51 protein-coding genes and 4 pseudogenes (2 of these 55 cut by a window edge) are annotated in these 55,567 nt (G+C 65.2%); 34 read left to right on the top strand and 21 right to left on the bottom strand.

The genetic code is table 11. From position 1 onward, the window contains the following. The 3 genes from pgi to LXM88_RS15200 form a co-directional block, all read right to left on the bottom strand. Window positions 1–1,300: the 5' portion of a glucose-6-phosphate isomerase gene (pgi, locus tag LXM88_RS15210; RefSeq protein WP_262532609.1), read on the bottom strand. The gene continues 323 nt to the left of window position 1, outside the view; 1,300 of the gene's 1,623 nt are visible here — the first part of the coding sequence; it begins with the start codon at window positions 1,298–1,300; its stop codon lies off the left edge, out of view. Window positions 1,301–1,410: 110 nt separating this feature from the next. Next, complete coding sequence (locus LXM88_RS15205) at window positions 1,411–2,955, bottom strand: NAD(P)H-hydrate dehydratase (protein ID WP_262532607.1); 1,545 nt, start codon at window positions 2,953–2,955, stop codon at window positions 1,411–1,413. Window positions 2,956–3,008: 53 nt separating this feature from the next. Next, window positions 3,009–4,310, bottom strand: coding sequence for an FAD-dependent oxidoreductase (locus tag LXM88_RS15200; RefSeq protein WP_262532605.1), 1,302 nt, complete (start codon window positions 4,308–4,310; stop codon window positions 3,009–3,011). 328 nt (window positions 4,311–4,638) lie between these two features. Here LXM88_RS15200 and purL point away from each other — a divergent pair, with 328 nt between their 5' ends. Both purL and LXM88_RS15190 read left to right on the top strand, forming a co-directional pair. Then, complete coding sequence (gene purL, locus LXM88_RS15195; RefSeq protein WP_262532603.1) at window positions 4,639–8,703, top strand: phosphoribosylformylglycinamidine synthase; 4,065 nt, start codon at window positions 4,639–4,641, stop codon at window positions 8,701–8,703. A gap of 5 nt (window positions 8,704–8,708) precedes the next feature. Then, window positions 8,709–9,254 (top strand): GNAT family N-acetyltransferase, encoded by a 546-nt coding sequence (locus LXM88_RS15190; protein ID WP_262542856.1) that lies wholly within the window; start codon window positions 8,709–8,711, stop codon window positions 9,252–9,254. A gap of 173 nt (window positions 9,255–9,427) precedes the next feature. Here LXM88_RS15190 and LXM88_RS15185 read toward each other — a convergent pair whose 3' ends face one another. The 5 genes from LXM88_RS15185 to LXM88_RS15165 all read right to left on the bottom strand — a co-directional run bounded on the left by LXM88_RS15185 (window position 9,428) and on the right by LXM88_RS15165 (window position 13,272). Continuing rightward, the gene (locus tag LXM88_RS15185; protein ID WP_262532602.1) at window positions 9,428–10,210 is read right to left on the bottom strand and encodes a peptidylprolyl isomerase; all 783 of its coding nucleotides are present in this window, start codon (window positions 10,208–10,210) and stop codon (window positions 9,428–9,430) included. Window positions 10,211–10,228: 18 nt separating this feature from the next. Next, a complete protein-coding gene (locus LXM88_RS15180) occupies window positions 10,229–10,537 on the bottom strand; it encodes a BolA family protein (protein ID WP_048248478.1) in 309 nt (102 codons plus the stop codon). Window position 10,538: 1 nt separating this feature from the next. Next, window positions 10,539–11,069, bottom strand: a complete 531-nt coding sequence (locus LXM88_RS15175; protein WP_034181202.1) for a septation protein A — start codon at window positions 11,067–11,069, stop codon at window positions 10,539–10,541. A gap of 156 nt (window positions 11,070–11,225) precedes the next feature. After that, window positions 11,226–11,657 (bottom strand): peptide-methionine (R)-S-oxide reductase MsrB, encoded by a 432-nt coding sequence (gene msrB / locus LXM88_RS15170; RefSeq protein ID WP_085039448.1) that lies wholly within the window; start codon window positions 11,655–11,657, stop codon window positions 11,226–11,228. Between the two features lie 46 nt (window positions 11,658–11,703). Further along, complete coding sequence (locus LXM88_RS15165) at window positions 11,704–13,272, bottom strand: protein adenylyltransferase SelO (RefSeq protein ID WP_262532594.1); 1,569 nt, start codon at window positions 13,270–13,272, stop codon at window positions 11,704–11,706. 193 nt (window positions 13,273–13,465) lie between these two features. On the opposite strand from LXM88_RS15165, the gene LXM88_RS15160 reads away from it, so the two are divergent. The 5 genes from LXM88_RS15160 (at window position 13,466) to LXM88_RS15140 (ending at window position 20,943) form a co-directional block, all read left to right on the top strand. After that, entirely contained in the window at window positions 13,466–15,109 is a 1,644-nt protein-coding gene (locus LXM88_RS15160; RefSeq protein WP_262532592.1) for a 3-(methylthio)propionyl-CoA ligase, read from the top strand. Between the two features lie 190 nt (window positions 15,110–15,299). After that, complete coding sequence (locus LXM88_RS15155; protein WP_262532590.1) at window positions 15,300–17,384, top strand: 3-hydroxyacyl-CoA dehydrogenase NAD-binding domain-containing protein; 2,085 nt, start codon at window positions 15,300–15,302, stop codon at window positions 17,382–17,384. 44 nt (window positions 17,385–17,428) lie between these two features. Then, on the top strand, window positions 17,429–18,061 hold the full coding sequence (gene pncA / locus LXM88_RS15150; protein WP_262532588.1) for a bifunctional nicotinamidase/pyrazinamidase: 633 nt from the start codon (window positions 17,429–17,431) through the stop codon (window positions 18,059–18,061). Between the two features lie 42 nt (window positions 18,062–18,103). Beyond that, on the top strand, window positions 18,104–19,282 hold the full coding sequence (locus tag LXM88_RS15145; RefSeq protein WP_262532586.1) for an acetyl-CoA C-acyltransferase: 1,179 nt from the start codon (window positions 18,104–18,106) through the stop codon (window positions 19,280–19,282). Between the two features lie 260 nt (window positions 19,283–19,542). Then, window positions 19,543–20,943, top strand: a complete 1,401-nt coding sequence (locus LXM88_RS15140) for a sensor domain-containing diguanylate cyclase (protein ID WP_262532585.1) — start codon at window positions 19,543–19,545, stop codon at window positions 20,941–20,943. Between the two features lie 49 nt (window positions 20,944–20,992). Here LXM88_RS15140 and LXM88_RS15135 read toward each other — a convergent pair whose 3' ends face one another. Next, window positions 20,993–21,910 (bottom strand): LysR family transcriptional regulator, encoded by a 918-nt coding sequence (locus LXM88_RS15135; RefSeq protein WP_262532583.1) that lies wholly within the window; start codon window positions 21,908–21,910, stop codon window positions 20,993–20,995. 92 nt (window positions 21,911–22,002) lie between these two features. Between LXM88_RS15135 and LXM88_RS15130 the strand changes: the two genes are divergently transcribed. Further along, window positions 22,003–23,016 (top strand): zinc-dependent alcohol dehydrogenase family protein, encoded by a 1,014-nt coding sequence (locus LXM88_RS15130; RefSeq protein ID WP_262532581.1) that lies wholly within the window; start codon window positions 22,003–22,005, stop codon window positions 23,014–23,016. A gap of 70 nt (window positions 23,017–23,086) precedes the next feature. On the opposite strand, the gene LXM88_RS15125 is transcribed toward LXM88_RS15130, so the two are convergent. Beyond that, complete coding sequence (locus LXM88_RS15125) at window positions 23,087–25,234, bottom strand: hypothetical protein (RefSeq protein ID WP_262532579.1); 2,148 nt, start codon at window positions 25,232–25,234, stop codon at window positions 23,087–23,089. Between the two features lie 530 nt (window positions 25,235–25,764). On the opposite strand from LXM88_RS15125, the pseudogene LXM88_RS15120 reads away from it, so the two are divergent. Next, a pseudogene (locus LXM88_RS15120) lies at window positions 25,765–26,270 on the top strand (late control protein); the annotation flags it as partial. A gap of 189 nt (window positions 26,271–26,459) precedes the next feature. On the opposite strand, the gene LXM88_RS15115 reads toward LXM88_RS15120, so the two are convergent. Further along, window positions 26,460–26,753 (bottom strand): hypothetical protein, encoded by a 294-nt coding sequence (locus tag LXM88_RS15115; RefSeq protein ID WP_262532575.1) that lies wholly within the window; start codon window positions 26,751–26,753, stop codon window positions 26,460–26,462. A gap of 422 nt (window positions 26,754–27,175) precedes the next feature. Between LXM88_RS15115 and LXM88_RS15110 the strand changes: the two genes are divergently transcribed. Continuing rightward, window positions 27,176–27,316 carry a hypothetical protein gene (locus tag LXM88_RS15110; RefSeq protein ID WP_318654677.1) on the top strand — a complete coding sequence of 47 codons (141 nt, stop codon included), beginning with the start codon at window positions 27,176–27,178 and terminating at the stop codon, window positions 27,314–27,316. 646 nt (window positions 27,317–27,962) lie between these two features. Here the strand turns inward: LXM88_RS15110 and LXM88_RS15105 are convergent. Genes LXM88_RS15105 through LXM88_RS15095 form a run of 3 tightly spaced genes read right to left on the bottom strand, consistent with a single transcriptional unit; the run spans window position 27,963 to window position 30,770 of the window. Next, window positions 27,963–28,946, bottom strand: a complete 984-nt coding sequence (locus LXM88_RS15105; RefSeq protein ID WP_226094260.1) for an SDR family NAD(P)-dependent oxidoreductase — start codon at window positions 28,944–28,946, stop codon at window positions 27,963–27,965. Beyond that, the gene (locus LXM88_RS15100) at window positions 28,943–29,812 is read right to left on the bottom strand and encodes an SDR family NAD(P)-dependent oxidoreductase (RefSeq protein ID WP_262532569.1); all 870 of its coding nucleotides are present in this window, start codon (window positions 29,810–29,812) and stop codon (window positions 28,943–28,945) included. The genes LXM88_RS15105 and LXM88_RS15100 overlap by 4 nt, the downstream gene beginning before the upstream one ends. Then, a complete protein-coding gene (locus LXM88_RS15095; protein WP_226113277.1) occupies window positions 29,799–30,770 on the bottom strand; it encodes an alpha/beta hydrolase in 972 nt (323 codons plus the stop codon). The genes LXM88_RS15100 and LXM88_RS15095 overlap by 14 nt, the downstream gene beginning before the upstream one ends. A 43-nt stretch (window positions 30,771–30,813) precedes the next feature. Between LXM88_RS15095 and LXM88_RS15090 the strand changes: the two genes are divergently transcribed. Beyond that, the gene (locus LXM88_RS15090) at window positions 30,814–31,425 is read left to right on the top strand and encodes a TetR/AcrR family transcriptional regulator (protein ID WP_109343288.1); all 612 of its coding nucleotides are present in this window, start codon (window positions 30,814–30,816) and stop codon (window positions 31,423–31,425) included. A 368-nt stretch (window positions 31,426–31,793) separates the two neighbouring features. On the opposite strand, the gene LXM88_RS15085 is transcribed toward LXM88_RS15090, so the two are convergent. From LXM88_RS15085 to LXM88_RS15075, 3 genes are read right to left on the bottom strand one after another with little or no spacing between them, the layout of a single operon-like run. Beyond that, window positions 31,794–31,997, bottom strand: a complete 204-nt coding sequence (locus LXM88_RS15085; protein WP_081071377.1) for a helix-turn-helix transcriptional regulator — start codon at window positions 31,995–31,997, stop codon at window positions 31,794–31,796. 14 nt (window positions 31,998–32,011) lie between these two features. Next, window positions 32,012–32,485: a hypothetical protein gene (locus LXM88_RS15080; protein ID WP_318654676.1), complete on the bottom strand. Its 474-nt coding sequence runs from the start codon at window positions 32,483–32,485 to the stop codon at window positions 32,012–32,014. Next, entirely contained in the window at window positions 32,455–33,201 is a 747-nt protein-coding gene (locus LXM88_RS15075; RefSeq protein ID WP_262532556.1) for a hypothetical protein, read from the bottom strand. The genes LXM88_RS15080 and LXM88_RS15075 overlap by 31 nt, the downstream gene beginning before the upstream one ends. An 89-nt stretch (window positions 33,202–33,290) precedes the next feature. On the opposite strand from LXM88_RS15075, the pseudogene LXM88_RS37270 reads away from it, so the two are divergent. The 11 genes and pseudogenes from LXM88_RS37270 to LXM88_RS15025 form a co-directional block, all read left to right on the top strand. Then, window positions 33,291–33,392 (top strand): annotated as a pseudogene (locus LXM88_RS37270) (phage tail protein); the annotation flags it as partial. Beyond that, entirely contained in the window at window positions 33,367–33,573 is a 207-nt protein-coding gene (locus LXM88_RS15070) for a tail protein X (RefSeq protein ID WP_262532554.1), read from the top strand. The pseudogene LXM88_RS37270 and the gene LXM88_RS15070, both read left to right, overlap by 26 nt. A 10-nt stretch (window positions 33,574–33,583) precedes the next feature. Further along, the gene (locus LXM88_RS15065) at window positions 33,584–34,636 is read left to right on the top strand and encodes a phage late control D family protein (protein ID WP_262532552.1); all 1,053 of its coding nucleotides are present in this window, start codon (window positions 33,584–33,586) and stop codon (window positions 34,634–34,636) included. Window positions 34,637–34,711: 75 nt separating this feature from the next. Continuing rightward, entirely contained in the window at window positions 34,712–35,161 is a 450-nt protein-coding gene (locus LXM88_RS15060; RefSeq protein ID WP_262532550.1) for a hypothetical protein, read from the top strand. Continuing rightward, window positions 35,158–35,724: a glycoside hydrolase family 108 protein gene (locus LXM88_RS15055; RefSeq protein ID WP_262532549.1), complete on the top strand. Its 567-nt coding sequence runs from the start codon at window positions 35,158–35,160 to the stop codon at window positions 35,722–35,724. The genes LXM88_RS15060 and LXM88_RS15055 overlap by 4 nt, the downstream gene beginning before the upstream one ends. A 2-nt stretch (window positions 35,725–35,726) precedes the next feature. Next, window positions 35,727–36,368 carry a hypothetical protein gene (locus tag LXM88_RS15050; protein WP_262532548.1) on the top strand — a complete coding sequence of 214 codons (642 nt, stop codon included), beginning with the start codon at window positions 35,727–35,729 and terminating at the stop codon, window positions 36,366–36,368. Window positions 36,369–36,646: 278 nt separating this feature from the next. Beyond that, a pseudogene (locus tag LXM88_RS15045) lies at window positions 36,647–36,967 on the top strand (DNA adenine methylase); the annotation flags it as partial. A gap of 276 nt (window positions 36,968–37,243) precedes the next feature. Next, a pseudogene (locus LXM88_RS15040) lies at window positions 37,244–37,480 on the top strand (IS4 family transposase); the annotation flags it as partial. 143 nt (window positions 37,481–37,623) lie between these two features. Beyond that, a complete protein-coding gene (locus tag LXM88_RS15035; RefSeq protein WP_262542853.1) occupies window positions 37,624–39,558 on the top strand; it encodes a collagenase in 1,935 nt (644 codons plus the stop codon). 309 nt (window positions 39,559–39,867) lie between these two features. After that, on the top strand, window positions 39,868–41,094 hold the full coding sequence (locus LXM88_RS15030; protein WP_262532547.1) for an SGNH/GDSL hydrolase family protein: 1,227 nt from the start codon (window positions 39,868–39,870) through the stop codon (window positions 41,092–41,094). Between the two features lie 426 nt (window positions 41,095–41,520). Beyond that, a complete protein-coding gene (locus tag LXM88_RS15025; protein ID WP_262532545.1) occupies window positions 41,521–41,829 on the top strand; it encodes a hypothetical protein in 309 nt (102 codons plus the stop codon). A 1,183-nt stretch (window positions 41,830–43,012) separates the two neighbouring features. On the opposite strand, the gene LXM88_RS15020 is transcribed toward LXM88_RS15025, so the two are convergent. Beyond that, a complete protein-coding gene (locus LXM88_RS15020; protein WP_262532543.1) occupies window positions 43,013–43,678 on the bottom strand; it encodes a hypothetical protein in 666 nt (221 codons plus the stop codon). Between the two features lie 95 nt (window positions 43,679–43,773). On the opposite strand from LXM88_RS15020, the gene LXM88_RS15015 reads away from it, so the two are divergent. Further along, the gene (locus LXM88_RS15015) at window positions 43,774–44,631 is read left to right on the top strand and encodes a hypothetical protein (RefSeq protein WP_059991416.1); all 858 of its coding nucleotides are present in this window, start codon (window positions 43,774–43,776) and stop codon (window positions 44,629–44,631) included. Between the two features lie 79 nt (window positions 44,632–44,710). Here the strand turns inward: LXM88_RS15015 and LXM88_RS15010 are convergent, their stop codons facing one another. Then, a complete protein-coding gene (locus LXM88_RS15010) occupies window positions 44,711–45,991 on the bottom strand; it encodes a tyrosine-type recombinase/integrase (RefSeq protein ID WP_262532538.1) in 1,281 nt (426 codons plus the stop codon). 130 nt (window positions 45,992–46,121) lie between these two features. Here LXM88_RS15010 and LXM88_RS15005 point away from each other — a divergent pair, with 130 nt between their 5' ends. The 4 genes from LXM88_RS15005 to LXM88_RS14990 all read left to right on the top strand — a co-directional run bounded on the left by LXM88_RS15005 (window position 46,122) and on the right by LXM88_RS14990 (window position 48,554). Then, window positions 46,122–46,436, top strand: coding sequence for a Dabb family protein (locus tag LXM88_RS15005; protein ID WP_262532536.1), 315 nt, complete (start codon window positions 46,122–46,124; stop codon window positions 46,434–46,436). Next, complete coding sequence (locus LXM88_RS15000; protein ID WP_262532534.1) at window positions 46,433–46,912, top strand: PaaI family thioesterase; 480 nt, start codon at window positions 46,433–46,435, stop codon at window positions 46,910–46,912. Before LXM88_RS15005 ends, LXM88_RS15000 begins: the two co-directional genes overlap by 4 nt. 199 nt (window positions 46,913–47,111) lie before the next feature. Continuing rightward, a complete protein-coding gene (locus LXM88_RS14995) occupies window positions 47,112–48,071 on the top strand; it encodes an alpha/beta hydrolase (protein ID WP_262532532.1) in 960 nt (319 codons plus the stop codon). Between the two features lie 42 nt (window positions 48,072–48,113). Next, window positions 48,114–48,554: a GNAT family N-acetyltransferase gene (locus tag LXM88_RS14990; RefSeq protein WP_262532530.1), complete on the top strand. Its 441-nt coding sequence runs from the start codon at window positions 48,114–48,116 to the stop codon at window positions 48,552–48,554. A gap of 16 nt (window positions 48,555–48,570) precedes the next feature. On the opposite strand, the gene LXM88_RS14985 is transcribed toward LXM88_RS14990, so the two are convergent. Continuing rightward, a complete protein-coding gene (locus tag LXM88_RS14985) occupies window positions 48,571–49,416 on the bottom strand; it encodes an NRDE family protein (RefSeq protein ID WP_262532528.1) in 846 nt (281 codons plus the stop codon). A gap of 76 nt (window positions 49,417–49,492) precedes the next feature. Beyond that, a complete protein-coding gene (gene ygfZ, locus LXM88_RS14980; RefSeq protein WP_262532526.1) occupies window positions 49,493–50,527 on the bottom strand; it encodes a CAF17-like 4Fe-4S cluster assembly/insertion protein YgfZ in 1,035 nt (344 codons plus the stop codon). A gap of 77 nt (window positions 50,528–50,604) precedes the next feature. Here ygfZ and mltG point away from each other — a divergent pair, with 77 nt between their 5' ends. From mltG to LXM88_RS14945, 7 genes are all read left to right on the top strand, one after another. Beyond that, a complete protein-coding gene (gene mltG / locus LXM88_RS14975; protein ID WP_262532524.1) occupies window positions 50,605–51,624 on the top strand; it encodes an endolytic transglycosylase MltG in 1,020 nt (339 codons plus the stop codon). Further along, window positions 51,624–52,244, top strand: coding sequence for a dTMP kinase (gene tmk / locus LXM88_RS14970; RefSeq protein WP_047900899.1), 621 nt, complete (start codon window positions 51,624–51,626; stop codon window positions 52,242–52,244). Before mltG ends, tmk begins: the two co-directional genes overlap by 1 nt. Window positions 52,245–52,263: 19 nt before the next feature. Further along, window positions 52,264–53,292, top strand: a complete 1,029-nt coding sequence (locus tag LXM88_RS14965; RefSeq protein ID WP_262532521.1) for a DNA polymerase III subunit delta' — start codon at window positions 52,264–52,266, stop codon at window positions 53,290–53,292. Window positions 53,293–53,433: 141 nt separating this feature from the next. Then, entirely contained in the window at window positions 53,434–54,213 is a 780-nt protein-coding gene (locus LXM88_RS14960) for a TatD family hydrolase (RefSeq protein WP_262532520.1), read from the top strand. 43 nt (window positions 54,214–54,256) lie between these two features. Further along, complete coding sequence (locus tag LXM88_RS14955) at window positions 54,257–54,967, top strand: ankyrin repeat domain-containing protein (RefSeq protein WP_262532518.1); 711 nt, start codon at window positions 54,257–54,259, stop codon at window positions 54,965–54,967. A gap of 119 nt (window positions 54,968–55,086) precedes the next feature. Further along, complete coding sequence (locus LXM88_RS14950) at window positions 55,087–55,443, top strand: Rap1a/Tai family immunity protein (RefSeq protein WP_011885036.1); 357 nt, start codon at window positions 55,087–55,089, stop codon at window positions 55,441–55,443. A gap of 96 nt (window positions 55,444–55,539) precedes the next feature. Next, window positions 55,540–55,567: the start of a mechanosensitive ion channel family protein gene (locus LXM88_RS14945; protein ID WP_262532500.1), read on the top strand. 1,145 nt of this gene lie beyond the right edge of the window; only the first 28 of its 1,173 coding nucleotides appear in the window; the start codon lies at window positions 55,540–55,542; the stop codon falls past the right edge of the window.

The raw sequence follows: 55,567 nt of genomic DNA, 5'->3' as shown, positions 1-55,567 counted from the left end.
CGTCGAGCGTGCGGCCGAGCATCAGCGCCTCGCTCTGCGCGAAGCAGTTCGCGAGCAGCTTCGGGTGATGGCTCGCGAGCGGATGCTCGGGCGTCAGCACTGCGATGAAGTCGATCGGCACGATCGTCGGCCCCTGGTGCAGCATCTGGAAGAACGCGTGCTGACCGTTGGTGCCCGGCTCGCCCCACGTGACGGCCGACGTCGGGTAATCGACGAAGGTCCCATCCAGGCGTGCGGATTTGCCGTTGCTCTCCATTTCGAGCTGCTGCAGGTACGACGGCAGGTAGTGCAGCGCTTCCGAATACGGCGCGACGAGATAGCTCTGCGAGCCGAAGAAATTCCGGTACCAGATGCCGATCAGGCCGAGCAGCACCGGCAGGTTGCGTTCGAGCGGCGCTTCGCGGAAATGGCGGTCCATGTCGTTCGCGCCCGCCAGCAGTTCGTCGAACTGCTCGGGGCCGATCGCGATCATGATCGACAGGCCGACCGCCGACCACAGCGAATAGCGGCCACCGACCCAGTCCCACATTTCGAACACGTTGTCCGCGGCGATGCCGAACTTCACGACTTCGGCCGGGTTCGCCGACACGCCGACGAAGTGCTTCGCGAGCGCGTCCTCGGGGCAGCCGCGCGCGACGAACCAGTCGCGCAGCGAGCGTGCGTTCGTCATCGTCTCGAGCGTCGTGAAGGTCTTCGACACGATGATCGCGAGCGTTTCCTCGGGATCGACCTGCTCGAGCACGCGCGCGAGATCCGCGCCGTCGACGTTCGACACGAAGTGGGTCGAGATGTCAGGCGTCGCGACGTGATGCAGCGCATGCACGACCATCTTCGGCCCGAGATCGGAGCCGCCGATGCCGATGTTGATCACGTGGCGGATGCGCTTGCCCGTGTAGCCCGTCCACGTGCCGCTGCGCACGGCGCGCGCGAAGGTCGCCATCTTCGCGCGTTCGGCGCTCACCTGTGCGTGGAACGGCGCTTGCGGGTCGGTCGCGCGCAACGCGGTGTGCAACGCGGCGCGGCCTTCGGTCGGGTTGACGATCTCGCCCGCGAACATCGCGTCGCGGCGCGCTTCGACGCCTGCGTCGCGCGCAAGCTGCACGAGCAGGCGCAGCGTTTCGTCATTGATGCGGTTCTTCGAGAGATCGGCCGCGAGACCGCCGCCCGGGATCGTGAAGCGTTCGGCGCGGGTCGGCGCGCGGTCGTTTTCCGGCGCGAACCAGTCGCGCAGCCGGGCGTGGCGGATCTGTTCGAAGTGGGATTGAAGGGCAGTCCAGGCGGGGAGCGAATTCAGCGTCATGGCGGTTCGAGTGAAGCGTGAATCGGGAGGAATGCCGCGCCGGCTCATCGGGATCGGAAGGCCGGCGGACGAGGGGGCCGCCGTGCGGCGGGGCAGTCAGTATAGCGGCGTTATGTGTCGGCGCGCGGCGACGGATAAAAAAGGCGATTGATCAGCGTGCGCACCATCGGCGCGAGTTCGCCGGCCGTGAGCCCGGCCGGGCCGGTGCCGTGCGCGGTCAGCGTGTCGGCCGCGAGGCCGTGCAGGTAGACGCCCGCGAGCGCCGCTTCGTACGGCGCGACGCGCTGCGCGAGCAATGCGCCGATCAGGCCGCCGAGCACGTCGCCGGTGCCGCCGGTGGCGAGCGCCGCGTTGCCGGTCGGGTTGATCGTCACGCGGCCGTCGGGCGCCGCAATCACCGTGCCCGAGCCTTTCAGCACGACGATGGCCGCATGGCGCGCGGCGAGCGCTTGCGCGGCCGCGACGCGGTCGCGCTGCACCGTCGCCGTGTCGCTGCCGAGCAGCCGCGCGGCCTCGAGCGGGTGCGGGGTCAGCACGCAGGGATTGCCGCGCGCGCCGCGCGTGGCGACGGCGCCTGCGAGGTCCGCGTGCGTCGCCACGAGGTTCAGCGCGTCGGCATCGAGCAGCGTGGCGGCATCATGGGCGAGCACGTCGCGCACCAGCGTTGCCGCGGCCTCGCGCGTGCCGAGGCCGCAGCCGGCCGCGATCGCGGTCATTGCGCCGAGGTCGAGGCCGTCGGCCGGTTGCAGCATCAGTTCGGGGAACGGCGGGTCGTACGGCGGCGCGCCGGCGCCGAGGAAGCCGACGTGCACCTTGCCGGCGCCCGCGAACAGCGCGGCGCGCGCGGCCAGGATCGGCGCGCCGCACATGCCCGTGTCGCCGCCGAGCACCGCGAGGCTGCCGAACGTGCCCTTGTGGGACGCGAACGCGCGCGCGGGCAGGGCCGCGGCGAATCGCGCGGGCGTGTTCAGCACGATGGCCGGCGCGGCGGGCGGCGCGACGTCGAGCGACGCGATGTCGATCTCGCCCGCGAGGTCGCGACCGTCGCCCGTATAGAGGCCCGGCTTCGCGCCGATGAAGGTGAGCGTATGCGTGGCCGCGACAGCGACGCCCGCGCCGACGATCCGGCCCGTATCGCTGTCGAGGCCGCTCGGCACGTCGAGCGCGAGCACGCGGCCGCCGCTCCGTGCATGCGCGCCAATGCGCGCGGCCTGCTCGGCGAACGCGCCGCCGAACGCGCGGCCGAGACCGATGCCGAACAGCCCGTCGACGACCCATGCGTAACCGTCCAGCGACGCGGGCGGCGTGGCCGATAGCGGTACGCCGGCCGCGCGCGCGAGGCCGAGCGCCCATTGCGCGTCGTCCGGCTTGACCGGCACCGGCATCCACGCCTGCGTCGCGACGCCGAGTTGCTGGAGCTGCGCGGCGGCCACCAGCGCGTCGCCGCCGTTGTTGCCGGGGCCGACCGCGAACCACACGGGGCGCTCGTCGCCCGCGACGCGCTCGGACAGCCAGCGCGCGGCGGCGGCACCCGCACGGCCCATCAGCGTGTGCGGCGGCAGCGCCGCGGCCGCGTCGGCTTCGGCCGCACGCAAGTCGGCGACGCGCAGCAGCGCGATCGGAGCGGAATCGGGAAACGGGCGGGTAGCGGTCATCGCGGGATCGTGGCGGCTGGCAAGGATGCTGCCGCGGGACGATCCCGCGGCGGTCAGGTCGTGAAGCGCTCGGCGCGCAGCGCGGCGAGCGTGTCGGCGGGCCAGTGCTGCACGTCACCGCCCAGATAGTCGGTCACCACTTTAGCAGACCCGCACGCGAGCCCCCAGCCAGTCGGGCCGTGCCCGAAATTGACGAACACGCGCGGATGCGGGGTCGGACCCACGACGGGCAGGCCGTCCGGCGACAGCAGTTGCGTGCCTTGCCACGACAGCGCGGCCGAGATCCGGGCGGCGCCGGGCACCCAGTCGTGGACGGCCTGGCCGAGCAGCGCGAGCGCAGCCTCGGACAGCGGTTCGGCAAGCGGCTTCGCGGTGTCGGGCAGGCTTTGCAGCACGGCGCCGCCGCCGATGCGCAGTCGCTGGTGGGTGCGCGTGATCGAGATACGCTTGATCGAATCGACGACGCTCAGGTGCGGCGCGTGCTCTTCGTACGCGACCGGCGCGGTGAGCGTATGGACCCGCACCGGGTGCAGCGGCAGGCGCCAGCCGAGCCGGTCGAGCAGCGGCAGGCTGCCGGCGCCGGCGGCGACCACGATCGCGTCGGCGGAAATCACGTCGACCTCGTGTGCCTTCGCTGCGTTCCGGTGGCCGGACGGAACGAGTTCGACCGCAGTGCGGCCGGTGTCGACGCGAATCGCGGCAACGTCGGCGCCGAAGCGGAACTGCACGCCGTGCTCGTCGAGCGTCTGCTTGACCAGTTTGGCGAACAGCGGGCAGTTCCCGGTGCGCTCGGTCTCGAGCAGCACGCCGCCGGCGAAGCCGGGCTCGGCCGGCACCGACGGTTCGAGCGCCGCGCATTCGTCGGCGCTCAGCGTGCGGTACGGCTGGTCGAGCGTGCGCAGCAGGTCGAGCGCGGGCTGCATCGCTTCCCAGTCGCGCGGATCGCGCACGACGTGCAGGATGCCGGGCTTCTGTTCGAATTCGAGTTCGAGGCGCGCCTCGATGTCGGCGAGCGTGTCGCGCGACGCGTCGATCAGCGGGCGCAGCCGCGCGTACTGCGCGGCGAACACGTCGGGCTCGCGCAGCGCGGCGAGCTGCTTGACGAAGCGGCGCACGCCGCCGTTGAAGCCCGGCTTGTAAACGATGCCGCTGTCGCGCGGCTGGCGCTGGCGCATGAAGGTCGGGCCGAACCAGACGTCGAGCGGGCTCGGCAGCAGCGCGCCGCCGTCGCCGTAGGTCGCGCCTTGCGCGACGGTCGCGTGGCGTTCGACCACGCACACGCGATGGCCGGCCGCGCGCAACTGGTAGGCGGTGGCGACGCCGCTGATTCCGCCGCCGATGACGATGACATCCATGGATTGCTTCGATGACGGGCGGCGCGCACGCCACCCGGTGAGAATTCGCAGAGGGCCCCGGCCCGGTGAACCCGGAATGATAGCGCCAAAATCGCGGTAACCGGCGTCGGACGAGCGCGTACCGTGCGGCCGCGCCACGGCCGCCGGCTGCCGCGCCCGCGCGGGCCGGCCCGGCGGGTGGCCGTGCACGGCGCGCGCCGCGGCACCGTTGCGGTGCATGCGGACTACCGATCGGCCGGTTTTGGGCGACCGACTTCCGGGTATAATTACGGCCTTCCTTTCGCCCCACGTCGCCACCTTGCGCGACTCATCGACGTCAGTCCAGCCCATGGCTCACTTCTCGTGTTTTCCCGGCGCTTCGGCCCTCTCCGATTTCCGTCAAACCCGTCTGCTCGACACGCTCAGGCAAATCGACGCCAACATTGTCGCGGTGCGCGGCCAGTTCCTGCACTTCGTCAATGCGGCCGAGCCGCTGTCGGCCGACGACAGCGCGCGCATCGATGCGCTGATGCACTACGGCGCGCCGTTCGAGCCGGCGGCCGAGAAGGGGGCGGCCGAGACCTTCGTCGTGCTGCCGCGCTTCGGCACGGTCTCGCCGTGGGCGAGCAAGGCGACCGACATCGCGCAGCACTGCGGCCTCACGCAGGTGCGCCGCATCGAGCGCGGCGTCGAATTCACGGTCACGCTGAAGTCGGGCCTGCTCGGCGGCAAGAAGGCGCTGTCCGACGACGCGCGTGCGGCCGTCGCCGCCGCGCTGCATGACCGGATGACCGAAAGCGTGGTCGCCGCGCGCGACGACGCGAAGCACCTGTTCGACGAACTGCCGGCCAAGCCGCTCGCGAGCGTCGACGTGCTGGGCGTCGGCCGCGGCGCGCTCGAGCGCGCGAACGTCGAACTGGGCCTCGCGCTCGCCGACGACGAAATCGATTACCTGGTCGATGCGTTCCGCAAGCTCGAACGCAACCCGACCGACGTCGAACTGATGATGTTCGCGCAGGCGAACAGCGAGCACTGCCGCCACAAGATCTTCAACGCGCAGTGGACGATCGACGGCGAAGCGCAGGACATGTCGCTGTTCGCGATGATCCGCAACACCGAGAAGCTGAACCCGCAGGGCACGATCGTCGCGTATTCGGACAACTCGTCGATCATGGTCGGCGCCGAGGCCGAGCGCTGGTTCCCGCGCAACGCGGGCGCTGCCGGCGAGCCGGGCGAGCGTTATGGCCGCCACACCGAGCTCACGCACACGCTGATGAAGGTCGAGACGCACAACCACCCGACGGCGATCTCGCCGTTCCCGGGTGCGGCGACCGGCGCGGGCGGCGAGATCCGCGACGAAGGCGCGACGGGCCGCGGTGCGCGTCCGAAGGCCGGCCTCACGGGCTTCACCGTGTCGAACCTCGACCTGCCCGATGCACGCCAGTCGTGGGAGAACGCGCGCGACGCGGCGCAGCCGGTCGGCGAGCGCAACCCGAACGATGCGCACGGCCCGTACGGCCGCCCGGACCGCATCGCGTCGGCGCTGCAGATCATGATCGACGGCCCGCTCGGCGGCGCCGCGTTCAACAACGAATTCGGCCGCCCGAACCTCGGCGGTTATTTCCGCGTGTACGAGCAGAACGTCGACGGCCAGATGCGTGGTTATCACAAGCCGATCATGATCGCGGGCGGCCTCGGCAACATCGCGGATCAACATACGCACAAGCACGACGTGCCGGCAGGTTCGCTGCTGATCCAGATCGGCGGCCCCGGCATGCGGATCGGGATGGGCGGCGGCGCGGCGAGCTCGATGGCGACCGGCGCGAACACGGCCGAACTCGACTTCGACTCGGTGCAGCGCGGCAACCCCGAAATCGAGCGTCGCGCGCAGGAAGTGATCAACGGCTGCTGGCAGCTCGGCGCGGAAAACCCGATCCTGAGCATCCACGACGTCGGCGCGGGCGGCCTGTCGAACGCGTTCCCCGAGATCGTCGACGGCGCGGGCAAGGGCGCGCGCTTCGAACTGCGCAAGGTCGCGCTCGAGGAATCGGGCCTGTCGCCGCGCGAGATCTGGTCGAACGAGGCGCAGGAGCGCTACGTGCTCGCGATCGCGCCGGCCGACCTGCCGCGCTTCGAGGCGATCTGCGCGCGTGAACGCTGCCCGTTCGCGGTGGTCGGCGTTGCAACCGACGAGCGCGAGTTGCAGCTCGTCGACGCCGAAGCGACGGGTGCGGACGAATATCCGGTCGACATGCCGATGGAAGTGCTGCTCGGCAAGCCGCCGCGCATGCACCGCGACGTCGCACGCGTGGCGACCGAGCGCGCGCCGGTCGACGTGACGGGCATCGCGCTGTCGGAAGTCGCCGTCGACGTGCTGAAGCACCCGACGGTCGGCAGCAAGTCGTTCCTGATCACGATCGGCGACCGTTCGGTCGGCGGCACGTCGGTGCGCGACCAGATGGTCGGCCCGTGGCAAGTGCCGGTGGCCGACTGCGCGGTCACCGCGCTCGACTATGCGGGCTTCAAGGGCGAGGCGATGACGATGGCCGAGCGCACGCCGCTCGCGGTGATCGACGCGCCGGCATCGGGCCGCATGGCCGTCGGCGAAGCGATCACGAACATCGCGAGCGCGCCGATCGCGTCGCTCGACAAGCTGAAGCTGTCGGCGAACTGGATGGCCGCGTGCGGCACGGCCGGCGAGGACGCCGCGCTGTTCGACACGGTCAAGGCGATCGGCATGGAGCTGTGCCCGGCGCTCGGGATCGGCATCCCGGTCGGCAAGGACTCGCTGTCGATGAAGACGAAGTGGGACGAGCAGGGCGTCGCGAAGGAAGTGGTCTCGCCGGTGTCGCTGATCATCTCCGCGTTCGCGCCGGTCGAGGACGTGCGCCGTCACCTGACGCCGCAACTGCGCCGCGTCGCCGACGCGGGCGACAGCGTGCTGATCGCGATCGATCTCGGCCGCGGCAAGAACCGGATGGGCGGCAGCATCTTCGCGCAGGTCACGCAGCAGGTCGGCGACACGACGCCGGACGTCGACGATGCGGAAGACCTGAAGCGCTTCTTCAACGCGATCCAGTCGCTCAATGCACAGGACAAGCTGCTCGCGTACCACGACCGCTCGGACGGCGGCCTGTGGGCGACGGTGTGCGAAATGGCGTTTGCGGGCCACGCGGGCGTGTCGCTGAACGTCGACATGCTGACGCTCGACGAGAACCATGAGTCCGACTACGGCGACGCAAAGGACTGGGCGAAGCAGACGAGCGGCCGTCGCGACGATCGCACGCTGCGCGCGCTGTTCTCCGAGGAACTCGGCGCCGTCGTGCAGGTGCGCGCGGCCGACCGCGACGCGGTGCTCGGCGCGCTGCGCGAGTTCGGGCTGTCGGCGTGCTCGCACGTGATCGGCTCGGTCAACGACCGCGACGTGATCGAGGTGTACCGCGACGCGAAGAAGATCTTCGACGCGCCGCGCACCGAACTCCATCGCGCATGGGGCGAAGTGAGCTGGCGCATCGCGCGCCTGCGCGACAACCCCGCCTGCGCGGATGCCGAATACGACGCGCTGCTCGACGCGGCCGACCCGGGCATCTCGCCGGTGCTGAGCTTCGATCCGGCCGACGACATCGCCGCGCCGTTCATCGCGACCGGCGCGCGGCCGCGCGTCGCGATCCTGCGCGAGCAGGGCGTGAACTCGCATCTGGAAACGGCCTATGCGTTCGATCGTGCGGGCTTCGATGCGCACGACGTGCACATGAGCGACCTGCTTGCGGGCCGCGCAACGCTGGCCGATTTCGCCGGTGCGGTCGCGTGCGGTGGCTTCTCGTACGGCGACGTGCTCGGTGCGGGCGAAGGCTGGGCGAAGACGATCCGTTTCAACGCGAACCTCGCCGACATGTTCGCGGCGTTCTTCGCGCGTCCGGACACGTTCGCGCTCGGTATCTGCAACGGCTGCCAGATGTTGTCGAGTATCTCGTCGATGATTCCGGGCGCGGAAGCATGGCCGAAGTTCACGCGCAACAAGTCCGAGCAGTTCGAGGCGCGCTTCTCGTTCGTCGAAGTCGAGAAGTCGCCGTCGATCTTCTTCGCGGGGATGGAAGGCTCGCGGATCCCGGTCGCGGTCGCGCACGGCGAAGGTTATGCGGACTTCTCGCAGCAGGGCGATATCGATCGCGTCGCAGTCGCGATGCGTTTCGTCGATCACCGCGGCGAAGCGACCGAACGTTATCCGTTCAACCCGAACGGCTCGCCGGCCGGCATCACGTCGGTCACGACGGCCGACGGCCGCTTCTCGGTGCTGATGCCGCACATGGAGCGCGTGCACCGTACGGTCGCGATGAGCTGGCACCCGGAAGGCTGGGGTGAGGCGAGCCCGTGGATGCGCGTGTTCCGCAACGCGCGCCGGTGGATCGGCTGATCGGGATGATGCTGGATCCGAATGCGCCGGTCGAGGTCGTCACGCTGCGCGATGAGCGCAAGAGCGAGGTCGACGCGATCGGCCGCGTGATTGGCGCGGCGTTTGCGGGCGAGCCGCAAGGCGGGCAGTTCGAGCGGCGGATCGTCGAGACGCTGCGTGCGGACGGTGCGCTGAGCGTGTCGCTCGTCGCGGAGCGCGACGGGCGCATCATCGGCCACGTCGCGTTCTCGCCGGTCGCGATCGGCGGCGAACCGGCGGATCGACAGCAGTGGTACGGGCTTGCGCCGCTCGCGGTGCTGCCCGACTGCCAGCGGCAAAGCATCGGCGCGGGGCTCGTGCGCGCGGGGCTCGACGCGTTGCGCCGGCTCGGCGCGCGCGGCTGCGTCGTGCTCGGCGATCCCGCGTACTACGCGCGCTTCGGGTTCGAGCCGTCCGGCGACATCGTGTTTCCCGATGTGCCGCCCGAGTATTTCCTCGCGCTGTCGTTCGACGCATCGGCGCCGCTGCCGTCGGGCGACGTGCGCTATCACGACGTGTTCTATCCCGCATAGCCAACGCGGCGGCGCGGGTGATGTCCGGCACCGAAAATGCCGCTCCCTGGAGCGGCGTTTTTATTGTGCGTCGGCCGGCTGATAAAACCTCGCGATGCGTGCGATCCCGCGCGCCAAATGAAAAAGCCGCTCCGAGGAGCGGCTTTCCGATGCACGGGCGACGGGCGCCTGCGTTACTGGATCTTTGCGTGCTGGCGCAGACCTTCCTCGAACGCCTGCAGCTTCTGCTGCACGAGCTGTTGCGCGATCTGCGCCTTCACCTGGTCGAACGGCGGCGGCGCGATGTCGCGGATGTCGTCGACGCGGATGATGTGCCAGCCGAACTGCGTCTTCACCGGCGCGTCGGTCATCTGGCCTTTCTGCAGCGTCTGCGCCGCTGCCGCGAATTCCGGCACGTACGCCTTCGGGTCGGACCAGTCGAGATCGCCGCCGTTCTTGCCCGAACCCGGATCCTTCGAGTATTGCTTCGCGAGATCCTCGAACTTCGCGCCGGCCTTGATCTTCGCGATCAGGTCCTTCGCCTGCTGCTCGTTGTCGACGAGGATGTGGTGCAGGTGATATTCACGGTTGCCGCCGGCGCCCTTGACGAGATCGTCGTAGCGCGCCTTCACTTCGGCGTCGGTCGGCTGGTTCTTCTTCAGGAAGCTCTCGATCATCGAACGCAGCACGACGGTCTGCTGCGCGACGGCGACCTGCGCCTTCACGTCCGGACGGTTCGGGATGCCTTCGCGGATCGCTTCCTGCATCAGGATCTCGCGGTTCACGAGTTCCTGGCGCACGGCCTGCTGCAGTTGCGGGCTGTCGGTCTGGCCTTGCTGGACGAGCTGCGCGACCATCGCGTCGGCGCGCGACTTCGGAATCGGCGTGCCGTTGACGACGGCGATGTTCTGGGCGAATGCCGGTGCCGCTGCGAAAGCAGCCGCCGCGACCCACAGGCGGGGGGATTTCAGGATCATCGGGAATTCCTAATGAGACTAGATAGAAGATTCGTTGAATTCTTCGGGCGTGTAAGCCACGATCGCGAGCGCGTGAATGCCGCGCTGCATCGCATCAGCGAGCGCATCATACACCAGCCGGTGCCGTGCGACGCGCGGCTTGCCCGCGAACGCGGCCGACACGATCGTGACCGTGAAGTGGCCGCCCGAGGCGGCGCCGGCGTGGCCCGCGTGCTGCGCGCTGTCGTCGCGCACGGTGAGCGATACGGGGGCGAGCGATGCGGTGAGGCGCGCTTCGATCAGCGCGATGCGTTCGTCGGGCGACGCGTGGAGAAAGGCGTCCGTCATGTCATTCGTCCTTCAGGTACTTCGTGAGCCACAAGCTCTGCAGGATGATGAACACGACCATCGCGCCCGTCGTACCGAACAGCTTGAAGTTCACCCATTGCGATTCGGTGAAGTTGTGCACCACGTACAGGTTCGCGACGCCGAGCACCGCGAAGAACAGCGCCCATGCGACGTTCAGCTTGTCCCACACGGGGTGCGGCAGCGTGAGCTGCTTGCCCATCATCTTCTCGATCAGGTTGTTGCCGAACGCATAACGCGCGGCAAGCAGCCCGACCGCAAACAGCCAGTACAGCACAGTCGGTTTCCATTGAATGAATTTCTCGTCATGCAGGACGAGGGTAGCGCCGCCGAAGACGACGATCACGCCGAGGCTGACCCACAGCATCGTGTCGACCTTCCGGTGCCGGAAGGCGACCCACGCGACCTGGGCCAGCGTCGCGACGATCGCGACGGCGGTGGCGGTGAAGATGCCCCAGACCTTGAAGGCGACAAAAAACAGGATGATCGGAAACAGATCGAACAGGAATTTCATGGCGCTCGCAGCTGCGTGAAAGGCCGATTGCGCGGCCTTTCACCGTTGTAGGGACCCGCCAGGCACCGCCGTCGCGGATCGGGGCGGCCAGCCCGGGAGCCGACCGCGAGACGAGGGGTGCTCTTGAGGGAGGCCCGCCGATCCGCCCGGCGCCGCTCATTCGTTTTCGGGTCGGGACTCGAAGTTTAACGCAGCCGAATTGATGCAGTACCGCAAACCGGTCTGGTCGCGCGGGCCGTCCTCGAAGACGTGGCCGAGATGCGCGCCGCAATGGTTGCAGCGGACTTCGACGCGCACCATGCCGTGCGAGTAGTCGACCTTCTCGTCGATCACCTCGCCGTTGAGCGGCTTGAAGTAGCTGGGCCAGCCGCAGCCCGAGTGGAATTTGGAACCGGATTCGAACAGCGGCGTGCTGCACACGACGCATTTGTAGATGCCGGCATCTTCGGTGTCGGTGTATTCGCCGGTGAACGCGCGCTCGGTCGCCGCGTGCTGCGTGACTTCGTACTGCATCGGCGTGAGCCGGCGGCGCAGCTCGGCGTCGTCCTTCTGGTACGGGAAGGTTTTGTCGTCGGAATCGTGGGACATGTGGGGTTCTCCTGATCGGTCGGTCGATACGCGCGGGTTGGGTACTTCAGGACGAGCAGCTCACTTCGAGCGACCCGGCCCAGTCGGGCGGCAACGCGGCGTACGCTTCATGCTCCGGTTGTTCGTCGAACGGCCGGCGCAGGATCTGCGCGAGCCGCTCGACCTCCGAAAAATCCTTTTCCTTCGCGCGCCGGATCGCGACTTCGGCGAGATGGTTGCGCAATATGTATTTCGGGTTCACGCGGTTCATCGCGGCCGCACGTGCCGCGTCGTCGCGCGTTTCCTCGGACAGCCGCGCACGGTAGAGGTTCGCCCAGGCATCGAACGCGTCGCGATCGATGAACAGGTCGCGCACGGGCGCGTCGCGGCTCGCGTCGTGCTTCGACAGTTGCGCAAGCCGGCGGAACGTCAGCGTGAAATCCGCGTGGCTCGCATGCATCGTCTCGAGCAGCTTGTTGGCGAGTTCGGCATCGTTCTCGCGTTCGAACTCGAGGCCGAGCTTCGCGCGCATCGCGCGTTCGAGCGCGGGGCCGAAGCGTTCCGGAAATTTCGCGAGCACGGCCTGTGCGTCGTCCACCGCGCGTTCGGCGCGCGCATCGTCATCGGCGATGCCGTGCTGCAGCCCGATCAGCGGCAGCAGCGCCTGCGCGAGGCAATAGCAGTTCCAGTGCGCGATGCGCGGCTGCATCCGGTACGCGTAGCGGCCGCTGTTGTCGGAGTGGTTGCAGATGTGGTTCGCGTCGAACGCGTCGACGAAGCCGAACGGGCCGTAGTCGATCGTCACGCCGAGGATCGACATGTTGTCGGTGTTCATCACGCCGTGGCAGAAGCCGACGGCCTGCCACTGCGCGACGAGATCGGCCGTGCGCAGCGTCGCGGCTTCGAGCAGCGCGAGGTACGGATCGTCCGCGTCGCGGCAATCCGGATAGAAGCGGTCGATCACGTGATCGGCGAGCTGGCGCAGCAGGTCGGGGCGATCGTTCGAGAAGAAGTGCTCGAAGTGACCGAAACGCACGAAGCTTTCCGACACGCGCGTGACGACGGCCGACGTCTCGATCTCCTCGCGGACCACCGGCTGGTCGGAGCCGATCACCGTCAGTGCGCGTGTGGTCGGGATGCCGAGGTGATGCATGGCTTCCGAGCACAGGAATTCGCGGATCGACGAGCGCAGCACCGCGCGGCCGTCGCCCATCCGCGAGTACGGCGTACGGCCGCTGCCTTTCAGTTGCAGCTCGTAGCGCCGGCCGTCCGTGCCGGTGCGCTCGCCGATCGTCAGCGCGCGGCCGTCGCCGAGCTGGCCGGCCCACACGCCGAACTGGTGGCCGGAATACACCGATGCGTACGGCATCGCGGTGGCGGGCCAGTCGCGCGTCGGGTTGCCGGCGAACAGTTCGGCGAAGCCAGGCTGCGTGGCGATCGACGCCGGCAGGTCGAGCAGTTGCGCGACTTCGTCGGAACAGCCGACGACGTACGGCGCGGCAAGCGGCGCGGCCGGCAGCCGCGTATGAAACGCGTCGCCGAGCTGGACGAACGCGCCTTCGGCGGGCGCGCCGAGCGTGGCGGCGAGGTCGGGAAGGGTGTCAGCCGGATCGGCTGCGCTTCGGGAAAACGACATGTTGAGCGCCTCTGGGTAAGCCGATATTGTAAGGCGGCGCAGCGCCGCCCGCATGGCGGCCCGCGCACCGTGCGCCACGCCCGTCCGGGCCGCTGACGGGTGCACGCCGGTCTCACCACAACGCATGTGTGTTCCTGATGGAAACAGCCGCCGGGCTGGTCACCGATTCGCGTCCTTCCGGGAGAACAAGACGATGGGTAAGCCATTGCTGGGCCAGATGATGGACATGCCGTTGCTGGTGTCCTCGCTGATCGCGCATGCCGCGCGTCACGCGGGCGATACCGAGATCGTGTCGAAGCGCATCGAGGGCGACGTGCATCGCTACACGTATCGCGATTGCGAACGCCGCGCGAAGCAGCTCGCGCAGGCGCTCGCGCGGCTCGGCGTCGAAACCGGCGACCGCGTCGGCACGCTGGCGTGGAACGGCTACCGGCATCTCGAGGCGTATTACGGGATCGGCGGGATGGGCGCCGTGTGCCACACGATCAACCCGCGCCTGTTCCCCGAGCAGATCGCGTACATCGTCAATCACGCGGAAGACCGCTTCGTCTTCTTCGACATCAATTTCGCGCCGCTGATCGACGCGATCGCGCCGCAATGCCCGCATGTGAAGGGCTGGGTCGCGATGACGGACGCCGCGCACCTGCCGTCCTGCACGACGCCGTTGCTCTGTTACGAAACGCTCGTCGAAGCGGAGGACGGCCGCTACGACTGGCCGCGTCTCGACGAGCAGCAGGCGTCGGGGCTCTGCTACACGTCGGGCACGACCGGCAATCCGAAGGGCGTGCTGTATTCGCACCGCTCGACGGTGCTGCACGCGTACGGCGCCGCGCTGCCCGACGCGATGAACCTGTCCGCGATGGATGCGGTGCTGCCCGTCGTGCCGATGTTCCACGTCAACGCGTGGGGGCTGCCGTATGCGGTGCCGCTTACCGGCGGCAAGCTGGTGCTGCCCGGCAAGGATCTCGACGGGAAATCGCTGTACGAGTTGATGGAGGCCGAGCGCGTGACGTTCTCCGCGGGCGTGCCGACCGTGTGGCTCGGGCTGCTCAATTACATGCGCGAGGCCGGCGTGCGCTTCTCGACGCTGAACCGCACGGTGATCGGCGGCTCCGCGTGCCCGCCCGCGATGCTGCGCACGTTCGAGGACGAATACGGCGTGCGCGTGATTCATGCATGGGGGATGACCGAACTGTCGCCGCTCGGCACGCTCGCGAAGCTCAACTGGGCGCAGTCGCAGCGGCCGCTCGACGCGCAGCGCCGGCTGCTCGAGAAGCAGGGGCGCGTGATCTGCGGCGTCGACATGCGCATCGTCGGCGAGGACGGCGCCGAGCTGCCGTGGGATGGCGTCGCGTTCGGCGAACTGCAGGTGCGCGGGCCGTGGGTGATCGATCACTACTTTCGCGGCGACGCGTCGCCGCTGTCGGACGGCTGGTTCCCGACCGGCGACGTCGCGACGATCGACCCCGACGGCTTCCTGCAGATCACCGACCGCAGCAAGGACGTGATCAAGTCGGGCGGCGAGTGGATCAGCTCGATCGACATCGAGAACGTCGCGATCGCGCACCCGGGCGTCGCCGAAGCCGCGTGCATCGCATGCGCGCACCCGAAATGGACCGAGCGCCCGCTGCTGGTCGTGGTGCCGCGCGAAGGCGCGAACCTGAGCCGTGACGCGCTGCTCGCGTTCTACGAAGGCAAGGTCGCGAAATGGTGGATCCCCGACGACGTCGTGTTCGTCGAATCGTTGCCGCACACCGCGACCGGCAAGCTGCAGAAGCTGAAGCTGCGCGAGACGTTCCGCGATTACGTGTTGCCGACGGCGGTTTGCGAGCCGTAAGTCCAGGCCCTGGCCGGCGACGGCCCGCGATCCGGTCGCCCGATCCGTCCCTCGGATCGGGATGAAAATTCAAATTGAACGACCGTGCTTTTTCGTTGTATGCTGCCTCCGTTCGATCCGGACATGCGGCCGTTCGACCGCGCACAATGAAGCGTCGCCACCCCGGCGCGCGATGCATGGAGGCAGGCAGATGGCAGTGGATTACTCGACTCGCGACGGCGTGGCCGTCCTTACGCTCAACAATCCGCCCGTCAACGGGCTCGGCCTGTCGACCCGCCAGGGCGTCATGGACGCGCTCGATCGCGCCGCGCAGGACCCGTCGGTCACGGCCATCGTGCTGACCGGCGCGGGCCGCGCGTTCTCGGGCGGTGCCGACATCACCGAATTCAATACGCCGAAGGCGCTGCAGGAGCCGACGCTGCACACCGTGATCCGCGCGGTGGAAGCAAGCGCGAAGCCCGTCGTTGCGGCGCTGCACAGCGTCGTGATGGGCGGCGGCCTCGAGCTCGCGCTCGGCGCGCACTACCGCGTCGCGGCGCCCGGCGCGCAGGTCGCGCTGCCCGAAGTGAAGCTCGGCCTGCTGCCGGGCGCGGGCGGCACGCAGCGCCTGCCGCGCGCGGTGGGGCTCGAAACCGCGCTGAACATGATCGTGTCGGGCGCGCCCGTGCCGTCCGAGCAACTCGCGAAGAGCGGGTTGTTCGACGAAATGGCCGACGGCGACCTGCTCGATGCGGCCGTCGCGTTCGCGCGCAAGGTCGGCGCACAGAAGGGGCCGCATCCGCGCGTGCGCGATCGCAAGATCGTCCACGAGAACGCCGCGGGCTTCATCCAGTTCGCGCGCAATTCCGCGCGTGCCGCCGCGCCGAACTTCCCCGCGCCGCACAAGTGCATCGACGCGATCGAGGCCGGCGTGCTGAACGGGTTCGACAAGGGCAGCGTCGCCGAGCGCGAGGGTTTCGTCGCGCTGATGATGACGCCGGAAAGCCGCGCGCTGCGCCATGCGTTCTTCGGCGAGCGTGCGGCGAGCAAGATTCCCGACGTGCCGGCCGATACGCCGCTGCGCGAGATCCGCCGCGTCGGCGTGATCGGCGCGGGCACGATGGGCGGCGGCATCGCGATGAACTTCGTCAACGCGGGCCTGCCCGTCACGCTGCTCGAGACGAAACAGGAAGCGCTCGAGCGCGGCGTCGCGACGATCCGCAAGAACTACGACGCGCAGGTGAAGAAGGGCAAGCTCACGCAGGAGAAGCTCGACGCGCGCATGGCGCTGATCGCGCCGACGCTGTCCTACGACGACCTGAAGGATGCGGACCTGATCGTCGAGGCCGTGTTCGAGGAACTCGGCGTGAAGGAGCAGGTGTTCAGGAAGCTCGACGAAGTCGCGAAACCGGGCGCGATCCTCGCGTCGAACACGTCGACGCTCGACGTCGACAGGATCGCGGCGTTCACGAAGCGTCCGCAGGACGTCGTCGGCATGCACTTCTTCAGCCCGGCGAACGTGATGAAGCTGCTCGAGGTCGTGCGCGGCGCGCAGACCGCAAAGGATGTGCTCGCAACCGTGATGGCGGTGGCCAGGAAGATCCGCAAGACGGCGGTCGTGTCGGGCGTGTGCGACGGCTTCATCGGCAACCGGATGATCGAGCAGTACATCCGCCAGGCGCTCTTCATGCTCGAGGAAGGCGCGCTGCCCGCGCAGGTCGATCGCGCGATCGAGAAGTTCGGTTTCGCGATGGGGCCGTTCCGGATGAGCGACCTCGCCGGCAACGACATCGGCTGGGCGATCCGCAAGCGCCGCTACGTCGAGAAGCCGGATCTGCAGTATTCGAAGATCGCCGACCGCCTGTGCGAGCAGGGCCGCTTCGGCCAGAAGACGGGCGCCGGCTGGTACGACTACGTGCCGGGCGAGCGCAAGGCGAAGCCGTCGTCGCTCGTCGACGAGATGGTCGTTGCGTATTCGAAGGAGCGCGGCGTCGAGCGGCGCAAGATCGGCGACGACGAGATCGTCGAGCGGCTGGTGTTCGCGCTCGTCAACGAAGGCGCGAAGATCCTCGAAGAGAAGATCGCATCGAAGGCGTCCGACATCGACATGGTCTATCTGACCGGCTATGGCTTCCCGCTGTGGCGCGGCGGCCCGATGCTGTACGCGGACATGGTCGGCCTTTACAACGTCGAGCGCGCGATTCGCCGCTACGCGGCCGCGCCGAACGGCGATGCATGGGAGCTCGCGCCGTCGATCGCGGAGCTCGCGAAGGCTGGCCGCGGGTTCAACGGCTGACGATATCGCACGACGGCGCGACCGATTCCACCAGGAGAAACGCGATGAAACGCACCGACGATGTACTGCTCGTGATCGACGTGCAATACGACTTCATGCCGGGCGGCGCGCTCGCGGTGCCGGACGGCGACGCGGTCGTGCCGGTGATCAACGCGCTCGCGCGACGCTTCGACCAGGTCGTGCTGACGCAGGACTGGCACCCGCGCGAGCACGTGTCGTTCGCGGCGAACCATCCGGGCCGCGAGCCGTTCTCGACGCTCGCACTGCCGTACGGCGAGCAGGTGCTGTGGCCCGTGCACTGCGTGCAGGACACCGACGGCGCGGCGCTGCATCGCGACCTCGACATCCCGCATGCGCGGCTCGTGATCCGCAAGGGCGGCGACGCACAGGTCGACAGCTATTCCGCGTTCGTCGAAGCCGATCGCACGACGCGCACGGGGCTCGCGGGCTATCTGCGCGAACTCGGCGCGAAGCGCGTGTGGTGCTGCGGGCTCGCGACCGACTATTGCGTCGCGTGGTCGGCGCTCGATGCGCGTGCGGCGGGATTCGAAGCCGCGGTGATCGACGATGCGTGCCGCGCGATCGACCTGAACGGGTCGCTCGCGCACGCATGGCAGCAGATGCAGGCAGCTGGCGTCGCACATGCGACGTCCGCGGGCGCGCGCCCGGCGGCGTAGCGCATTCCCCATCCGATTCAGGCAGGACCGAAGGAGACTCGCATGACCGAAGCCGTAATCGTATCGACCGCCCGCACGCCGCTGGCGAAATCCTGGCGCGGCGCCTTCAACATGACGCACGGCGCGACGCTCGGCGGCCACGTGGTCGCGGCCGCGCTCGAACGCGCGAAGCTCGACCCCGCGCGTGTCGAGGACGTGATCATGGGCTGCGCGAACCCCGAAGGCGCGACCGGCGCGAACATCGCGCGGCAGATCGCGCTGCGCGCGGGGCTGCCGGTGTCCGTGCCGGGGATGACGGTGAATCGCTTCTGTTCGTCGGGGCTGCAGACCATTGCGCTGGCCGCGCAGCGGATCATCGCGGGCGAAGGCGACGTGTATGTCGCGGGCGGTGTCGAATCGATCTCGTGCGTGCAGAACGAGATGAACCGGCACATGGTCCAGGAGGGCTGGCTCGTCGAGCACAAGCCCGAGATCTACTGGAACATGCTGCAGACGGCCGAGAACGTCGCGAAGCGCTACGGGATCTCGAAGGAGCGGCAGGACGAGTACGGCGTGCAGTCGCAGCTGCGGGCCGCGGCCGCGCAGGAAGCCGGTCTGTTCCGCGACGAGATCGTGCCGATCACCGTGCTCGCGGGTATCGCCGACAAGGCGACGGGCCGCCTGTTCACGAAGGAAGTGACCGTATCGGCCGACGAAGGCATCCGTCCCGACACGACGCTCGAAGGCGTGTCGAAGATCCGTTCGGCCGTGCCGGGCGGCGTGATCACCGCCGGCAACGCGAGCCAGTTCTCGGACGGCGCGTCGGCGTGCGTCGTGATGAGCGCCGACGCCGCGCAGCGCGAAGGGCTGCAGCCGCTGGGCGTGTTCCGCGGCTTCGCGGTGGCCGGCTGCGAGCCGGACGAGATGGGCATCGGCCCCGTGTTCGCGGTGCCGAAGCTGTTGAAGCAGGCGGGGCTGAAGGTCGACGACATCGGCTTGTGGGAGCTGAACGAAGCGTTTGCGGTGCAGGTGCTGTACTGCCGCGACACGCTCGGGATTCCTGAAGACCGCTTGAACGTGAACGGCGGCGCGATCGCGGTCGGCCATCCTTACGGCGTGTCAGGCGCGCGCCTGACGGGCCATGCGCTGATCGAAGGCAAGCGCCGCGGCGTGAAGTACGTGGTCGTCACGATGTGCATTGGCGGCGGGCAGGGCGCGGCCGGCCTGTTCGAAATCATCTGATTTTTGGCCGATGGCGGCCGCGGTTTCGCCTCGGCGAGGCTCGCGGCCGCGATGCGAATCGGCGTGGCAGCGCTACCATTCCGAACAGCCGGGAAGCAAAAGCACGCTTTCGGCAGTGCCGTTTCCCCTTACTTGTCAAACGAATTGCCCCACCTATACTTGCTCTGACATTTGCCTTTCGGCACGATGGGCAGGATCATGCATCGCACGATCCGTGCCGCGAAGGTTCGAACCAACGCAGCAGACCGACCGGGGACCGAATGAGTACGACCTATGCAGCCGGGGAACCGCCGCGCGTCGTCAGCGCGGCCGCGAGGATCTACGCGAAATGCCTGCTGATCGGTTTCGCGTTGCTGCCTGCCTATCTGATCGCCTATCTGTGGTTCTTCAGCGACCCGCGCGTCGTGTTCGAGAGCCATGCGTTCCATGAAATCGCGATTGCGGCGGCGACCCTCGAAGGCGCGTTCGTCACCTATGTGACGTGGGTGTGCTACCGGTCGTCCGGCGAGCCGCTGCTGCGCTGGCTGACGCTTGGCTTTCTCGGCTTCGCGATGATTTATTCGCTGCACGGTGCGTTCACCGGGATGGCGCACCACAATATCTGGCTGTTCCTGCTGTACGGGCCCGCGTCGCGGCTCGTGATGTCGATCCTGCTGCTCACGGGCTTGATGTCTTATTCGAGTCCGCCCGATCGCTTCGAAAAGCGCACGAGCGTGCGGACGTGGCTGCCATGGATCGTGTTCTTCCTGATCGTCAATGTGGCGGTGGCGTACATCGCGTATTCGCCGGTCGCGGGCGCGCTGGGCACGCGGCTGTCGATGGAAGGCGGCGCGCTCGTGTTCTCGCTGCTGAACGTCGGTGTGCTGCTCGCGCGGCGGATCCGCTCGCCGCTGATGGTGATCTACGGCGTGTCGATCATGGCGTTCGCGCTGTCGTCGCTCGCGTTCATTCTCGGCAAGCCGTGGAATCACATGTGGTGGCTCGCACACGCGATCTTCGCGGGCGGCTTCTTCCTGCTCAGCTACGGCGTCGTGCAGGCGCTGCAGACGACGCGCTCGTTCTCGGCGATCTACCGCCAGGAAGACCTGATGAGCCGGCTGTCGGAATCGATGGCGCGCACCGAGAGCGCGCTGCAGGAGCTGCGGCGCACGAACCAGAAGCTCGAGTACATGGCCGCGACGGATCCGATGACGGGCGCGTCGAACCGCCGGCAGTTCATCGCGCAGGTCGAGCGCGAGATCGTGCGGGCCGAGCGCGAAGGCACGCCGTTTTGCCTGCTCGCGCTCGATCTCGACAATTTCAAGAACATCAACGATGCGTACGGGCACCAGATCGGCGACGAGGTGCTGCGCGGCGTCGTGCGTCAGTGCCTCGAGGCGATTCGCCCGGCGGGCGGGCTCGCGCGGGTCGGCGGCGAGGAGTTCATGGCGCTGCTGCCGGAGATGCCGCTCGAGGGTGCCCGGATGACGGCCGAGCGCGTGCGCTCGTCGATCGCGAGTTCGCCGTTCGGGCTGGACTTCAAGCGCGTGCAGGTGACGGTCAGCGTCGGCGTCGCGCAATACGGGGTCGACGGCAGCACGGTCGATGCGCTGCTGCGGGTGGTCGACGAGCGGCTGTACCAGGCGAAGCGGGAAGGGCGGAACCGGGTCGTGTCGCGGTGACGCGTGCGGTATCGGGACGGGTCGCGCATGACCCGTCGAAATCGGCCGCCTACGATGCGAGCAACGGCGGAATTGCCGCCAGCATCGCATCGACCGCCACTCTCAGCTTGTAAGGCAGGAACCGCGTCGCGGGCCACACCACATGCATCGGCGTGCCGGCCGACGGCACGTGTTCCAGCACGCGCACCAGCGCCCCCGTGCGCAACGCATCGCGCACGAGCCATTCGGGGACGTGAACGAGCCCCGCGCCGCGCGTGGCGGCCGCGATCAGGCTGTCGATGTCGTCGAAGCCGAGCCGGTAATGCAGCGCGGGCTGCACGATACGACCGTCCGGCCCGGCCAGCGTCCACGGATTCGCGCGGCCGCCGTGCAGGTAGACGATGCAGCGATGGGCGGCCAGTTCGTCCGTACTGCGCGGCGTGCCCTGCGTGCGCAGGTACGCGGGCGACGCACAGATCGCCATCGATTGCATGCCGAGCGGGCGCGCGATCAGCGTATCGCTGTCGGGCAGTGCGCCGCTGCGAATGGCCAGATCGACGCCTTCATCCGCAAAGTCGACGACGCGATCGGTGAAATGCCCTTCGACCTGTAGCTGCGGATGCTGCGCCGCCAGATCGAGCAGCAGCGGCGTGACGTGATGGCGGCCGAACACGACGGGCGCGCTCACGCGAATCCGCCCGGTTGCCTCGCTGCGGCCCGCTTCGAGCATGTGCTGTGCGGCATCGAGCTCCTCCAGCGCCTGTGAGCACCGTTCGTAGAACGCGTGGCCGTCGTCGGTCAGCGCGAGGCTGCGCGTGGTCCGCACGAACAGCCGCGTCCCTAGCCGCGCTTCGAGCCGGCCGATCGCCTTGCCGACCGCCGAGCGCGTCTGTCCGAGGCGGGCGGCCGCCTGCGCGAAGCTGCCGGCGTCGACAGCAGCGACGAACGCGCTGATGCCGGCCAGCCTGTCGTGCGAGATTGGTTCCATCTTGTCTACTATAGGTCGATTGATTCGCGTCACATGGTGACTTCGGGAATCATTATCCTGCCGATTCCACTGTTTTCGTTATCGGAGTCGCCATGTCGTCACTCATGTATCGCTGGCAATCGCCGGCGTTCGGTCGTCAACACCTGCAACTCGCGACCGTGCCCGTTCCGGCGCCGGGCCCGCGCGATGTGCTGGTGCGCGTGGACGCGGTCGCACTGAACTATCGCGACCTGCTGGTGCTGCGCGACGGGATGGGGATGGCCGTGCCGTTCCCGCTGGTGCCCGGGTCGGACATGCACGGCGAGGTCGTCGCGACGGGGGCCGACGTGACGGATTTCGCGCCCGGCGACGCAGTGATCAGCACGTTCTTCACCGGCTGGCAGGACGGCCTCCAGCCGCGCGGCAGCGTGCCGCTCGGCGTGCCGGGGCCGGGGATGCTGTCGGAGTACGTGGTGCTCGGCGCCGATTCGCTGGTGGCCGCGCCGCGCACGCTCGACGCCGCGCAGGCCAGCACGCTCACCTGCGCCGGGTTGACCGCGTGGTATGCGCTGGCCGACGCGTCGACGACGCGGCCGGGCGATACGGTGGTCGTGATCGGCACGGGCGGCGTCGCATTGTTCGCCGTGCAGATCGCCCGTGCGCAGGGCGCGCGCGTGATCGTCGTGTCGGGCAGCGACGACAAGCTCGAGCGCGCGAAGCGGCTCGGCGCGCACGACGGGATCAACCGCACGCGCACGCCGGACTGGGCCGCCGAAGTGCGCGCGCTGACCGGCGGACGCGGTGCCGATCACGTGCTGGAACTCGCGGGCGCGGACAACTTCGGGCGTTCGCTGTCGTCGCTCGTGCAGGGCGGCCGCGTGTCGGTGATCGGCAATCTGGGTGGCGATGCGCTGACGACGTCCGTGTATCCGCTGCTGACGGGGCGTGCGACCGTGCAGGGGATCGGCGTTGCGCACCGGCGCGCGCTCGAGGATCTCGTGCGCGCGGTGGACTGGCTGAAGCTGAAGCCGGTGATCGAGCGCGAGTATGCGTTCGATGCGCTGCCGGCCGCGCTCGACCATCTCGAACGCGGCGCGTTCGGCAAGGTGGTCGTGCGGATGCGCTGAGCGGCGGCGCACGCACCGAAGCCCCGGGGTGTGACGGCCCCGGGGCTTTGCGTGTTCCGCGTGCGATGCGCTATCGCGACGCGACAGCCGCCGCCGTGCCGGTCGGCTGCGCGTCCTGCATGCGCTGCGACGCCTGCCACCAGTACTTGCCCGCGCGCTGCTGCGGATCGCGGATCGCGAGATACGTCGTACTCCAGAGCTGCGCCGCGTTGGCTTCGGTGGCGTCCGCGCTGCGCGTGCCGAATGCGTCGGTCCGGTACTGGCCGTTCACGTAGGACCATGTCCACATCTCCGACGTGCGCATGTCGCGTCCGTTCGAGATCACCTGCCAGATCGTCTGCCGCGCCTGCGCGAGCAACGTGCGTGTCGCGGCCGACAGGTCCTGGCGCGCGAGCTGGCGGTCGAGCCCGGCCACCCACATCGCCTGCTGCCACGACCAGATCACCGTGCCGTGATACGCGGAGCTCGTGAACTTCGGCCACAGCGACGGGTTCGCATACGCCGGGTTCGCGATCAGCATCCCGGCATCGGTCACGAGCCCGGTCGGGAACGGCCGCGTGACGTCGGTGACGATTCGCTGGAGCGCGTCGTCCGGCGGCGTGCCGAACAGCAGCGCGAAGCCGCCGTCGGAATTCATCACGGGGATCGGGTTGCCCTGCTGATCGAGCGACAGCGCGTAGAACGACAGCGGAGCACTCGGCGCGGCACCGGCCGGCACGCCGGCGGACGGCGCATAGGCCGACACGTCGGTGGCCGCCTGCGCGGCCGGCACGCTGACCTGGAACAGCGGCGGTGCTTGCGTTTCCCACGTGGCGGCTTCGTTCGCCGTGGCGGCGAGCGTCGCGCGCTGCCCGGCATCCAGGTACGGATCAAGCAGGCCGCGCGCGAGGAACGCATTCGCCGCGCGCAACGCGGCCGGCACGAGCACCGCATTGACGTCGTACGGGTAGACGCCGCCGCCGAGCCCGTCGGTGCTGTCGCGCCAGTTGCCGACGATCTCGCCGGGCCGCAGGTGGATCAGGTTCGCGACCGACGGCTGTTGCGCGAACGGCTGCGCGGTCGCCGCGACGTGCAGCAGGTTGACGACCAGACGGCTGCCGTTGGTCTGCCCGTCGCTGCCGCGCTGCGCCAGATAGGCGGCCGCGCGGGCCTGGCCGCGCGTATCGTCGATCAGCCAGGCGGCCGCGATCGGCGCGAGCAGGTAGTCGCTGTCGATCATCTTGTAGTCGAAGGTCGGCGTCGGATCGTTCGGCCGCCCGTTCTTCTGGTTGTCGACCAGCGCGAATTCGCCGATGCCTTCCTCGTGCGCGACCTTGCCGTCGACCGACAGGCGGTTCAGCACCGACGACAGCCCGGCTTCGATCGCTGCGGGTTCGAGCACGGGCATCAGCATGCGGACCGAGATCAGCGTATCGCGGCCGAAGTACGTGTCGTACTGCCAGGAGCCGGCCAGCAGCTTGTCGTGGAAGCTCAGGAATTCGAGCACGTTCTGGCTGACCGGATCGGGGTTCACGGACGGTGCGAGCAAGTCGGCGCGCGTGATCGGCGACAGCGGCGTCTCGCCCGACAGCGCATCGACATGCAACTTCAGCGTGTGCGAGCCCGCCGGTGCGCGCAGCACGAGCTTGCCGCCCGCTGCCGGCGCGATGCTGCCGCCGTCGCGCAGCGTGATGCGCAGCGCATAGCCGGGCGCGCCGTCGATCCGGTCGCGCTGCCATTGCGCGGCGCTGCCCTGGATCGTCGGCGCCGTGACGATCTGCTGCGGAATCGTCGCGCCGCCGTTGAAGTCGCGCAGGAAGCGCACGTTGCTGAGTACGCCCTGGCGGATCGTCAGCGTGTCGGTGTCCACCGACACGTCGGCGCCGATACCGTAAAGCGGGCGGCCACGCGTGTCGGGCGCCGACAGCGCGGACGGTGGCGTGTCGAGGCTCCAGTTCACCGGCTGCGCGGTATCGTCGAACCACAGCCCGGTGCCGCTGTTGCCGGCAGGGAAGACCACGAGCAGGCGCGGTTTCGTCGACGAGCGCGCCAGCAGGTGCGCGGCGACCTTGTCCTGCCGGTAGAACGCATTGATCTGACTGCCGGTGTCCATGCGGAACGACAGCGCGGCGTGGTTCGACGGCGCGCGGCTCGACTGGATGTCGTCGTGGTCGCGGCATGCGGCGAGCAGGCCGGCGCAGACGAACCCGAGACACAGCGACTTCGCAAGACGATGCATGTTGATGTCCCTCCTGGTGGCTGGCAATTATTATCGGAATGGTCGAATGAACGGATCTTCTGTCCGTTTTCTTATGTGCTGCGGGCATTCGGATGAATGCCTGGCATTAATCAGGCAGTGATGCTTCTGCGGCAAGCGAATTGAGCGGAAAATAAGCGAATGGCTGATAAATGCCAAAAACTGAAATAAAAGAGGGCGTCGCCCTGCGGTGAAGCACGGGGAAAGTCAATGCGGATGGCCTTCGTGTGGGCGGGCGGCGACTCGTGTACGGCAGGGGGAAATGGAACGTAAGCCGTTGTAGGGGATTCTAAATTTACGGGAAAGTCGAAGTCAATAATGTTTTCGATATTTTATGGTATTCGATTGAAATGTTGGTCGCAATTATTGCTCGTTGAGTCGGTAAAATATGCGATTTAATGGGGATTGGTAATGTGATCCGGATGTTTGGCGACGAAATGATTGCGATGACGTCTCATCCTGGCAATTGATGCGGGACAGGAAACGAATCGTCGCGTTTGTGCCGGTTGTTGTCGGGCAAGCCGCTGTCTGTCGTGACGCTCACGCCCGGTCCGCTGGTCGCCTACGACATCAATCTTCCGGACCGCGCGCGCTTCGCGGCCGTTCGCACGAAGATGCGCGACCGCAAGTCAGGGAAGAAGACCGATCTCGCGATCCCGGATCCGGATGCCCCGCCAGGTGCGTCCGCAGTGCATATCGAGCGCCACGCGTTCGCCAGTCCGGAAGCCGCGAAAGCGGGTGCAAAGTCGCGATTGGCGACGCTCGATCGGCATACGTCGCCGAGCCGCTTCACGATGCGCGGCCGAGCCGCTTTGCCGGTCGAAAAGACGATCGCGCTGAAGGGGGCAAGGCCGGTGTAGATGGTGAGTTTCTGATCGAGTCGGTCGAACACACGTTCGCGTCGCGTGGATGGATCGCGGTCGTTACGTCGAACGGAGGGACGAACGGGAAGGTGAAGGTCGGACGCGGCAAGAAGCTGGACGAGAAGATCGACCTTGTTATTCCGAGGCCTGAGTAGCACTCGGTCAATGATTTGCATACCTTTCCGCTAGAAATTCCGCGGGGAAGCCGTTCCGGGCATCATCGACGGCACGTTCAATGTTTTTGCCCGTGTGCTCCGGCCCTTGCTCGATTTTTGACGACGAATTCGCTAACCGGTTTGTAGCGGATCCTCGGGAAGGGCCGGCGCGGCATGATTGATGAGTTGCTAATTGCCAATCGCGACGAATGCAAAGCTTCTGTTTTGAAGGCTGCCTGAATTATTGCCGGTATTGGCCTGGCAGGAATTCTTGTTGACGAACGGGAAGGCTACGCCGTCAGAATTGGCCTGTCCTGTTTCGTTGTAGTTGTTTTGAGATCCAACAACCCCGGGGAGTGCCGAGAATCCGGGGCTGAAGGAGATTGAATATTTGCCGGAGCTGACATTCTCGACGGTGAAGTCCCCGCTGCCGTTGAGAATGGATCCGTTTTTGTCGATGGTGCCCCAAACGATGCGAGCCATTATTTCCTCCGGTGTGGTCAATGTAAATAATGTGCCATATTTGGATGGCTTGAGCCAACGCGATCAATAAATTCGGAATGCGAAAAAATCACATATGGATCGCATTGGAGTTTCGATGGTAGGTCTTGATTGTATGAAAGTAAACCACTGGTTAAGGTGGGTTTATCGCGTGAATGTCGTAGTTTTGTTTTTATTTTGATGGATTGTTTTGGATTTTGATTGATCAATGAATTGAAGAGGATGTGACTTCTGTCGAATATTCCGGATGTCGTCCGGCGTGGCTCGGGCGGCGTGTTTATGGGTGCGGATGCAAGACCACGAAAAGACCATTCTGGAGCTGATCACCATGGGGGGCTGATCGGTATCGCGAAGGTACTGGCCGGCAGGAGCAACTGACGATTCGGCTCGTCGCCAGCCGGGCAATGCCCGGATCGGCGAAGTCGATGGTGGCCGGGATTGCGCTGCTGCGGATTCCGGATCTGCCGCCGATCGCGCTACTCGGTCTCGGGAGTGCGAGGAACCTGACAGCCGGACCTCAAGATACAGTCCATCGGCATCGGTAAGTTTGGTAGGCTTGTCGCCTGCCTTCGCTTGTCGGATCGTGACGTCGCTAGGCGGCACGGTGAAAACGCGGGTATCGTCCTTGGCGGATTGAAGCGATGCCCGCTTTGATACCCGCTTCTTTCTCGGCTGGACGTGAAATCCGGCGAACGCAAGCGAACGGTGGAAGGGCACACGATGCCCGGCTGGCAAGGATTCTAGGAAAATCGCCGAACCAAGACGAACTGGAGCGAACGAAGTGATCAGACATATTGTCATGTGGAAGTTGCATTGACATTTTGGGTCATAAGTTGCTGATTAATAAAGAGGTTACTAGCTGTTTTGGGGTTTGATACCCCCTCTTATACCCCCTTTTTCATGTGCTGGAGCGCCTGGCCCAGGTGCGACCATGGACGTTGAGCCGTTCGACTGGATTCGTCGCCATCCAGCCGGCTGCAGCTGATGACGAGCGACAGCTACCGGCCATGAGGCGTTAGTCCCCGGCACGGCCACTCGGGCGCTTGGACGTCCGTTCCGCGCTAGCAATCGGCCATTTGGAAGCAATCCGATCCTCTCGGTTGCCGGGAGTCTTACGCTAGCACGCAACAGCCATTCTTTCAGACGGATAGCCGTTCGCCGGCGCACCCAACATGCCGCTCACAACGTGCGCTAGCTTTGTCGGTCCCGACAGCGCTCAAGCTCGCGCATCAACTTGTGCATTTCATGTTGTCGCCCGAGATGCCAGTCTGTCACGATGTTGAAGAAGCCTCGCGTCCACGAAAACGGTGCCCATCGGAACGGGACAACGATGCGCGGTTGGCGGGCTCGCAGCCCTTTGATGACGGCCTTGGCGACTTCATCGGGTTGTATCGGTCGACGCAACGGTGCAGGAAACCCTTTTTCAATTAATTTCGTCGCGAGCGCATTGCCGCCAAAGCCGACCTTGGCAATCGCTGTAGCCACCCATCCCGGATAGAGCACGCTTGCCGTCGACCCGGTGCCGCCAAGTTCGGCGCGGAGTGAACGTCCGAGCATCTCGACTGCGGCTTTGGACGCTGCGTAAGGCGCGTTGACCATGCCATTCACGAACGCGTAGGCCGAGGAGGTTACCAGGACCTGGCCTCGATTGCGCAGGATCTCCGGCAACGCAGCCTTGACCGTGCGCCAAACCCCGAGCAGATCGACCTCGACGATTCGCTCGAACTCCTGTTCATCGCAGCTGTACATGGTGGCGGGTAGATCGTGCCACGAGATGCCAGCATTGGCGAACGCAATGTCGAGGCGACCGAATCTATCGACGGCGCGTTGCACGACCGCCTTGGTGGCGGCAGCATCGGTGACATCGAGCGCCAGGGCGAGCGTGCGCTCGGCGTCAAACTCCGCGGCGAGGCGGTCCACTGAAGCCTGCGTCACATCGGTTAGAACGAGTCGTGCTCCACATGCATGCAACGCACGCGCGGTCGCAGCGCCAATGCCGCCTGCAGCACCCGTGATAAGCACGACTTTTTCCTGAAGATCGTAAGCCACTTTGTACTGCTCCTCTGCTATTGGATTTCCATTGCTGCGCAAACGAGGGGCGATGGATGCCGGGCCATTGGGTCCGCTGATCATGCGAAGCCGATCGGTTCCCGCGGCCACCGGATTGCCATTCATTTCGCTGGAGCGTTCGCGGCCGAATCGTTCCAGCCAGTTGCCGACGCCAGACTGATGGCGCGTTCAATGTCCTCGCCGCGAAAGCCGGCGCGTTCGACGAAGCGCCTGAAGAAGCCCGGCGCCTTGGCCACGATCGTGTTGATCTTTGGTACGACGATCATGTCCGCGCGTTGCTCGATGCCAGCCACGATGTCCCGAACGACCTGCTCGCGCGGGATCATCTTCCACAAGCCGCGATCGTTGCCTCCCCACAATGCCTGGCCAGCCGGATCGGCAACGACATCGTCCATCAGTGGCGTCGGGAAGAATGTCGGGTGCGCACTGCCGACCCCGATACCCAGATGACGAAGCTCCAGACGGATGCTGTCGCACATCGCCCACACGCCCGCCTTGCTTGCCGTATAGGACGCCTGTAGCGGCGAATGTACAAACGCGGCCATTGACGAAATCGCCAGCATGTACCCGCGCTGTTGCTGGACGAATGGCAAGCCGGCACGGAACGTACGCCACACGCCGTTGAGGTTGATGTCGATGACACGATCAAACGCGGCCGGGTCGAGGGTGGCCATCGGGGCCATGGTGTCGATGCCAGCGTTTGCGATGACCACGTCGATCTGACCGAAGTGATACGCCGCCTTGGCCATTGCGGCTTCGATGCTTTCGAAATCGCGGACGTCGGCGGTCCAGCCAAGAACGTCCGAGGGGCGGCCGAAGCTGCGAGTCTGTGCCGTGAGTCTGTCTGCATCCAGGTCGAAAAGTGCGAGACGCGCGCCCCGTGCGTGCAGCGCTTCGGCCAAGGCCGATCCCAGGCCGCCGGTGGAACCGGTAATGGCCACCACCTTGTTTGCCAGCTTATAAGTCGACATGCGCGTCTCCTTGCTTCGCTGGAACGTGACGGTGCAGAAATGCCAGCTGGTCGGCGACCACCTGTTCGAAGTCCTTGCCCACATAGATATCGAAGTGGCCTGCCTGATACGCGTGCACTTCCCCTTTGGGAGCGCGCCTGGCATACCGTTTCGTCGGCCCCGCCGGAGCGACGGAGTCGGCTTCGCAAACGCAGAACAGAATCGGGCAGGAAATGTCGGCTGCCTTGCGACCGGGGCGGTACCGAACGATGTTCAGGCCGAAGCGTGCCGCGACGTGGTTGCGAAATGCAGTACCGTCAGGGACAAGCGCGAGATAGCCATCCAGGGCATCCGGTGCAGTCATCAACGCGGCAGAACCAGGAGGACCCGCCGTCGGCACCATCACCGGCGCCCTGCCGACGAGGGACAGCAGTACATCGCATAGCGCGAGCGCGGTGACCTTGAGCGCGCTACGCCAGTTCAACGCGAACAACGATGCGACGCCGTCCGTGAACGGGCATTGCGCGATGGCCGCGGCAAGAGTCCGGTCGCGTGCTGCGGAGAGAATCACATGACCGCCGCCGAAGGAGGTCCCCCACAGGACCACCTGATCCGGCCGGAGATTGCGGTTCCCGCGTGCAAAAGCGATCGCACCCGACCAGTCCTCCAGTTGCCGATCGATATCGAGCAATTGACGAGGGGAGCCGTCGCTCGCACCGAAATGTCGATAGTCGAACACGAGGCACGCGTAGCCCTCCGCGCAAAAGCGTTGCGCATAGGCATCGAGCCGCATTTCCTTGATTCCACCCAGCCCGTGCGCCATCACGATGACAGGAAACGGGCCCGTCCCGCGAGGCTCGTACAGCCAGCCACGGCAATGTTCTCCGCGGCTGCCTGCTACGAACTCGACATTTTTTCGCCCGGCCATGTGTCCCCCAAGGTGTGCGAGAATAGATTTCGATCCAATGTTGTAACGCATTCTAACTTTGTAATGTGATCCATCTAGTGAGGTAAACCCCCGTATGGAATCGAGAACTCAGCGTCGGGCTGCCGCGACCCGCCTGGCGATCCTGCAAGCCGCCGAGACTTTGCTGACGGAGGGCGGACTAGCGGCGGTCACGCCTGAAGCGGTGGCGACCCGGGCGGATGTCGCAGTGCAGACGCTCTATAACCGTGTCGGTGGCCGTTCCGCGCTGCTCATTGCCGTGGCAGAGCGCGCGTTGGAAGAAAACCGCGAGTACATGGACGTGGCCTATGCGTCCGAGGGCGATGTCGAGACGAAACTGCGTTGCGTGGCAGCTGCTTACGCGCGGTTCGCCAAGGAGCGCCCGCACCAGTTCCGTATCCTTGTCGAACCACCGAATGAGCCGGAGGCGCTCGCGCGCATCGCTGCCCTGATCAGACAGCAAAACGCCAAATTGGCCACATTGCTCAGCCGAGGTATCGACGAAGGGTGGGTGCATGCAGACGTTGAGCCGGAACACGCCTCGACGGCGCTGTGGGCCATGATGAATGGCGTTATCAGCCTGATGTGGCGCCCCGATAGCCTTCGACTGGATGTCGATCACATCGACGATCTACTGGGTACCGCGATCTCATTGTTGACCGGCGGTATCAAGAGGCGGGGCGATTGACGCGTTGACCCCAGACAACTCGGCGCCTGCAAAAACTTCAAGCGGTTCTCAACCGGTTTGTCGTCTGGCGGCCTTCCGAGGTGCCTGCAAGCCAAGGGCTTCCTTTCGGTCAGTTTCGCTCATCTCACTTCCGGGCTTCGGCTCGGAAGTTGGATGATTATCACGAAGGCGTGAACCGCAGGTAAGGACCCAACTTTCGCCGGTGTGGACGATGGCGGGAATAGCCGTTGTACCTCGCAAGCTGCCGTTGATTCAGGCGGCGTCGAAGGGCTGCAGTGGGTCGATCACGGCCCTTGATTAGGTCACATCCAAGTAAATTCAGACCTGATCAGATGCTGACTGAGAGATCAGGTCTAGACGTAGACACGTCATTGGGTGATGGACATTTCGCGCGATGTGATGGAACGAATCCATGCCTGTACTTCTGTCTCTGCCCATAGTGAGAGATTGCGAACTCGTCGTGGCCTCGGGAAACTACCTTCCTTCATCATGTCGTAGATCGTCGTCTTGCCCAAGCCGACCATGTCGAGAACGGTCGGAAGTCGCAACAGTCGTTCAGTCGTGGTGCTCACTGTATTGTTCCTCGTTATTCGGTGACGGGCTGAATTGCACGGGCGAGTTGCATGAGTCCCGTTTCAAGCGTGATCGCGGCGGTAGCAGCCCAAGTGCGTGCGTCCTGCGCCGCCTTGTGGCGAGCGAACGATCCGATCTCGTCGGCCATCAGGTCCAGCAACTCGACGTCGGCCGCGTGCGAGATCTCGGTGATCAACGCGCGGATCTCGATGCGAAGGGCGTCGAGGCGCGCGAGCCTGCCTTGGCGGGTATCCGCCAAGGCTTTGTTCGTCTGTATAGGTTTGCGCCGCGCGAGCGGCGCTTCGTCCTTCTGGATCGCTTTTGCGGGCGCCAGCCCGCTGCAGTCCGACTGCGTTGAAGTACCGTTGACGCTCGCTAGTGCGATAGCCGGGCGCTTCTCCGCGTGTTCCCGCTTTCGCGGCAGCGGACGTGGGGTAGAAAGGGCCGGGCGCGGGGTCAATTTGCGGCTCCGGTCGGGAACGGCCATGCGGATGCGGGGTCGAGGCCGGGCTTTGCTTTCCGCGCCGGGAACGCTGTATCGAGCAGCGCCTTATTCGACGCGATCCGCTGCTTATGTTCGATGGCCGTCAGCACATCCGACAAATCGGGGCGTTCACCCTTCGCGGTGGCAGCAGAGAATTCGGCTGTCATGTCGGGATCGGGCATGTCGATGATCCCGTGCGCCCATTCGAGAATGCGCTTGAATGATGCTTGCTCGGCTTTCGTTCGCCCGTGGACCGGTGATTTGATCGTCTCGATGAGCCGCGCTGCGCCGGAACGAATCGCTTGAACGCGCGTCCATACCGCGCGCGTCTGGTGCGATACCTTCAGCGGTTCGCTCGCGAAGCTGGTCCCGGTGTTGTATTCGATCGCGTAAATCCACGCGCCCGGTGCGGGTTGAGCGACGCGAATGTAGGCCAGCGGGCCCTTGATTCTCCCGGTTCGGTCAGGTCCGCATACCGTATCGATAGGCTCGCAGCCGCCATTTGCGTCCGGCTCGGAGACCGGCCAGATCTTTCCGGACGAAGGGCAACCGAGAAGATCGGCGAGCGGCAGCAGCGCAGTGTGTACTGCTTCGATGGTCGGCTTTGCCAGTCGGCCGAAATTCTTGTCATGGAGTACAGCCTGCAGGGCCTGCAAAAGTTGCTTTGACTGTTTCTCACTGATCTTGGCGGGGGCCGTTTGGCGCGACGCTGCCTGCACCGGCGCATGTGTCTCGATCGTGGCATCCGCGGCCGTTGACGCGACGAGCGGTGCGGCGTCGCTGTCGGTGTCGGTATCGGTATCGGTGCGTCGACGAAGAGCAGGAGGCGTTGTTGTCCGACGGTGCGCCCCGCAAGCAAACCTACAGTCTGGAGTTTGGCCGCTATGGCGAAGATTTTGCGAACCTCTGACGGGGACATTCTCGACACGCTTTGCTATGCCCATTACGGGACGTTGAAGGGCATCGTCGAGGCGGTGTACGAAGCCAATCCGGGTCTCGCGCGCGAGCCGCAGCCGTTCAAGGCTGGCGTCTTGATCACGATGCCGGATCTCGACGTGCCGCGCGACGAACCGATTCAGCTGTGGTCGTGAGGGAGGGGCGATGCGAGCAATTTTTCAGGTCGTAGCGAACGGTGATGACATCACGCGCGTGATTCAGGACCGCGTGCTGCGGATCCGGACAAGCGACAAACCCGGCCTTGAAGCGGACGAATGCGAGATCGAGCTGGACGACCGTGACGGCAAGGTCCGATTCCCGCCGAAGGGCGCAACGTTGAAGATCTCGCTCGGATGGGAGGGGCAGGGACTGTCGATGCTTGGCGAGTATGCCGTCGACGAGATCGTACTGCGCGGCCCACCGGCGACGATTGTCATCCGCGGCCGGCCGGCCAACATGCGAGCGACGTCGAAGACCCAGCGCAATGGCAGCTGGACGAACGTGAAGCTGGCCGACATCGTTGGCGACGTCGCGCGGCGCAACAAATGGGTCGCGGCGTGTTCCGTCGATGCGGCTGTGCCGCGTGCGGATCAGTTCGGCGAGAGTGATCTGCACTTCATTACGCGGATCGCGCGACAGTACGGCGCGACGGCGACGGTGAAGGCGGGGAAGCTGATCGTCGGGCCGATCGGGGCTGGAAAAAGCGCGAGCGGCAAGGCGCTGCCGGCGGTCACATTGACGCCGGCCGATCTGACGGACTATGAGATCTCGTTTCCTGACCGTGCCAGCTTTGTTGCCGTACGGACGAAGGTACACGACAAGAAAACGGGGAAGAAGATCGACCTGACGATCCCGAATCCGGACGCACCGCCGGGCTCCGCCGCTGTCCATACCGAGCGCCATGCGTTCGCCAGTCCAGAGGCCGCGAAGGCCGGCGCGAAATCGCGTCTCGAGAAGCTGAACCGGCACACCGCGCGCAGCGTGCTGCGCATGAAGGGACGCACGGACATATCGGCCGAGAAGACCGTGAAGCTTTCCGGCTTCAAGCAGGAGGCGGACGGCGATTTTCTGGTCGATTCCGTACGACACACGTATGCCGGTAGTGGGTGGGAGACGTCGGTCGAGCTGAACGCCGGCAACAAGGGCAAGGCAAAGGTCGGCCATCGCAAGAAGCCGACGAAGAAAGTCGACCTGGTCGTACCGTCGCCGCCGAAGTAACACGCGCGAGCATCAATTTCTGGCAGCCGCCTCGGGGCAACTCGGGCGGCTTTTTTTATTTTCAGCGGGGGTTTGATGGGTGATGAAAAGCAGGAGGGGCTGGCCGTCCAGATCGCGACGTTGACGCAGCAGATGCGCGCCGTCGCGGCGAGTGTCGAGGACATCAAGCGATCGGTGCAGCCGTTCGCGGATCTCGACCGGCGGCTCGCGGAGATGGCGGTGCGGGCGGAGGCGACGCGAGAGGACATCGGACTGCTGTGGAGCCGGTCGCGGGCGGAGGAGCGCGCTCGCGCGGAGCTGGCCGACGAGATCTCCGACGTCGATCGCAAGGTTGACGCGATGAAGAACAAGGCAACGGGCGCGATGTGGGTGCTCGGTGTGTGTCTCGGCGTGGTGCAGACGTTTCTTGTCGGTTCGATCGTCTGGGTCTTCACGCATATCAACGAGGGCGATGCGCTCAACCGTTTGCAGCAACAGCGCATCGATTTACTGGAACAGGCGGTGAGCCGGGGAGGGAAGCAATGAACGTAACGGCGAAGATTGACGCGCTGATCGGGCGCGAAGGCGGGTTCTCGAACGATCCGAACGATCGCGGCAATTGGTATCTCGGGAAGCTCGAAGGAACCATGTGGGGTGTGACGGCCGCCGAAGCGCGCGCGTACGGATACACGGGGCCGATGAAGGACATGCCGCGCTCGACGGCCGTCGCGATCTACGAGTCGCGGTACTGGCGGCGTCCGAAGTTCGACCAGGTCGACGCGATCTCGTCGACGCTCGCGGAAAAGCTGTTCGACATCGGCGTGAACACGGGGCCGGCGACCGGCGTCAAGTTCATGCAGCGGGCGCTGAACGTGCTGAACCAGAACGAAAAAAAGTTCCCGGATATCGCGGTCGACGGTGGCATCGGACCGATGACGATCACGGCGTTGAAGGTGTTCCTGCAGCAACGCGGGGCGGACGGGCATCGCGTGCTGTACGGCATGGTCGCCGCGCAACAGTCGGTGTTCTACATCGAGCTGGCCGAGCGCCGGCCGGAGAACGAGACATTCGAATACGGGTGGCAGCTCAACCGTGCGCTAGGGGTGTAACGATGCTGGACATTCTGAAGACTGTTGCGCCGTGGCTGGTCACGGCGCTGACCAGCGGTGTGCCGGGTATCGCGGCGATGGCCGCGTCGACGATCGCGGACAAGCTCGGCTTCGGCGACGGTTCGGTGGACGCCGTGAAGGCGGCGCTGGCCGGCCAGTCGGTGACACCTGAGCAACTGCTCGCGTTGAAGCAGGCCGATACGGCCTTCGAGCTGAAGATGCGGCAGGCGGGTTTCGCGCACGCGGAGAGCATGGCGGGCATCCAGGTGCAGGCCGACAAGGTCGCGGCCGACGACCGTGCGAGCGCACGTCAATACGCAGCGGCCGAACACGACCACACGGCGCGGAACCTCGCCTACATGTATACGCTGGCGTTGTTCATTGTGATCGGGCTGGAGTTCTATCTGGCGATCGGCGAGATCAAGATGCCCGACGTCGTGAAGAGCACGCTCGACACGCTGCTCGGCGTGCTGATCACGATGGTGATCGGCTCGAAGGAGTATTTCTTCGGATCGTCGTCGCGGGCGGACAAGCAAGCGGACCGCATCACGCAGTTCGCCGTGTCGCCGGATATCACGGTAACGGGCGGGCCGATCGATCCGAAGGTGATCGCGTCGGTCCCGGTCGAGCGTCGGGCGCCATGACGCGCTGAAGAAACAGGGCACGCCGGATCGCGCTGGAGAGAACCCGCGTATCCGGCTGCTGATTCGAGAATCAGCCAAAGCCCTGACCGTCAACGCGAGTGCCATCGCTCAGGCGAGCGGCATTTTACACAACCATACGAAGAAACAGGGCGGCCGGGGGAATGTTGGAGCATTCGCCCGGTCGCCTTTCCACTGTCTGTGCCAGTGAATCAGCCAAGGCCCTGCTTACCTACGTAGGCGGGCCGGATTCTACACCAAGTTTTAAAACGGCTTTCACAATGGAAAAACCCATCATCCCTTGGATCGGCGGCAAGCGCCGTCTTGCAGATCACCTCATTCCGCGTTTCCCGGTGCACGACTGCTATGTCGAAGTGTTCGCAGGTGGGACCGCACTGTATTTCCTGCGTCCGCCAGCGAAGGTCGAAGTGGTCAACGACGTCAATGGCGAGCTGATCAACCTATATCGTGTCGTGCAGCATCACTTGGAGGAGTTTGTGCGGCAGTTCAAATGGGCGTTGACCAGCCGGCAGGTGTTCGAATGGCTCAAGCAGACGATCCCGGAAACGCTCACCGATATCCAGCGTGCTGCACGCTTCTACTAACTTGGGTAAATGTTTGCGTTCGGTTGGCGTTGGCGTGGATTACGGGAGCGGAGTCTTGCTAGACAATGCATAGATGCTGCTGTGTCGTCGGCCACTGAAAGTTGCTTTGCGACTGGGGTAGCAGTAATGCAAGATCGGAAATTATAAGCCCAATTCTGACGGGTTGTTGAATGCACTGCAACTCGGCGGAATGCGGCGGGCGGGTTTTACCCATTTCAGACTCCTCGGTTCAAGTGGCTAAAGTGTCCGCCAAGCCGGGGTAAGACCAAACGGTTCTTCGATGTCGATGAAATTCGTGGTGCGTATTGGCTGATCGACGTCAAGCAATCGGGCAAGCCCAAGCTCAATGAGGTACTGTGCTTGATCGCGCGCTTGGGCGGATTCCTCGGTCGCAAGGGCGCCGGCAAACCCGGCGCGAAATCTATTTGGCTGGGACTCAAAGAGGTTCATGTCGCCGCAAAGAAATTGCAGAGGTTACGTATCGGCGGTCAAGCTGGAAATTGTGTATAAGTCGATGGGTAACGGGGCCTGGCGGGTAGCGTCGCCATCGCGAGCCCTTGATTCGTCGACGGTTTCTCACTAGAAATTGAAATTGACATGTAAGGCAAATGAAATATACATTTGGCTTTTCCAAATTGCCGAGGACAAGTCAAATGCCAATAACCAAGGTGTCTAGCAAGATCTTTCGCTGGTCCGCTGCCGTCGCAATGTCGGTATCCGCGGCTTTGATCGGATCGGCATGGGCCGATACGCAGCCGGCGCAGCAAAAGCAAGCGCGAATGCCGCGCGTGCCGCAGAATCTGCCGGTCTCGCCGGAACAGGCCAAGTACAACCTTCCGGTCAGCGAGCAGGACCGCGCGGCATTGACTAAGCCTTCGCAGCAACAGCAACCGACCAAGCGCAGCAAACGCAGCGCACCGGGCGCCGATTGTCGCGACATGTTAGTGATGACCCAGTATCGCGGCGCAGCACTCGCCGACTACATCGCGAACCTTCCCGATTACGAATGCCATTACGGCCTGTTTTCCGTCGACAAAGCGTTGGCCGCACAGATTTTCAATGCTGAGAACGTGCACGCCGTCGCGAGTCGTTTCGTGCAGGAGGTATATCGCTATGACGCAAGCAATTTGATTCTGGTCAATTTGCTGATTTATCTGCGTTCCGCCTATTACCAATATGATGTGTCAGGCATCGCCGATCCGATTCCGAATCTCGCGGTGTCGCTGCGTCCGTATATCAAACAAAGCCTCGAGGGTGATGCACTCTACCGTGAGAATTCGCGTGCACCCAGCACCGCGAACGAGTTGATGAAGCTCATCACGAACATGAAGGATGAGGCGTACTACCTGCCAACGCTGAAGAACCGCGTTGCGCTCTATACGTCGAGCGCGACGAATCCGCAGGCGGCGGCGCCGCTGCTGCAGCGCAGTGCGGCGGACGGCTTCACCGGCTTGCTGACGGTGTTCTTCTACGCGCATCAGCGCAGCGACGCGCGGCAAATGCTCAACAGCGACGCGACGCTACCGGAGACGCTCAATCGCTTCGCCGTCGCGAACCGTGCGAGCCTGTCGAACACAAGCGCCGCCTACCAGCTCGCCGATGCGGCGCGCGAAGCGTTTCGCTTTCTCCGATATCCGACGCAAAAGCCGCGCGTGAAAACGATGATCCAGACCATGCTTGCTTCGACGAGCATGACTGGCGCGGACAGCGATCTGTGGCTCGCGGCGGCGGAAGCAGTCGACTACGGCGATCCTGGCAACTGCGCGGATTACGGCACGTGCGACTACAAGAAGCGGCTGACCGACGCGGTGCTCACGCATCGTTACGCGTGCAACACGAGCGTGCGTATCCTCGCGCAGGACATGACGGTACCGCATCTGCAGTCGGTATGTGCGGCGGTCGCGCGGCAGGACGATTACTTCCACCGGATGATGAAGACCGGACGCAAGCCGGTCGTGGGCGATCGCAACGACACGATTGAGTTCGTCGTCTTCGACGACTACGCGAACTATCGCAAGTATGCTTCGGTAATCTACGGAATCAGCACCGACAACGGCGGCATGTATCTCGAGGGCGACCCGTCTGCGCCCGGCAATCAGGCGCGTTTCATCGCCCACGAGGCGTCGTGGCTCCGACCAGAGTTCAAGGTGTGGAACCTCGAGCACGAGTTTACACATTATCTTGACGGTCGCTACAACTTGGCGGGCGACTTCACGGCGAGCACCGCGAAGCCGACTGTCTGGTGGATCGAAGGCGTCGCCGAATATCTGTCTAGAAAGAACGACAATCAGGAATCGATCGACGCTGCGCAGACGGGCGCATACCGGTTCTCGGACGTGCTCGAGACGCGTTACTCGTCGAGCGACTACGTCGCGCGTGCATACCGGTGGGGCTACATGGCAACGCGCTTCATGTTCGAGCGTCATCGCGCCGACGTCGACACGATCGTGTCACGCTTCCGTGCGGGCGATTACGGCGGCTACGAGAACTATGTCGCGTACATCGGTCGCAGCTACGATAGCGAGTTCGCCGATTGGGCGCGCAACGCAACGACGGCGGGCGAGCCGCCGCTGCCGATGGCGAGATAAGCAAGCGCGGCCGTGTGAATGCAAGTGTGGAACGACGGCGACACCTACGACGCGGCCCCCACTTTTCGTGACGAACGCTCCCCATTCTGGCCCGCCCGTGGGGGGCGTGCGACTGACGTGCGTTGGTCGCCGCGTGCGTAGTCGTCGGCGGCGCAATCAAAATAACCCGAGGGCATCATGAATCATTCTCGTCTTGCCTTGTTTATTCACCGTGCCGCCGTCGCGGCACTTAGCGCCGCGTTGGCGTTCGCTATTTTTCCCGCGCTCGCCAAGGCCGGCCCGGCCCCTCTGTCGACACCGACCGGCGACATGACGCTGTCACCGGCAGGCCCGCTCGCCGAGCCCGGCAAGCAGCCGTTGGCCGCGCCGGTCGCGTCGCAGCGCGCCGCGCGGCGAGGTGCCGACACCTACACGTACCTGCGCTGCTGGTACCGGATCGACACGGACCCGCTCAAGCCAGCCGCGACCTACGAGTGGGCGCGCGATCCCGGCAGCGGCGACTGGTATCGTGTGAACGGCTACTGGTGGGCGGACGGCGTCATGCAGTGGAAAAATATGTTCTACAGCACGACGACGCAGGACACGCTCGCCGAGGTTTGCCGCAAGACGCTCGCCGCGCGCGGCATCCGCGCGAACCTGACGCAGGCTGTCGCAGCGAACAACGCGCTGTCGTTCAACTACACGATCTGGACCATCGACAGCGCGCAGCAGGACGAGCGCACCAACAAGCTGATCGTGTTCGGCGACAGCCTGTCCGACACCCAGAACATGTTCAACGCGAGCCAGTGGAAGCTGCCGAATGGCACCAGCTGGCATGCGGGGCGCTTCAGCAACGGACCAGTCTGGGCCGAGTACGTGGCGAACGCGCTGCACCTGCCGTTCTACAACTGGGCGATCGGCGGCGCTGCGACGGACCAGTATCTCGTTGTGCCCGGCCTCGTGCAGCAGATCGACTCGTGGCGCGAATACATGGATCGCGCGCCGGACTACCGGCCCGCCAATACGCTGTTCGCGGTGTTCGCGGGCGGCAACGATCTCGTGAACTACGGCCGCACGCCCGAGCAAGCGGCGAACGCGGTGCGGGACAGTCTCGAGCGGCTCGCTGCGGCCGGCGCGACGCGCATCCTGCTCGTCACGCTGCCGGACGTGTCGCGCGCGCCGGTGTTCGCGACGCGCACCGACACCGCCAGCGTCGCCGCGCAGGTGAAGGACTACAACCAGCGGCTCGTCGACGCGACGGCCGCCGTGCGCGCCCGCTACGGCGCGACGCTACGGCTCGAGGTGTTCGATGCGTACGCGCTGTTCGACGACTTGCTGAGCCACCCCGCGCAATACGGCTTCGACGATGCGAAGCGGTCGTGCCTCGACATCCCGAGGCCGTCGTCGTTCACCTACCTGGCCGCGCAGACACCGCGCGCGGACTGCCGCGATCCGGCACGTTTTGTGTTCTGGGACACGCTGCACCCGACGACGCGCACACACACATGGATAGCAGAACGTCTGGTGCCGTTTTTGCGAGAGCGATTCGGAATCTGACTAGGCAAGAGCGGGTGTCAGTTTGCCCAACTCCGCCGGCGTCTGGTTCGCGTAGCCAATTTTTGCGGCCTTCGGTTTTGTGCCCTGCGGCGGGATTTTTGTAACCAATCAGGCAGTGGACCTATCCGCGACACTATCTGGGTCCAGACTAGGCGAGTTCGACGATTGTCCGAAGTGAGGCACGGTCGTTGCTTTGCAACTGAGCGAGCGTGCGCGATGCTCAGAAGCAACAAAGCCCGCTGCAAGCGGGCTTTTGCGTGCTACAAATTTGCTACAGCACGGGGCGTGAGGCTTGCCGGGCAAGGCTCTCGCCTCTCATTCCGTCCCCTGAACTACGGGATGGGTTGAATCCGCAGCCAATAGAAGACATCCGTCGACGCTTTTATCCCAACTGCCGCGAGTGAGGAGATCCAAGTCTAAACACTGTTGTTCAAAGAGAGCAACCAGGATGCGGTCGTCCGCGTGATCGAGGCATACCTGGTTGCTAACGACGACTACGCACACAACGTCAAGCCTATCCTGGCGCGTGGCCGCAAAAAGTTCTCTTATTACGGCGGAGGATATGGTGTGATGATGGATGCAATCGTCTACGTCGCGCTCTTTTCGGACTTGATAAAAGAGCTATTTTTTTATGAGTTTACGCAGATGGTCATGGAGTACTTGACCATCTACAATTTTCTCGAGATCGTCAGGGACCTCTACTTCATGGATTTCCTGCCCCGGCAGCGCACGTAGTCCAGCACGCGACCCAGTGTCGTTTCCTACCGAGTATGATTTCGTGTGATCGACCTTACTTCCATGCGCAAAGGCCTTGATCTCACCGTTTTCCGTGATAACAGTCATTTTCATACGTAACCTCCGCCCATGAGATTGTGATAGCACCATCGCGGGCCGTCATTCCAGAAATCGACGAAATACGTTACGTTTCCATTCTCCTCGACCCTTGTGCCTTGCCTGGTGGCCCACATCAAAGAGTCAGGAGTCTTTGCGTCTGCTGATGCGGCTTGGGCTCCGTGACTTGCTCCAAATGTATACCACCAGCCGATTGGAGCGTTTGGGGCAACCCAAGTGGGGGTAAGGGCATTGTTAAAAGCCATTTAAAGTTCCTCTCTTTAAGAAAAGAGATTTCGCATCTGCCGATGCGCATCGGTCGCCATGGCGTGTTCCGCTGTATGCGAGCCGCCTATATCCCATTTGGCGCAACCCAAATGGAATGTTAGGGGGTAAGATAAAATGGAAAAATTAACTTTTTCACAAAAGCATCTGCACGTCGAAAATAGAGTGATCCGCAGGAAAGACATTGGAATGCCTAATTAATTTCGCTAATGTGTATGCAAGCGCGGGCGGAAAAATAAGTGCGCGGTCCGCATCGAATGGATGCGCACAAATGCGATGGAGGTATGCATGGTCGCGAGCGTCACGTTTTTAGTTGATATTTAAATAATCATTTGCCGTTGAGTTGTTGAAATTATTCACTGGAAGTGATTGTCTTGTTTATAGGCCGGGCTGACTCGAAGGCAAGGACTTTTTGCGATGTGGAAAACAAATAATCAAATCTTCGCAATGCTCGTCGCAAGTGTTGACGGCAGTGTAAAAATTTGTGGACCTCAGCGTCTCTCCTTTCCGGGGCGCTGGGCTGCTGCCCGGCTCGGCACGCTCTCCTCGTGGGCCGCAAGACCGAAGCACGCCCGATACGTGACAGCACGAGTGGCCGTTGCAACTTGTGGATTCAACCCGTCGATGCAACACACTCGAAGCTGCCGTCAACGCCACGCCCGCCCAAATGGCGGTTGTGGGGCGCGTGCAGCCCATAACTCACCGAGAAGGCAGCAACTTGAATGTGTCGAGAGGTTTGGGTGGGCGTCTAATGAATATAACTATTTGATTTGTAATGAATATAGGCGGCCTCCAAAGCCGTTTAGGCCGGCTCGATTCCGGCGCGCGTCCCCTGAACGCGCTTGGCGGTCATTTCGGCGATGCGGCGGTTGTGGGCATCTCGCTTATCGTCGATCTTCTTAACTACATCACTCAAGTCCTCATCGCGGCACCACTCGCCTGGCTTGGGCAATTCGAGCGGCATCCCGGCATGGCGGCGGAGTCGCTGGGCTAGGTCTGACGTTTGGAGGCCTAGATCGGCATAGGCGCGTCTCCGAGTCCAGAAATACTCGGTATGGTCTGGATAGTCGTCGTCGAATTCCGCGATGCCGGCGAGCGTGTTTTGGATTTTCTCCTTTTGGTCAGGAAGCCGCAGAATTGCGTACATGAGATCCTTCGGCAACACCTTCCACTCGACATCAATGTCCAGCGGCTGAAACTCAGGTGGCGTCGTGGTTGGCGCGTACTCCTCCTCGTTGCGGCCGGCGGGTCTGCCATACTCGGTGCCGTCATCGAGCGCGACGTGCAAGCAGCCGTTGGCAAAACGGTCCAAATGGGACACGACGATGATCGCGAGATACGAAGTGTCCTTCTGGCGCCTCGACCTATTCGTTAGCCATTCTTTAACGGCGACGAACGAATTGCCCAGCAGTACGCCACTGATGCCCGCTGTTGCCGAGATGACGGCCGAAATGTTTCCTGTGTCCATGCTTTTCCCTCGAAGTGGTCAGACTGCTACCCGCGCCCAGCGTCCGTGTGTCCGATCGGTCTATCATTCGAGTCGTATCGACTCTGGAGCGGTTTATGGTACGCCCGCTTGATTCCGACGATTTTCGCGCTCGCCGGAAGGTGTTGGAACCCGATGATTTTGCTTCGTCGGATGGCGAGCCCGATCCGCCGCCCTCTGATTTGATCTCGGAGGAGGCGTGGGACGGAATCATGACCTTACCCGATGACGTCGCGATCCGAACGACAAGTCACTTGGGCGAATGGGTCGAGTTGCTTCACGACCTTTGGGCGGGATGGGTGGAGTCCTTCCCGCGTCGATCGATCATCACGGATGCAATGCTGGATTGTGCAGACGACTTTTCTGCGGCGTTATTCAACCTTCTCCACGGTTTTTACAAGCAGGCGATTGGCGCGCTCAGAAATGCGCTGGAGGCAACGGTTCTTGCATGCGAATGTACCTTGTCGCGATCAGCGGATACGTGGCTTGCGTGGCAGGGCGGCAAAGAAATTGCGTTTCGCAAGACACTGCCGAAGCTCGCCGCAACTGCCAAGTTCACTGCGCTTGAGGCGCACGTGAGATCGATTGCCGGTGGGGGCCTCTTTCCAGAGGCAGAGAATAAGGATGGGGTCGCGTGGGCAAGGAATCTTTATCAGCGCCTTAGCAACTTCTCGCACGCGCGAGGAGATTCGACCAACGGGGTACTGTGGCAAAGCAACGGCCCGATTTACAGCGAGCAGGGCATGCGGGCGTCCTGCCACCTGTATCTAGAAACGTACGTCTTGCTAGTGCTAGTGCTGAAGGCGACGTCGAGACGATTCCAGGTGCCGAGTGCGTCGCGAATCCTATTCGCACCCAGCAGCCTCGAAAAATTTTGTCCCGAACCCTTCCCGCGCGTCTGTGAGGCGTATGCGACGGCCATTGACCGGATGTGAAAACAGGGCCGCGGCGGCGTAGGTCTAGGCGTCGCTTTTCGTGTGGAGCCTTATTGGATAGGGTGCAGATACTGCTGCATCATCGGGCATTGTCTATAGTCCCGTTGAGTGCTGCGCCGGCCAATGCCTCTGTTTCGAGCTGAGTAAGCCAGTCGGCCCAAACCTGCATCATTTCTCGGCGGTCCGGCAGATATTTCGCGTGATTGTATGTCGCGCGCGTCTTGTCCTTGTCCTTGTGTGAAAGCTGCATTTCAACAACTTCGTCTTTCCAACCCATTTCATGAAGCTGGGTGGACGCGGTTGCTCGAAAGTCGTGACCCGTAATCGGTTGAGGGTTATCAGGGACCATGTAGTCGATCGCTCTGTTGATCGTCGCTCGACTCATGTGGGGTAGCTTCCGGTTGCTGTGAAGGATCGGCAGGACGTATCCGCGATTACCATACATCTCCTGCAACTCGCGCAGCAGGCTCAGTGCTTGTCGAGGCAACGGAACGATGTGTAGCCGCCGAGACTTGATCTTCTCCGCCGGGACCTTCCATTCGGCAGCACCCAGATCAATCTCTTCCCATCGTGCACGACAAAGTTCGATCGTGCGGGGAAAGAGCATCATCAGTAACCGTATCGCGATCACGGTTCGCTTGCTCTTGTAGGTGGGGAGCTGCCGGAATATCGCCTTCAGCTCGTCGCGACTCAGCGCACGTGCGTTCTCAGTCGGTGGTTTTACGACCGATCCACGCAAAACCGACGCGGGGTCCGAATCGGCCCGCAAAGTGATAACGGCGTACTGAAACACATTCGACACGTACTGTCGCAGTTTGATCGCGACGGAAGGAGATCCCCGCTCTTCGACTCGGCGCACCAAGGACAGAACGTCATGTGCGGTTATTGAGCGCATCGGTCGGCTACCGATAAAGGGGTACGCGTCGGTCTCAAGCATGCGCAGGATCTCGCCATAGTGTCGCTCGGTCCACGTCCTGCGCTTCTTCTCAAGCCACTCGTCGCTGACGGCGCGGAAAGTTGCTTTGCCTTCGTTGATGCGCGCGGACAGTACTTCCTGCCGCGCGTGAGACGGATGCAATCCCTTCTTGACGAGTTCACGGGCATCGTCGCGTGCCGCGCGCGCGTCTTGAAGGCTGATGGTGGGATATTCGCCGATCGCGAAGAGGTTCTCCTTCCCAGCAATTCTGTACTTGTACCGCCATAGCTTAGAGCCGGATGGATTCACCAACAGATACAGTCCATTGCCGTCGGTAAGTTTGGTAGGCTTGTTGCCTGCCTTCGCTTGTCGGATCTTGATGTCGGTAAGTGGCACGGTGAAAAAGAGGGTATCGTCTTTGGGTGGTCGAAATGATACCCCCATTTATACCCCCTATTTTCTCGGCTGAACACGATTTCCGGCGAACGTTAGCGAACTGTTGAAAGGCGTGAAACGCCCGACTGGTAAGGGTTCATGGCAAATCGCCGAACCAACACGAACTGGAGCGAACGAAGTGATCAGACATATTGTCATGTGGAAGTTGAAGGAATCGGCGGAAGGCGCGACGCGCGCGCAGAACGCGCTGAAGCTGAAGGAAAAGCTCGAAGGCTGCCGCGACCTCGTGCCGGGCATCCTGCAGATCGACGTCGGCGTGGCGACGCCTGGCCTCGATGCGACTTCCGACATCGTGCTGGTGTCCGATTTCGCGGACAAGGCCGCGCTCGACGCGTACCAGGTGCACCCGGTTCACCAGGAAGTGAAGAAATTCGTCGTCGCGGTGGCCGAATCGCGCGAGTGCGTCGACTACATGGTCGACAGCGCACGATGAGCGACGCGGCATCCCCGACGGACGGCCCGTCGATCGAAAGCCCGTTCGTCGACCTGCTCGGCGTGCAGCTCGTGTCCGCGAAGGATGGCGCGAGCGAGCTCGTGCTGCCGCTCGAAGAGCGGCACATGAACACGTGGAGCATCGCGCACGGCGGCGTGACGATGACGCTCGCGGACATCGCGCTCGCGATGGCGGCGCGCAGCCTGACCGACGACGGCGTCGGCGTCGTCACGGTCGAGATGAAGGTGAACTTCATGCAGCCGGGTCGCGGCGAGTTGCGCGCGTACGGGCGCGTGATGCATCGCTCGACGACGATGGCTTACTGCGAAGGCGAAGTGCGCGATAGCGACGGCAACTTCGTCGCGAAGGCGCTCGGTACGTTCAAGTACATGCGGCGGCTCGCGGTGGGCCGCGACATCAAGCGGCAACGCTCGCGCACGGCGCCGGACGCGCAGCCCGGCCCGAGCGACGCGTAAGCACTCGGACGCACGGCCCTGCCTCCTCACCGGCAGGGCCGTTTTGTTTTGCGGCGCGGGATTGCGTGCCGGGCGCGCTTCACGGGACGCCTGAGGGCCGGGATTTCGACGCGCAGCGCGCGTAGCGCCCACCCGACGCGGGCATGGCATCATGTGACGCTTGACCGTTTACGGTGCCGCGCAGGCGCCGTCCTCACCGATGCCGCTGAATCCGAAGATCGCCCAGGTGCTCGACATGATCGAGCGCGCGAAACGTCCGTCCTATCACCACCAGACGGCGCAGCAGGCGCGCGCCGCGTACGAGAAGAGCGCGCCGATCCTCGACGTCGCGCCTGCGCCGATGCATTCGGTCGAGGAGTGCGTCGTGCCGACGCGCGACGGCCGCACGATCGGCGCACGGCTGTACCTGCCGGTCGAGCCGAGCCTCGCGGAGCCGTTGCCCGCGCTCGTCTACTACCACGGCGGCGGCTTCACGGTCGGCAGCGTCGACACGCACGATGCGCTGTGCCGGATGTTTGCGCGCGATGCGCAATGCGCGGTGCTGTCGGTCGGCTACCGGCTCGCGCCCGAACACAGGTTTCCGACCGCGGTCAACGACGCCGACGACGCGTTGCGCTGGCTGCATCGCGAGGCTGCCGCGTTCGGCATCGACGCCGCGCGACTGGCGGTTGGCGGCGACAGCGCGGGCGGCACGCTCGCGACCGTCTGCGCGGTGCTCGCGCGCGACGCAGGCATTCGCCTGACGCTTCAAATGCTGATCTATCCGGGCGTGACGGGTTACCAGGACACCGAATCGCACGCACGGCTCGCGAACGGCTACCTGCTGTCGCAGGACACGATCCAGTGGTTCTTCACGCAATACGTGCGCGATCCGGCAGACCGCGACGACTGGCGCTTCGCGCCGCTCGACGGCACGCGCGACGCGCCGTCGTTCGCGGGCGTCGCGCCGGCATGGATCGCGACGGCCGAATACGATCCGCTGAGCGATGAGGGCGCCGCGTACGCGGACAAGCTGCGCGCGGCCGGCAATGCGGTTACGCTGGTCTGTTATCCGGGAATGATCCACGAATTCTTCAAGATGGGCGGCTACGTGCCCGAGGTGCGGGCCGCGCATGCCGATGCGATCGCGGCGCTGAAGGCCGCATTCGACGACGTTTGACGGCGGGCGTGTGACGACGTGCTCGCCGCATGGAGGATTGAGATGACGGACGGCGTGGTGGAAACGGGCGACTGGACGGTACTGGGCGGTGACGCCGCGCGGATTCGCGACGCGGTATTCGTGCGCGAGCAGCAGATTCCGCCGGAATGGGAGCTCGACGACGACGATCCGCTATCGCTCCATGCGGTCGCGTACCGGATCGACACGGCGACGGGGGCGCGTCGCGCGGTCGCGACGGGGAGGCTGCTGCCGTCCGGCACGATCGGCCGTGTCGCCGTGCTGGCCGACGCGCGCGGGCAGGGCGTCGGGTCGGCGGTGCTGAATGCGCTGCTCGATGGCGCGCGGCGCCGCGGCGAAACCGTCGTGCGGCTCTACGCGCAGGATTCGGCAGTGTCGTTCTATGTGCGGCACGGCTTCGCCGCGGTCGGCGAACCGTTCGTCGAAGCCGGCGTGCCGCACGTCGAGATGACGCGCGCGCCGTAGCGCCGGGCGCGCGCGTTCAGCGCGGCCGCGTTGCGTCGAGGTCGAACGTGAATGCGCGCTCGAACGCGCCCGGGCGGACGGTACGGTGCGAACCGTCGTCGTCGCAGCGTTCCTTGATCTCGACCGTCAGCCGCACGCCTTCCTTCAGCGTGACGCGCAGCGCGGTCGTGCCGCGCGTGCCGTACTCGGGCGTCTCGATGAACGCGGCCGACAGCGCGCGCTCGCGCTCGATCGGAATGCCCGTGTGCGGCAGCGCGTCGTCGTCCGCGACATGCGGGTCGCGCATCAGATCGATCAGTTCGTCGAGCGACGGGGTCGGATTGTCGGTAAGCAGCGTGCCGAGCTCGGCGCGCTTGCGCACCACTTTCGGCCAGGGCGTATCGAGCCGCGCATTCGACAGCGCGTGCACGCCGGGCGTGATCGCGACCGGCGCGGCGACGGCGCTTTCGCCCTCGGGTGCACGGTTGCAGAGCCACGCGAGTTCGCGCCGTTTCCAGTCGCCGACGAGCAGGTTGAAGCCGTTGTACACGGCCGCATGCTCGGCAAGCTGCCCGAGGTAGTCGAGCGGCGCGACGGACGGGCCGCGGAGGAAATCGGACACGAGCTTGCCGCGGGTCGGCGCGCCCGCACGGATGTCGAACGGCGCACGGTAGTTCGTCAGCGCCGCGAAGCGGCCGTCGCGCGATACGCCGAGCCACGTGCCGCCGGCTTCGAGATCGCGGCCGGCCAGCACGCCCGGCACATCCTCCCACCACGACAGCGGCGCGCTCGTGCGGCGAAAGAACTCGTCGCGGTTGGCGGTCAGGGTAAAGACGGGACCGGCGGCGGCATCAGGCTGCCAGTCGAAGGCAATCAGGCACATCGGGCGAATCTCTCGCAGGAAACATCGGGCGCCGGCTGCGACTCGCGAGCCGGCGCGCGAACGGGTTGTCAGTGCATCACGCTTCCGTCGGCCATGCGTACGGGAGCGCGTCGAACGCGAGTGCCGGGCCGTCGGCCGAACCGAGGTGCACGGTGCCGTTGTCGAGCGCGGCGAGCTTGATCTCGACGAGCGCGTCGACGCCGCCCGCGGGCGCGGCCGCCGCGTTGACGATCATCCCGCACGGCTGGCCGGGATCGTCGCTGTGGAACAGCTCGACGCCGGCATGCACGGTATCGGTCTCGCCGGCGACGTGCGCGAGCGCGGTGCGGCGCTTGATCGTGCCGCGGTACTGGCTGCGAGCGACGATTTCCTGGCCCGGATAACACCCCTTGCGGAAGTTAACGGCGCCGATCACGTCGAAGTTGACCATCTGCGGCACGAACTGTTCGACGGCCGGCTGCGTGATGCGCGGCTCGCCCGCGCGAACGTCGAGCCAGTCCCACACGGCCGGCGACACGACCGGCAGCGTGCCGGCGAGCGCGGCGAGGCGCACGTCGACATCCGCGCGCGGGCCGATCCACAGATAGCGCTTGCGGCCAGCCGCATCGGGTACGCGAATCAGCGTGCCGGCCGGGCCATCGACCTTCACATGCACGCCGTCAGGCAGTGCATCGAAGATGCCCGACAGCGTGTCGCGCACGTCGCCCGCGAAGCCGACCACCGCGAGCGCGTCGCTCGCATCGGTGAGCTTCGCCTTCGAGCGCAGCACGAACATCGACAGCCGCTTCTGCACGGCGGGCTGCACGTCCTTCGACACCAGCAGGCGCACGCCGTGGCCGGCACGCCACGCGAGGAACGACCCGAGGAGGCGCCCCTTCGGCGAGCAATAGCCGGACAGCCGCGCGCTCGCGGCATCGAGATGCTCGATGTCGTTGGTCAGCTGGCTGTGCAGGAACGTCGCAGCGTCGTCGCCGGCCACGTCGACCACGCCGAACTGCGGCAGCGGCATGCAGGCGCCCGGCGCGTCGAAATCGGCGGCGGACGGGCGGGGGAATACGGGGAGCGAGGCGGGTGCGGCCTGGGCAGCCGGTGAAGCGAACGGTGTGCTCATGGAATGAGGGAACAGTCAACCCTGACTTTGACGGAGGCGAGCAAGTATTATATGGGTCTTACCTGAGTCACGTTTCCATGTCCCTACTGAAGAAATGCGCCGCGACGATCGTGGCGCTGGCCGTCGTTGTGGCCGCTGCCGGCGCGGGCGGCGGGTATTACTGGGCGACCCGGCCGCTGCTGCTGGGTTCGGCATCGCTCGACGTCACGATCAAGCCGCGCAGCACCGTGAAGAGCGTCGCGCAGCAGCTCAAGCGCGGCGGCGTGCCGGTCGAGCCGCTCGGTTTCGTCGCGATGACGCGCGTGCTCGGGCTGTCGAGCCGGCTCAAGTCCGGCAACTACGAATTCAAGACCGGCATCGCGCCGTACGAAGTCCTGCAGAAGATCGCGCGCGGCGACGTGAACGAGTACGTCGCGACCGTCATCGAAGGCTGGACCTTCAAGCGGATGCGCGCGGAACTCGACGGGAACCCCGATCTCGCCCACACCACGGCCGGCATGAGCGACGCCGAGCTGCTGCGCGCGATCGGCGCGTCGGACGGCGCCGTCCAGCGCGGCAGCGGCGAGGGGCTGTTCTTCCCCGACACCTACTTGTTCGACAAGGGCACGAGCGACCTGAACATCTACCGGCGCGCGTACCATCTGATGCAGACGCGCCTCGACGAGGCGTGGGCCGCACGCGTGCCGGGGCTGCCCTACAAGTCGCCTTACGAAGCGCTGACGATCGCATCGATCGTCGAGAAGGAAACGGGCCACGCGGCCGACCGCGCGTTCGTTGCTGCCGTGTTCGCGAACCGGTTGCGCATCGGGATGCCGCTGCAGACCGATCCGTCGGTGATCTACGGGCTCGGCGACGCGTACGACGGCCGCCTGCGCAAGCGCGACCTGCAGGCCGACACTCCTTACAATACCTACACGCGACGCGGCCTGCCGCCGACGCCGATCGCGTTGCCGGGTATCGCCGCGCTGCAGGCGGCGATCAATCCGGCGCAGACGAGCGCGCTCTATTTCGTCGCGAAGGGCGACGGCACGAGCGTGTTCTCGGACACGCTCGGCGACCACAACAAGGCCGTGGACAAGTACATACGAGGTCAATAATGGCGAGCGGTAAATTCATCACGTTCGAAGGCATCGACGGGGCGGGGAAGACCACCCACCTGCAATGGTTCTGCGAACGCCTCCAGGGCAAGCTGGCCGCGGCCGGCCGGCAGGTCGTCGTCACCCGCGAGCCGGGCGGCACGCAGCTCGGCGAGAAGCTGCGCGAGATCCTGCTGAACCAGCCGATGGATCTCGAGACGGAAGCGCTGCTGATGTTCGCCGCGCGCCGCGAGCATCTCGCGCTCGTGATCGAGCCGGCGCTCGCGCGCGGCGACTGGGTCGTGTCCGATCGCTTCACCGACGCGACGTTCGCGTACCAGGGCGGCGGCCGCGGGCTGCCGCGCGACAAGCTCGAGACGCTCGAGCGCTGGGTGCAGGGCGGTTTCCAGCCCGACCTCACGGTGCTGTTCGACGTCGCGCCGCAGGTCGCGAGCGAGCGCCGCGGCGCGGCACGGATGCCCGACAAGTTCGAGAGCGAGTCCGACGCGTTCTTCGCGCGCACGCGCGGCGAATACCTGCGGCGTGCGGAAGAGGCGCCGCACCGCTTCGCGATCGTCGATGCGACGCAGTCGATTCCCGAGATCCGCCAGCAGCTCGAACGCGTGCTCGCCGCGCTGTAACCTGCAAGGAACGCACCACATGATCTATCCGTGGCAGACCGACGACTGGAACCGCCTGCAGCAACTGCGCGCGCAATGGCCGCATGCGCTGCTGCTGCACGGCCAGGCCGGGATCGGCAAGCTCCAGTTCGCGCAGCATCTCGCGCAGGGCTTCCTGTGCGAATCGCCGCAGCCGAACGGCGAGCCGTGCGGCACCTGCGCGGCCTGCACCTGGTTCTCGCAGGGCAACCACCCGGACTACCGGATCGTGCTGCCCGAAGCGCTGGCCGGCGAAGCGCCGGGCGCCGCTGACGACGCGAAGCCGGCCGACGCGGACGAAGGCGGCAAGAAGACGCGCGCGCCGAGCAAGGAAATCAAGATCGAGCAGGTGCGCGCGCTGCTCGACTTCTGCGGGGTCGGTTCGCACCGCGGCGGCGCGCGCGTCGTCGTGCTGTATCCGGCCGAGGCGCTCAACGTCGCCGCGTCGAACGCATTGCTGAAAACGTTGGAGGAACCGCCGTCCGGCGTCGTGTTCCTGCTCGTGTCGGCGCGCATCGACCGCCTGTTGCCGACGATCATCAGCCGCTGCCGGCAGTGGCCGATGACCGTGCCCGCGCCCGACGCGGCCGCGGCGTGGCTCGCGGCGCAGGGCGTCGACCATGCGCCCGCGCTGCTTGCCGAAGCCGGTGGCGCGCCGCTCGCCGCGCTGGCGCTCGCGAGCGACGAGAACCGTCCGCTGCGCGACTACACGCTCGGGCAGCTCGCGGCCGGTGCGGGATGCGACCCGTTCGCATGCGGCGAGACGCTGCAGAAGCTGCCGGTGCCGCTGGTGCTCGGCTGGCTGCAGCGCTGGCTGTACGATCTGCTCGCGCAGCGGATGGCGGGTGCGCCGCGTTATTTCCCGATGCACGCGGCGGCGCTCGCGCGCTGCGCGGAGTCGGTCGACGCGAACGCGTTCGCGCGCTTCATGAAAGCCGTCACCCGGCAGCGGACGGTCGAGAACCATCCGCTGAACGCGCGGCTCGTATTCGAGGAATTGTTTCTCGGGTATCGGGAAATGTTCGCATGATCCGGCATTGTTTCTCGCGGGTTGCGAAATGATGACCGGCTCACGCAGCGACGCGGCGGTGGCCGGCCGGCCCGCGAACGCCGCCCGTTGCCGCACGCCGGCGAGCGCATGAGCGCCCGCCTTACGAATTCAGGAAACACGATGTTCGTCGACTCTCACTGCCACATCAATTTCAAGGGCCTGGCCGACCGCCTGCCGGCCGTTCTCGAGAACATGCGCGAGCACGACGTCACGCACGCGCTGTGCGTGTCCGTCGATTTCGAGACGCTGCCCGAGGTGCTCGCGATCGCGGACGCGCACGACAACGTCTACGCGTCGGTCGGCGTGCATCCCGATCACGAGGACGCGCGCGAGCCGACCCTCGCGGAACTCGTCGAGCTGGCCGCGCACCCGAAGGTCGTCGCGATCGGCGAAACGGGCCTCGACTACTACCGTCTCGAAGGCCGCTCGATCGCCGACATGGAATGGCAGCGCGAACGCTTTCGCACGCACATCCGCGCGGCGACCGCGACGATGAAGCCGCTGATCGTCCACACGCGGTCGTCGTCGGAGGACACGCTGCGGATCATGGCGGAAGAGCGCGCGGACGTACCGGGCGGCGTGATGCACTGCTTCACCGAGCCGTGGCCGGTCGCCGAGCAGGCGCTCGCGCAGAACTTCCATATCTCGCTGTCGGGCATCGTCACGTTCAAGAACGCGACCGACGTGCAGGACGTCGCGCGGCGCGTGCCGCTCGACCGGCTGCTGATCGAGACCGACTCGCCGTACCTCGCGCCGGTGCCGTATCGCGGCAAGCCGAATGAACCTGCGTACGTCAGCCATGTCGGACGCTTTATCGCATCCGAGCGCGGGATCGCCGTCGACGCGCTCGCCGACGCGACGACTGAGAACTTTTTCCGGCTGTTCAAGATCGCCCGCTAACGACGCGCGCACAGCCGACAACCCAGGGAAGGAGCCCACAACAATGACGAAGCCGACCAACCATCTGACCAAACGCGCACTCGTCGCCGCCGCGCTGGTCGCGAGCGGCCTGTTCGCCGCCGCCGGCGCGCATGCCGAGTCGCTCGACGCGATCGTCAAGGCCGTCAAGTTCGACGACATCGCCGACATCGGCAAGCAGCTCAAGAGCGGCAAGCTCGATCCGAACACGCTCGCGCCGAACGGCGACCCGATCCTGGTGATCGCCGCGCGCGAGAAATCCGACAAGGTCGCGGCCGCGATCGCCACGACGCCGAACGTCGACCTCGAGAAGGAAGACAAGGCCGGCGAGAACGCGCTGATGCTCGCGTCGCTGAACGGCGACCTCGACCTCGTCAAGCTGCTGATCGACAAGGGCGCGGAAGTCAGCAAGAAGGGCTGGGCGCCGCTGCACTACGCGGCGACCAACGGCCAGGACGCGGTCGTCAAGGTGCTGCTCGACCACGACGCGTATATCGACACGGCTTCGCCGAACGGCACGACGCCGCTGATGATGGCCGCGCGCGGCAACCATGCGTCGACGGTCACGCTGCTGCTCGACCAGGGCGCCGATCCGCAGGTGAAGAACCAGCTCGGCATCACCGCGCTCGAGTTCGCGAAGCACTACAAGGCGCCGGACGCGATCGACATCCTGAGCAAGCGGACGGTGCGCGTCGGCGCGTCGGCGCCGGCAGATGCGCAAAAGAGTGCAAAATGACGGTTTTCGGTGCGGCGGCCGGTGCGCGCCCGGCCGGTTTCCGGCCGGAACGGCGTGCCCCGGCGCCGCGCCGGCCAGGGCAGCAGGCGGCCTCGGGCCGCATTGACATAAGGAACACCATGTTGCGCGCAATGTTTTGTGCCGCGGCGTTTGCCGTGCCGTTGTCGGCGGCGGCTTTCACGGGCGCGGATCTCGACCGGCTGTGCGCGAAGACGGACGTCAAGTCGCGGGCGTCGTGCGCGGCCTACATCGAAGGCGCCGCCGACGGCGTCTACAACACCATCGACGCGATCGGCGGTACCACGGGGCCGCGTGTCGGCCAGTATTTCTGCCTGCCGCCCGACATCCGGGCGCAGCAGATGACCGATGCGGTGCGCAAGTACATCGCGGAAAATCCGAAGCTGGCCGACTACAACGCGAGCACCGCGGTGTCGCTCGGTCTCGGCAAGGCGTTTCCCTGCAGGGGCGGCAACTGACCTGACGCCGTCTCCGGGCGCGTGCGTTGCCCGGATGTCGCCGACGCATCCAGGACGAGGCGTGCGCGCCTCATAACCGAAGCATCCCGGGCGCCGATGATTTCAATCGAGGAACTGCAGCGCA

The sequence above is a fragment of the Burkholderia sp. S-53 genome (genome assembly GCF_025560745.1).
GTDB classification, from domain to species: Bacteria; Pseudomonadota; Gammaproteobacteria; order Burkholderiales; family Burkholderiaceae; genus Burkholderia; species Burkholderia pyrrocinia.
Note: the sequence above shows the minus strand (reverse complement) of the source record. Positions and strands in the feature narration are given on the sequence as shown.

What these genes read in the sequence shown, in the direction of transcription:
- LXM88_RS15070 (WP_262532554.1), top strand. Translation starts at nt 33,367, where the DNA reads ATGGCGAAGATTTTGCGAACCTCTGACGGGGACATTCTCGACACGCTT.
- LXM88_RS14990 (WP_262532530.1), top strand. Translation starts at nt 48,114, where the DNA reads ATGACGGACGGCGTGGTGGAAACGGGCGACTGGACGGTACTGGGCGGT.
- LXM88_RS15185 (WP_262532602.1), bottom strand. Translation starts at nt 10,210, where the DNA reads ATGATCCTGAAATCCCCCCGCCTGTGGGTCGCGGCGGCTGCTTTCGCA.
- LXM88_RS14965 (WP_262532521.1), top strand. Translation starts at nt 52,264, where the DNA reads ATGATCTATCCGTGGCAGACCGACGACTGGAACCGCCTGCAGCAACTG.
- LXM88_RS15050 (WP_262532548.1), top strand. Translation starts at nt 35,727, where the DNA reads ATGCTGGACATTCTGAAGACTGTTGCGCCGTGGCTGGTCACGGCGCTG.
- LXM88_RS15115 (WP_262532575.1), bottom strand. Translation starts at nt 26,753, where the DNA reads ATGGCTCGCATCGTTTGGGGCACCATCGACAAAAACGGATCCATTCTC.
- LXM88_RS15065 (WP_262532552.1), top strand. Translation starts at nt 33,584, where the DNA reads ATGCGAGCAATTTTTCAGGTCGTAGCGAACGGTGATGACATCACGCGC.
- LXM88_RS15200 (WP_262532605.1), bottom strand. Translation starts at nt 4,310, where the DNA reads ATGGATGTCATCGTCATCGGCGGCGGAATCAGCGGCGTCGCCACCGCC.
- LXM88_RS15205 (WP_262532607.1), bottom strand. Translation starts at nt 2,955, where the DNA reads ATGACCGCTACCCGCCCGTTTCCCGATTCCGCTCCGATCGCGCTGCTG.
- LXM88_RS15020 (WP_262532543.1), bottom strand. Translation starts at nt 43,678, where the DNA reads ATGGACACAGGAAACATTTCGGCCGTCATCTCGGCAACAGCGGGCATC.
- LXM88_RS15190 (WP_262542856.1), top strand. Translation starts at nt 8,709, where the DNA reads ATGATGCTGGATCCGAATGCGCCGGTCGAGGTCGTCACGCTGCGCGAT.
- ygfZ (WP_262532526.1), bottom strand. Translation starts at nt 50,527, where the DNA reads ATGAGCACACCGTTCGCTTCACCGGCTGCCCAGGCCGCACCCGCCTCG.
- LXM88_RS15165 (WP_262532594.1), bottom strand. Translation starts at nt 13,272, where the DNA reads ATGTCGTTTTCCCGAAGCGCAGCCGATCCGGCTGACACCCTTCCCGAC.
- LXM88_RS15010 (WP_262532538.1), bottom strand. Translation starts at nt 45,991, where the DNA reads ATGGGGGTATCATTTCGACCACCCAAAGACGATACCCTCTTTTTCACC.
- tmk (WP_047900899.1), top strand. Translation starts at nt 51,624, where the DNA reads ATGGCGAGCGGTAAATTCATCACGTTCGAAGGCATCGACGGGGCGGGG.
- LXM88_RS15180 (WP_048248478.1), bottom strand. Translation starts at nt 10,537, where the DNA reads ATGACGGACGCCTTTCTCCACGCGTCGCCCGACGAACGCATCGCGCTG.
- LXM88_RS14955 (WP_262532518.1), top strand. Translation starts at nt 54,257, where the DNA reads ATGACGAAGCCGACCAACCATCTGACCAAACGCGCACTCGTCGCCGCC.
- LXM88_RS15175 (WP_034181202.1), bottom strand. Translation starts at nt 11,069, where the DNA reads ATGAAATTCCTGTTCGATCTGTTTCCGATCATCCTGTTTTTTGTCGCC.
- LXM88_RS15110 (WP_318654677.1), top strand. Translation starts at nt 27,176, where the DNA reads ATGCCCGGATCGGCGAAGTCGATGGTGGCCGGGATTGCGCTGCTGCGG.
- LXM88_RS15155 (WP_262532590.1), top strand. Translation starts at nt 15,300, where the DNA reads ATGGCAGTGGATTACTCGACTCGCGACGGCGTGGCCGTCCTTACGCTC.
- LXM88_RS15080 (WP_318654676.1), bottom strand. Translation starts at nt 32,485, where the DNA reads ATGGCCGTTCCCGACCGGAGCCGCAAATTGACCCCGCGCCCGGCCCTT.
- LXM88_RS14995 (WP_262532532.1), top strand. Translation starts at nt 47,112, where the DNA reads ATGCCGCTGAATCCGAAGATCGCCCAGGTGCTCGACATGATCGAGCGC.
- LXM88_RS15000 (WP_262532534.1), top strand. Translation starts at nt 46,433, where the DNA reads ATGAGCGACGCGGCATCCCCGACGGACGGCCCGTCGATCGAAAGCCCG.
- LXM88_RS15135 (WP_262532583.1), bottom strand. Translation starts at nt 21,910, where the DNA reads ATGGAACCAATCTCGCACGACAGGCTGGCCGGCATCAGCGCGTTCGTC.
- LXM88_RS15160 (WP_262532592.1), top strand. Translation starts at nt 13,466, where the DNA reads ATGGGTAAGCCATTGCTGGGCCAGATGATGGACATGCCGTTGCTGGTG.
- pncA (WP_262532588.1), top strand. Translation starts at nt 17,429, where the DNA reads ATGAAACGCACCGACGATGTACTGCTCGTGATCGACGTGCAATACGAC.
- LXM88_RS15130 (WP_262532581.1), top strand. Translation starts at nt 22,003, where the DNA reads ATGTCGTCACTCATGTATCGCTGGCAATCGCCGGCGTTCGGTCGTCAA.
- LXM88_RS15100 (WP_262532569.1), bottom strand. Translation starts at nt 29,812, where the DNA reads ATGTCGACTTATAAGCTGGCAAACAAGGTGGTGGCCATTACCGGTTCC.
- LXM88_RS15145 (WP_262532586.1), top strand. Translation starts at nt 18,104, where the DNA reads ATGACCGAAGCCGTAATCGTATCGACCGCCCGCACGCCGCTGGCGAAA.
- LXM88_RS15060 (WP_262532550.1), top strand. Translation starts at nt 34,712, where the DNA reads ATGGGTGATGAAAAGCAGGAGGGGCTGGCCGTCCAGATCGCGACGTTG.
- mltG (WP_262532524.1), top strand. Translation starts at nt 50,605, where the DNA reads ATGTCCCTACTGAAGAAATGCGCCGCGACGATCGTGGCGCTGGCCGTC.
- LXM88_RS15140 (WP_262532585.1), top strand. Translation starts at nt 19,543, where the DNA reads ATGAGTACGACCTATGCAGCCGGGGAACCGCCGCGCGTCGTCAGCGCG.
- purL (WP_262532603.1), top strand. Translation starts at nt 4,639, where the DNA reads ATGGCTCACTTCTCGTGTTTTCCCGGCGCTTCGGCCCTCTCCGATTTC.
- LXM88_RS14950 (WP_011885036.1), top strand. Translation starts at nt 55,087, where the DNA reads ATGTTGCGCGCAATGTTTTGTGCCGCGGCGTTTGCCGTGCCGTTGTCG.
- LXM88_RS14960 (WP_262532520.1), top strand. Translation starts at nt 53,434, where the DNA reads ATGTTCGTCGACTCTCACTGCCACATCAATTTCAAGGGCCTGGCCGAC.
- LXM88_RS15125 (WP_262532579.1), bottom strand. Translation starts at nt 25,234, where the DNA reads ATGCATCGTCTTGCGAAGTCGCTGTGTCTCGGGTTCGTCTGCGCCGGC.
- LXM88_RS15055 (WP_262532549.1), top strand. Translation starts at nt 35,158, where the DNA reads ATGAACGTAACGGCGAAGATTGACGCGCTGATCGGGCGCGAAGGCGGG.
- msrB (WP_085039448.1), bottom strand. Translation starts at nt 11,657, where the DNA reads ATGTCCCACGATTCCGACGACAAAACCTTCCCGTACCAGAAGGACGAC.
- LXM88_RS15030 (WP_262532547.1), top strand. Translation starts at nt 39,868, where the DNA reads ATGACGCTGTCACCGGCAGGCCCGCTCGCCGAGCCCGGCAAGCAGCCG.
- LXM88_RS15095 (WP_226113277.1), bottom strand. Translation starts at nt 30,770, where the DNA reads ATGCGTTACAACATTGGATCGAAATCTATTCTCGCACACCTTGGGGGA.
- LXM88_RS15090 (WP_109343288.1), top strand. Translation starts at nt 30,814, where the DNA reads ATGGAATCGAGAACTCAGCGTCGGGCTGCCGCGACCCGCCTGGCGATC.
- LXM88_RS15015 (WP_059991416.1), top strand. Translation starts at nt 43,774, where the DNA reads ATGGTACGCCCGCTTGATTCCGACGATTTTCGCGCTCGCCGGAAGGTG.
- LXM88_RS15105 (WP_226094260.1), bottom strand. Translation starts at nt 28,946, where the DNA reads ATGAATGGCAATCCGGTGGCCGCGGGAACCGATCGGCTTCGCATGATC.
- LXM88_RS14985 (WP_262532528.1), bottom strand. Translation starts at nt 49,416, where the DNA reads ATGTGCCTGATTGCCTTCGACTGGCAGCCTGATGCCGCCGCCGGTCCC.
- LXM88_RS15035 (WP_262542853.1), top strand. Translation starts at nt 37,624, where the DNA reads ATGCCAATAACCAAGGTGTCTAGCAAGATCTTTCGCTGGTCCGCTGCC.